The sequence below is a fragment of the Gellertiella hungarica genome (assembly GCF_014197145.1).
GTDB lineage: Bacteria > Pseudomonadota > Alphaproteobacteria > Rhizobiales > Rhizobiaceae > Gellertiella > Gellertiella hungarica.
On sequence record NZ_JACIEZ010000002.1, the window covers coordinates 788569 to 844272 of the forward strand.

Annotated in this window: 51 protein-coding genes and 1 riboswitch (2 of these 52 cut by a window edge); of the genes, 21 read left to right on the forward strand and 30 right to left on the reverse strand. The window is 66.1% G+C overall.

Annotated elements, in window-relative coordinates; all coding sequences use genetic code 11:
- On the forward strand, positions 1-268 hold the 3' portion of the coding sequence (locus GGR23_RS08230) for a site-specific DNA-methyltransferase (RefSeq protein ID WP_183365683.1). 866 nt of this gene lie to the left of the window's left edge; the window shows 268 of its 1134 coding nt (coding positions 867-1134); its start codon lies off the left edge, out of view; it ends in the stop codon at positions 266-268.
- A 100-nt stretch (positions 269-368) separates the two neighbouring features.
- Here GGR23_RS08230 and GGR23_RS08235 read toward each other — a convergent pair whose 3' ends face one another.
- From GGR23_RS08235 to GGR23_RS08245, 3 genes are all read right to left on the reverse strand, one after another.
- Entirely contained in the window at positions 369-722 is a 354-nt protein-coding gene (locus tag GGR23_RS08235) for a hypothetical protein (protein WP_183365684.1), read from the reverse strand.
- Complete coding sequence (locus tag GGR23_RS08240; RefSeq protein ID WP_183365685.1) at positions 700-1164, reverse strand: Panacea domain-containing protein; 465 nt, start codon at positions 1162-1164, stop codon at positions 700-702. Before GGR23_RS08240 ends, GGR23_RS08235 begins: the two co-directional genes overlap by 23 nt.
- Before the next feature lie 111 nt (positions 1165-1275).
- Positions 1276-2097: a hypothetical protein gene (locus GGR23_RS08245; protein WP_183365686.1), complete on the reverse strand. Its 822-nt coding sequence runs from the start codon at positions 2095-2097 to the stop codon at positions 1276-1278.
- A 62-nt stretch (positions 2098-2159) separates the two neighbouring features.
- On the opposite strand from GGR23_RS08245, the gene GGR23_RS08250 reads away from it, so the two are divergent.
- On the forward strand, positions 2160-3134 hold the full coding sequence (locus GGR23_RS08250) for an O-linked N-acetylglucosamine transferase, SPINDLY family protein (protein ID WP_281375690.1): 975 nt from the start codon (positions 2160-2162) through the stop codon (positions 3132-3134).
- Positions 3135-3140: 6 nt separating this feature from the next.
- On the opposite strand, the gene GGR23_RS08255 is transcribed toward GGR23_RS08250, so the two are convergent.
- Both GGR23_RS08255 and mutY read right to left on the reverse strand, forming a co-directional pair.
- A complete protein-coding gene (locus GGR23_RS08255; RefSeq protein ID WP_183365688.1) occupies positions 3141-3755 on the reverse strand; it encodes an HAD family hydrolase in 615 nt (204 codons plus the stop codon).
- On the reverse strand, positions 3752-4846 hold the full coding sequence (mutY, locus tag GGR23_RS08260) for an A/G-specific adenine glycosylase (protein ID WP_183365689.1): 1095 nt from the start codon (positions 4844-4846) through the stop codon (positions 3752-3754). Before mutY ends, GGR23_RS08255 begins: the two co-directional genes overlap by 4 nt.
- 252 nt (positions 4847-5098) lie before the next feature.
- Here mutY and GGR23_RS08265 point away from each other — a divergent pair, with 252 nt between their 5' ends.
- The 5 genes from GGR23_RS08265 to smc all read left to right on the forward strand — a co-directional run bounded on the left by GGR23_RS08265 (position 5099) and on the right by smc (position 12294).
- Positions 5099-5839 carry a glycosyltransferase family 25 protein gene (locus tag GGR23_RS08265; RefSeq protein WP_183365690.1) on the forward strand — a complete coding sequence of 247 codons (741 nt, stop codon included), beginning with the start codon at positions 5099-5101 and terminating at the stop codon, positions 5837-5839.
- Between the two features lie 10 nt (positions 5840-5849).
- Positions 5850-7181 carry an O-antigen ligase family protein gene (locus GGR23_RS08270; protein ID WP_183365691.1) on the forward strand — a complete coding sequence of 444 codons (1332 nt, stop codon included), beginning with the start codon at positions 5850-5852 and terminating at the stop codon, positions 7179-7181.
- A 1-nt stretch (position 7182) separates the two neighbouring features.
- Positions 7183-7734 (forward strand): DUF721 domain-containing protein, encoded by a 552-nt coding sequence (locus GGR23_RS08275; protein WP_183365692.1) that lies wholly within the window; start codon positions 7183-7185, stop codon positions 7732-7734.
- A 105-nt stretch (positions 7735-7839) separates the two neighbouring features.
- Positions 7840-8619 (forward strand): DsbA family protein, encoded by a 780-nt coding sequence (locus GGR23_RS08280; RefSeq protein ID WP_382342368.1) that lies wholly within the window; start codon positions 7840-7842, stop codon positions 8617-8619.
- A gap of 216 nt (positions 8620-8835) precedes the next feature.
- Positions 8836-12294, forward strand: a complete 3459-nt coding sequence (smc, locus tag GGR23_RS08285; protein ID WP_183365693.1) for a chromosome segregation protein SMC — start codon at positions 8836-8838, stop codon at positions 12292-12294.
- Positions 12295-13440: 1146 nt separating this feature from the next.
- Here smc and GGR23_RS08290 read toward each other — a convergent pair.
- The 4 genes from GGR23_RS08290 to GGR23_RS08305 form a co-directional block, all read right to left on the reverse strand.
- Positions 13441-13833, reverse strand: a complete 393-nt coding sequence (locus GGR23_RS08290) for a GFA family protein (protein WP_183365694.1) — start codon at positions 13831-13833, stop codon at positions 13441-13443.
- 290 nt (positions 13834-14123) lie between these two features.
- Complete coding sequence (locus GGR23_RS08295) at positions 14124-14351, reverse strand: hypothetical protein (RefSeq protein WP_183365695.1); 228 nt, start codon at positions 14349-14351, stop codon at positions 14124-14126.
- A 96-nt stretch (positions 14352-14447) separates the two neighbouring features.
- Positions 14448-14687, reverse strand: coding sequence for a 30S ribosomal protein S21 (rpsU, locus tag GGR23_RS08300; protein ID WP_183365793.1), 240 nt, complete (start codon positions 14685-14687; stop codon positions 14448-14450).
- Positions 14688-14869: 182 nt separating this feature from the next.
- Positions 14870-15079 (reverse strand): cold-shock protein, encoded by a 210-nt coding sequence (locus tag GGR23_RS08305; RefSeq protein ID WP_183365696.1) that lies wholly within the window; start codon positions 15077-15079, stop codon positions 14870-14872.
- A gap of 449 nt (positions 15080-15528) precedes the next feature.
- On the opposite strand from GGR23_RS08305, the gene ppdK reads away from it, so the two are divergent.
- A complete protein-coding gene (ppdK, locus tag GGR23_RS08310) occupies positions 15529-18204 on the forward strand; it encodes a pyruvate, phosphate dikinase (protein ID WP_183365697.1) in 2676 nt (891 codons plus the stop codon).
- Positions 18205-18590: 386 nt separating this feature from the next.
- Complete coding sequence (locus GGR23_RS08315; RefSeq protein WP_183365698.1) at positions 18591-19214, forward strand: LysE family translocator; 624 nt, start codon at positions 18591-18593, stop codon at positions 19212-19214.
- A 312-nt stretch (positions 19215-19526) separates the two neighbouring features.
- Here GGR23_RS08315 and GGR23_RS08320 read toward each other — a convergent pair whose 3' ends face one another.
- Positions 19527-19997 carry a hypothetical protein gene (locus GGR23_RS08320; RefSeq protein WP_183365699.1) on the reverse strand — a complete coding sequence of 157 codons (471 nt, stop codon included), beginning with the start codon at positions 19995-19997 and terminating at the stop codon, positions 19527-19529.
- A 315-nt stretch (positions 19998-20312) separates the two neighbouring features.
- On the opposite strand from GGR23_RS08320, the gene GGR23_RS08325 reads away from it, so the two are divergent.
- From GGR23_RS08325 to GGR23_RS08335, 3 genes are all read left to right on the forward strand, one after another.
- On the forward strand, positions 20313-21218 hold the full coding sequence (locus GGR23_RS08325) for a DUF1499 domain-containing protein (protein ID WP_183365700.1): 906 nt from the start codon (positions 20313-20315) through the stop codon (positions 21216-21218).
- Between the two features lie 134 nt (positions 21219-21352).
- Entirely contained in the window at positions 21353-21982 is a 630-nt protein-coding gene (locus tag GGR23_RS08330; protein WP_183365701.1) for a LysE family translocator, read from the forward strand.
- Positions 21983-22188: 206 nt separating this feature from the next.
- Entirely contained in the window at positions 22189-22500 is a 312-nt protein-coding gene (locus GGR23_RS08335) for a TFIIB-type zinc ribbon-containing protein (protein ID WP_210296891.1), read from the forward strand.
- A 65-nt stretch (positions 22501-22565) separates the two neighbouring features.
- Here GGR23_RS08335 and GGR23_RS08340 read toward each other — a convergent pair whose 3' ends face one another.
- From GGR23_RS08340 to GGR23_RS08355, 4 genes are all read right to left on the reverse strand, one after another.
- Positions 22566-23102, reverse strand: a complete 537-nt coding sequence (locus GGR23_RS08340) for a M15 family metallopeptidase (RefSeq protein ID WP_210296892.1) — start codon at positions 23100-23102, stop codon at positions 22566-22568.
- A 497-nt stretch (positions 23103-23599) separates the two neighbouring features.
- Entirely contained in the window at positions 23600-25096 is a 1497-nt protein-coding gene (gene cysN / locus GGR23_RS08345; protein ID WP_183365703.1) for a sulfate adenylyltransferase subunit CysN, read from the reverse strand.
- Between the two features lies 1 nt (position 25097).
- Entirely contained in the window at positions 25098-26051 is a 954-nt protein-coding gene (cysD, locus tag GGR23_RS08350) for a sulfate adenylyltransferase subunit CysD (RefSeq protein ID WP_183365704.1), read from the reverse strand.
- Positions 26052-26142: 91 nt separating this feature from the next.
- A complete protein-coding gene (locus GGR23_RS08355) occupies positions 26143-26898 on the reverse strand; it encodes a phosphoadenylyl-sulfate reductase (RefSeq protein ID WP_183365705.1) in 756 nt (251 codons plus the stop codon).
- 274 nt (positions 26899-27172) lie between these two features.
- On the opposite strand from GGR23_RS08355, the gene GGR23_RS08360 reads away from it, so the two are divergent.
- Both GGR23_RS08360 and GGR23_RS08365 read left to right on the forward strand, forming a co-directional pair.
- The gene (locus GGR23_RS08360; protein ID WP_183365706.1) at positions 27173-27637 is read left to right on the forward strand and encodes an RrF2 family transcriptional regulator; all 465 of its coding nucleotides are present in this window, start codon (positions 27173-27175) and stop codon (positions 27635-27637) included.
- Positions 27638-27966: 329 nt separating this feature from the next.
- A complete protein-coding gene (locus GGR23_RS08365) occupies positions 27967-28269 on the forward strand; it encodes a hypothetical protein (RefSeq protein WP_183365707.1) in 303 nt (100 codons plus the stop codon).
- Between the two features lie 371 nt (positions 28270-28640).
- On the opposite strand, the gene GGR23_RS08370 is transcribed toward GGR23_RS08365, so the two are convergent.
- From GGR23_RS08370 to betA, 3 genes are all read right to left on the reverse strand, one after another.
- Entirely contained in the window at positions 28641-28928 is a 288-nt protein-coding gene (locus GGR23_RS08370; RefSeq protein WP_183365708.1) for a type II toxin-antitoxin system RelE/ParE family toxin, read from the reverse strand.
- An 8-nt stretch (positions 28929-28936) separates the two neighbouring features.
- A complete protein-coding gene (locus GGR23_RS08375) occupies positions 28937-29167 on the reverse strand; it encodes a CopG family ribbon-helix-helix protein (RefSeq protein WP_183365709.1) in 231 nt (76 codons plus the stop codon).
- A gap of 471 nt (positions 29168-29638) precedes the next feature.
- Positions 29639-31294 carry a choline dehydrogenase gene (gene betA, locus GGR23_RS08380; RefSeq protein ID WP_183365710.1) on the reverse strand — a complete coding sequence of 552 codons (1656 nt, stop codon included), beginning with the start codon at positions 31292-31294 and terminating at the stop codon, positions 29639-29641.
- A 145-nt stretch (positions 31295-31439) separates the two neighbouring features.
- On the opposite strand from betA, the gene GGR23_RS08385 reads away from it, so the two are divergent.
- Positions 31440-31799, forward strand: coding sequence for a helix-turn-helix domain-containing protein (locus GGR23_RS08385; protein ID WP_183365711.1), 360 nt, complete (start codon positions 31440-31442; stop codon positions 31797-31799).
- Between the two features lie 489 nt (positions 31800-32288).
- Here the strand turns inward: GGR23_RS08385 and betB are convergent, their stop codons facing one another.
- Genes betB through betI form a run of 3 tightly spaced genes read right to left on the reverse strand, consistent with a single transcriptional unit; the run spans position 32289 to position 35880 of the window.
- A complete protein-coding gene (gene betB / locus GGR23_RS08390; RefSeq protein WP_183365712.1) occupies positions 32289-33752 on the reverse strand; it encodes a betaine-aldehyde dehydrogenase in 1464 nt (487 codons plus the stop codon).
- Entirely contained in the window at positions 33752-35278 is a 1527-nt protein-coding gene (gene betC / locus GGR23_RS08395; RefSeq protein WP_183365713.1) for a choline-sulfatase, read from the reverse strand. The genes betB and betC overlap by 1 nt, the downstream gene beginning before the upstream one ends.
- 20 nt (positions 35279-35298) lie before the next feature.
- The gene (gene betI / locus GGR23_RS08400; protein ID WP_183365714.1) at positions 35299-35880 is read right to left on the reverse strand and encodes a transcriptional regulator BetI; all 582 of its coding nucleotides are present in this window, start codon (positions 35878-35880) and stop codon (positions 35299-35301) included.
- A gap of 1151 nt (positions 35881-37031) precedes the next feature.
- Between betI and GGR23_RS08405 the strand changes: the two genes are divergently transcribed.
- The 3 genes from GGR23_RS08405 to GGR23_RS08415 all read left to right on the forward strand — a co-directional run bounded on the left by GGR23_RS08405 (position 37032) and on the right by GGR23_RS08415 (position 41079).
- Positions 37032-37592, forward strand: coding sequence for an HdeD family acid-resistance protein (locus GGR23_RS08405; protein WP_183365715.1), 561 nt, complete (start codon positions 37032-37034; stop codon positions 37590-37592).
- Positions 37593-37742: 150 nt separating this feature from the next.
- Positions 37743-39569 carry a GGDEF domain-containing protein gene (locus GGR23_RS08410; protein ID WP_183365717.1) on the forward strand — a complete coding sequence of 609 codons (1827 nt, stop codon included), beginning with the start codon at positions 37743-37745 and terminating at the stop codon, positions 39567-39569.
- Between the two features lie 511 nt (positions 39570-40080).
- Positions 40081-41079 carry an NAD(P)H-quinone oxidoreductase gene (locus GGR23_RS08415; protein ID WP_183365719.1) on the forward strand — a complete coding sequence of 333 codons (999 nt, stop codon included), beginning with the start codon at positions 40081-40083 and terminating at the stop codon, positions 41077-41079.
- A gap of 16 nt (positions 41080-41095) precedes the next feature.
- Here the strand turns inward: GGR23_RS08415 and GGR23_RS08420 are convergent, their stop codons facing one another.
- From GGR23_RS08420 to GGR23_RS08450, 7 genes are all read right to left on the reverse strand, one after another.
- Entirely contained in the window at positions 41096-42376 is a 1281-nt protein-coding gene (locus GGR23_RS08420; protein ID WP_183365720.1) for an NRAMP family divalent metal transporter, read from the reverse strand.
- 23 nt (positions 42377-42399) lie between these two features.
- Positions 42400-43839: an MFS transporter gene (locus GGR23_RS08425; protein WP_183365721.1), complete on the reverse strand. Its 1440-nt coding sequence runs from the start codon at positions 43837-43839 to the stop codon at positions 42400-42402.
- A gap of 94 nt (positions 43840-43933) precedes the next feature.
- Positions 43934-44722 carry a DUF2243 domain-containing protein gene (locus GGR23_RS08430; RefSeq protein ID WP_343066620.1) on the reverse strand — a complete coding sequence of 263 codons (789 nt, stop codon included), beginning with the start codon at positions 44720-44722 and terminating at the stop codon, positions 43934-43936.
- A gap of 477 nt (positions 44723-45199) precedes the next feature.
- Complete coding sequence (locus tag GGR23_RS08435; protein ID WP_183365723.1) at positions 45200-46015, reverse strand: energy-coupling factor ABC transporter ATP-binding protein; 816 nt, start codon at positions 46013-46015, stop codon at positions 45200-45202.
- Positions 46012-46752, reverse strand: a complete 741-nt coding sequence (locus tag GGR23_RS08440; RefSeq protein ID WP_183365724.1) for a CbiQ family ECF transporter T component — start codon at positions 46750-46752, stop codon at positions 46012-46014. The genes GGR23_RS08435 and GGR23_RS08440 overlap by 4 nt, the downstream gene beginning before the upstream one ends.
- Complete coding sequence (locus tag GGR23_RS08445) at positions 46753-47064, reverse strand: energy-coupling factor ABC transporter substrate-binding protein (protein WP_183365726.1); 312 nt, start codon at positions 47062-47064, stop codon at positions 46753-46755.
- Positions 47065-47068: 4 nt separating this feature from the next.
- The gene (locus GGR23_RS08450; RefSeq protein ID WP_183365727.1) at positions 47069-47737 is read right to left on the reverse strand and encodes an energy-coupling factor ABC transporter permease; all 669 of its coding nucleotides are present in this window, start codon (positions 47735-47737) and stop codon (positions 47069-47071) included.
- A 66-nt stretch (positions 47738-47803) separates the two neighbouring features.
- Positions 47804-48020: riboswitch (cobalamin riboswitch) on the reverse strand.
- 184 nt (positions 48021-48204) lie between these two features.
- On the opposite strand from GGR23_RS08450, the gene GGR23_RS08455 reads away from it, so the two are divergent.
- The 3 genes from GGR23_RS08455 to GGR23_RS08465 all read left to right on the forward strand — a co-directional run bounded on the left by GGR23_RS08455 (position 48205) and on the right by GGR23_RS08465 (position 52176).
- Positions 48205-49218, forward strand: a complete 1014-nt coding sequence (locus GGR23_RS08455) for an asparaginase (RefSeq protein WP_183365729.1) — start codon at positions 48205-48207, stop codon at positions 49216-49218.
- A gap of 140 nt (positions 49219-49358) precedes the next feature.
- A complete protein-coding gene (locus GGR23_RS08460; protein WP_183365731.1) occupies positions 49359-50072 on the forward strand; it encodes a hypothetical protein in 714 nt (237 codons plus the stop codon).
- 178 nt (positions 50073-50250) lie between these two features.
- Entirely contained in the window at positions 50251-52176 is a 1926-nt protein-coding gene (locus GGR23_RS08465) for an O-linked N-acetylglucosamine transferase, SPINDLY family protein (protein WP_183365733.1), read from the forward strand.
- A 351-nt stretch (positions 52177-52527) separates the two neighbouring features.
- On the opposite strand, the gene GGR23_RS08470 is transcribed toward GGR23_RS08465, so the two are convergent.
- From GGR23_RS08470 to GGR23_RS08480, 3 genes are all read right to left on the reverse strand, one after another.
- Positions 52528-53187, reverse strand: a complete 660-nt coding sequence (locus GGR23_RS08470) for a glutathione S-transferase family protein (protein ID WP_183365735.1) — start codon at positions 53185-53187, stop codon at positions 52528-52530.
- Between the two features lie 240 nt (positions 53188-53427).
- Positions 53428-54402 (reverse strand): LysR family transcriptional regulator, encoded by a 975-nt coding sequence (locus tag GGR23_RS08475; RefSeq protein WP_183365737.1) that lies wholly within the window; start codon positions 54400-54402, stop codon positions 53428-53430.
- A gap of 161 nt (positions 54403-54563) precedes the next feature.
- A protein-coding gene (locus tag GGR23_RS08480) for a TIGR03808 family TAT-translocated repetitive protein (RefSeq protein WP_183365738.1) crosses the window boundary here: on the reverse strand, positions 54564-55704 show its 3' portion. The gene runs 227 nt beyond the window's last position; only the last 1141 of its 1368 coding nucleotides appear in the window; its start codon lies beyond the right edge, outside the window; its stop codon occupies positions 54564-54566.

Genomic DNA, 55704 nt, shown 5'->3' on the forward strand with positions numbered 1-55704 from the left:
CTTCAACGTGCTGGTGGAAAGCGGTCTGGTAAAGCCCGGCCAGGTGCTTTTCGACCAGAAGCGCCGCTTCAGCGCCATCGTCCGCGCCGACGGCACGCTGGCTTCGGGCGGCGAGGCCGGCTCGATCCATCGACTCGGCGCCCGCGTGCAGGGCTTCGACGCCTGCAATGGCTGGACCTTCTGGCACTACGAGGACGAGGGCCAGCTGAAACCCATCGACGACCTGCGCGCCCGAATCCGCGCCGGCCTCGGCAAGCTCGCGGACTGACCCGACCGCTAAGTTCCCTGCCAGCCGCCGGTTTCGTACCTTCAGTCCCGGCGGATATGGAAGAGAGCCCGGCTTTCGAAAGAAAGCCGGGCATTCTTTTTCAGCGCCCGTCCCGCGAACCGAAAAGATAGCCAAGCGCAAGACCAACCGGTCCCAGCAGCGCGCTGAACGTCTTGAAGAAGGGATCGAACTGCGTGGAGAAATCCGTCTTCACGAAGAGGATAAGGATGATCACGAAGCAGGCAAGGATGACGAGTGTGGCCACATTGCCGGCCTTTTCGCTGCCTGTGCCCAGGGCGATACCGATCCAGCCGCGCTGGATGGACAACTTGTTGGCTTCATGGGCGTTGCGCATTTCCTCGAGCGCCAGCGTATCCGCCGGGCGGATCACCGGTTCGGCGCGGCGTGCATCCTCCGGGGAAACGATCTTCTCACTGCTCTGCAGCCCTGACAAAGTAATCTCTTATCATCTCATTGGGAATGAAGGGTAAACTAGCGCGTTTTGCCCGGTCCCACGGGGAGTCGGGCTCATGGGTCATGGCGGAAAGATTGACCGCCGGAATGCCGATATATTTTTCCCAGGCAATATCGAGCGCCTGGTAGAACTGGTGAAAATCCGGATTGACCACATAGGGCCGGTCGTCTCCGGGAGCGGTGACATAATCGAGGATCGGCCCCGATCCATATTGCTTCAGGGCATTGTAGAGGTCGGGCACGACGGGCCCGTAAGGCCAGACGGCGAAGGGTCGGTCGATGGCCGGTTTTCCCGTGGTCGCGAGGTGCCAGCCATGGGTATAGAACAATATCTTCTGCGCCTTCATCGGAGAGAAATCCGTCCGTGTCTCCCGAAAGGAGCGCTGCAACAGGCTGTTGAGCACATGGCGGGCATCGAACATGCGACCGATCTCGTCCTTCGAAGTCAAATTCTTTTATATTTCTAACATCTTATAAGAATATCCGCAAGGCATTTTCCAGCCTCGGACAAGACCGGCTTCCTAATGCTCCGCTCAACGAAAGGGGAGCCGATGGCCGCTTTGCTGGAAAAGGCGATGCAGCAGCATCAGAGGGGCGATCACAAGATCGCGCTGGCGACGCTGCGCCGTCTGATGGAGAAGGAGCGGCGCAATCTCAACGCCCATCTTCTCGCCGGCACCATTCACGAGCAGCAGGGCAATCTCGGCGAAGCCGCGCGGTTCTTTGCCGATGCGGTGCCGCTGACGGCGGACCGCAAGCGGGAGATCGGGCTGCGCGCGGCGGTGCATTACATCTCCGCCGGTGCCCCGGCAAAGGCGCTCTCCTGCCTTCTCGCGCTCCATCCCCACATGCCCGACGACGTGGATGTCAACCATGGCATCTGCAGCCTGCTGCGCGAGGCGGGGCGAAACCACGAGGCACTGCCCTTTGCCGCACGGCTTGCCGCGATCGGCGTGAATTTCGGCAATTTCCTCAATGCCGGGCTGGTGCTGAATGCGACCGGCCATCACGAACGGGCGCTCCCCGTCCTGAAGCGCGCGCTGGAGATGCAGCCGGGCGAGCGGCTGGCGCTTTCGGAACTCTTCTGGTGCGCGGCCAATCTTTGCGATTTCCCGCTGACGGAAGCGCTGCGCGCCGAGCTGGAAGCCGCCTATGCCCGGGAGGGCGAGGGCGCCGACATCAGGGAAAATGCCTTCCGCGCCATCCTCTGGTCGGGCGACGAGGCCTACCACCTCAAGACCGCGCGCCGCACGGCGGAGGTTCTCTTCCCTCCGGTCGCCGAGAGGGCGCCCTTGCCCGATGTCGCGGGACGCCGCATCCGCATCGGCTATGTCACGTCGGACGTGCACGAGCATGCGACGCTTTCCCTCTTCACCGGCGTGCTCGAGGCCCATGACCGGCGCGCTTCGAGGTATTCCTGTTCTGCCACACGGAGGAAAAGGCCCGTCATGGCGCGATGCGCGAACGGGCACTTGCCGCCGTCGAGCATTACGTCGACATCCTGCCGCTCGACGACGACGGGGCGGCGGCCGAGATTCGCCGGCGCGGTATCGACATCCTCGTCGATCTCAAGGGCTTCACCCAGGGCGGAAGGCTCGGCATCTTCGCCCGTCGCCCGGCGCCCGTGCAGGTTTCCTATCTCGGCTTTCCGGGCTCCGTCGCGGGCGTGGGGATCGATTACGCCATTGCCGATGCCGTGGTCGCGCCCGCCTCGTCGGATGCGGTTTACGAGGAGAAGATCGTTCGCCTGCCGCGCTGCTACCAGTCGAACGACAATCGCCGTCCCCGGCCGGAGCGTCCGGCCGCGCGCGCCGGCCTCGGCCTGCCGGAAGAAGGGATCGTGTTTGCGGCCTTCCACCAGGCGCCGAAGATCCGCGCCGACGCCTTCGCCGCCTGGATGGAGATCCTGAGGCGGGTGGAGGCATCCGTGCTCTGGCTCGGCCCGCAGGAAGAGGCGGCGGCCCAGAACCTCAGGCGCGCGGCGCAGGCTTCGGGCATCGCGCCGGAACGCCTCGTCATCGCGCCGAAAATGCCGATGGCGGATCATCTGGCGCGGCTTGCCGCGGCCGACATCGCCCTCGACTGCACGCCCTGCAACGGCCACACCACCACCTCGGACGCGCTCTGGGCAGGGGTGCCCGTGGTCACGGTCCGGGGCACCAGCTTTGCAGGCCGCGTCAGCGAAAGCCTGCTTCAATCCGTCGGCCTGCCGGAACTGGTCGCCGACGACCTCGATGCGTTCGTCCGCCTGACGGACGCGCTGGCGCGGGACGGAAACCGCCTTTCCGTCCTGCGCCATCATCTTCTGGCCGCACGCGACCGGGCGCCGCTCTTCGATACGGCGGGCCTTACCCGCGATCTCGAGGCGGCCCTTGCGGCGATGCTTGCCTGAGCCCTCTCAGCCGGCGAGCCCGTGGGCTGCCAGATCGGCGGCAAGCTTATCCGCCCCGGTATAGAGCACGGCATTCCATCCGGCCTTGCGGGCGCCCTCCACATTGGCGGCGGAATCGTCGATGAACAGCGTGTGGGCGGGGGCGAGGCCGAAGGTTTCCGCATGCAGCGTGTAGATGCGCAGGTCCGGCTTGATCAGCCCGACATCGCCCGACACCGTCACGCCGCGGGGCTTCTTCAGGAAGGGGAAGATCTCGTTGGCCTCGGCAAAGGTGTCGCTGGCAAAATTCGTCAGCATGGTCACGTCCCGGCCTTCCGCGATCAGTCGCTCCATCGCCTGCACGCTTTCGGGATAGGCATAGGGCACCATCTCCCGCCAGTGGCGGCGGAAGGCGCGGATATGGCTTTCCCGGTCGGGATGCAGCGCGATCAGCAGTTTTTCCGCTTCTTCCCAGCTGCGGCCGCGATCCTGCTCGATGTTCCAGTCATGGGTGCAGATGTTCTCGAAGAACCAGGCGCGTTCCTTCTCGTCCGGGATCAGCCGGCTGAAGGGAATGTTCGGATCGTAATGGATCAGAACCCGGCCGATGTCGAAAACGATGTGGCGGATGTCGGCAGTCATGGTTGTCCTTTTCTCTTCATGCGCATGGCGTCGGGAATGGCGGCGGCGATCGCCTTTTTCATGACCGTCGGCAGCGCCGCCCGATCAAGTTTTTCGACAGGCTGCCACCATCCGTCATCCGCCTCATGGCAAATCTTCATGTCGGCACGATAAATGCTGAGCCGCAGCTCGAAATGCGTGAAAACATGGGTGATCGTCCCGGCGCTCTGCCAGTCGGCGGCAAAGGGGGCGGCGCAGACGCCGGTCTCGCCGTCGAGGCGCGCGGTCCAGCCCGTTCCCGGCACTTCCGTCATGCCGCCGAGAAGCCCGCTCTCCGGCCGGCGGCGGAGGAAGACCTGCTGGCCGGGGCCGACGGCAACGAAGGCCGCGCCGACCCGCACCGGCTTGTCCTTCCGGGCCGCCTTGACGGGATAGAGTTCCGGGTCGCCCTCCTTCAGGGCGCGGCATTCCTCCTTCAGCGGACAGAGCACGCAGGCCGGCCGGCGGGGCGTGCAGATGGTCGCGCCGAGATCCATCATCGCCTGGGCGAAATCGCCGGGCCGGTCATCCGGCACCATGTCCCCGGTCCGGGCCCTGATTTCGGGCTTGGCGGCGGGCAGGGGGGTGTCGATGGCAAACAGCCGCGTGACCACCCGTTCCACATTGCCGTCCACCACGGTGGCCTTGCGGTTGAAGGCGATGGCGGCAATCGCCGCTGCGGTATAGGCGCCGATGCCGGGCAGCGCGCGCAGCGCCTCCTCGGTATCGGGAAACTGCCCGCCATGGCCGGAGGCCACCGCCTCCGCGCATTTCTTCAGGTTGCGGGCCCGCGCATAGTAGCCGAGGCCGGCCCAGGCGCTCATCACCTCTTCCACCGGTGCGGCGGCCAGATCGCGGACCGTCGGCCAGGTGCGGGTGAAGCGGTCGAAATAGGCCTTCACCGCCTGCACGGTGGTCTGCTGCAGCATCACTTCGGAAAGCCAGACCCGGTAGGGATCGGTGCGCATGCCCTTCACCCCCTCGGCGGGGTTGGTGCGCCAGGGCAGTTCGCGATGGTGGCGGTCATACCAGTCGAGCAGGCGGCGGCTCGTATCGCCCTTCAGGTCTTGCATCTCGTCTCCGGTCCGTCTCCGACATCTCCCGGCCATGATCCTGCCCTAGGGCTGTCATCCGGGACAGGCCGCGCCGGGCTTCGCTTCCCGCCGCGTCGTCCATTCGTGCCGCGCCGGGCTGTAGCGGAAAAGGGCGCGCCGCGACAGGGGGCTCTCCGGCGCTGCGGACAACTTCCCGTGACAGGCCGGGCCGGATTGTCAGAGGGTCGCAAATCGGCTAGCGATCCGGGGAAAAGGATGCACGGTACGCGCATGAAATTGCCCATCTATGCCATCAATCTCGACCGCTCGCAAAGCCGTTGGGACGATCTTCAGGCAAGCGCCGCGCGTCAGGGGCTTGCGCTCACGCGCGTGTCCGCGGTGGATGGCAGGACCGTGGCCGAGGCGGAGCGCGCCGATGCATCCGACGCCGGCTTCCGCCGGCATGCCGGACGCATCATGCGCCCGGGGGAATATGGCTGCTACCAGAGCCACCTGAAGGCGCTCGATCTCATCGTCGCATCCGGGGTGCCCGCCGCCATCATCGTCGAGGATGACGCGGATTTCGGTCCCGATTTCATGGCCCGCGCCGAGGCCCTGCTGGAGGCCTGCCCGCAGGCAGAGGTCATCAAGCTCTTCAACCACCGCATCCGCGGCTTCCGCAAAAAGGCCGAAAGCCGGTTCGGCGATCAGATCGGCCGCTGCATCCACGGGCCGCAGGGCTCGGCCGCCTGCTATCTCGTCACCGCAAGCGGCGCGGCCAAGCTCGCCCGCGCCTTGCGCCCCATGGTGCTGCCTTTCGATGTGGATCTCGAAAGGGGATGGAAAACCGGCGCTGCAACCTATACGGTGCATTCCGACCTTATCAGCCTGGGACCGCTCAATATTGAAACGGAAATCGGAACGCGCGAGGATTACAGGCAAACGCGTCTGCCTGCATGGAAGCGAATGCCCACACATGTTTTCAGAGCAGTGGATTATGCACGCCGCATGATCTACGCATCACTACTCTAGGTATTTTCATATGGCCACCGATTTCAACGACCGCCCCATGCCGATTGCGGCAGCGCTGGGCTTCCTGCTCTGGCTGCTCATGCTGAGCGCAAGCCTTGTCGAAACCGATGCCTATCGATTTGCTGCCATTTTCGTGGCGATCTACGGCATCTGGATCTACTATCGCATCGCGCCCCGCCCGGCGCCTTCCTTCATGGCCTGGTATTGCCTGGCCTGGTCCGTCTACGTGCTTGTCCGTTTCGCCTATGGCTATTTCGGCAGCCCCAATCTGGAACATGGCTCGTCCGAATGGCTCTACGCCTTTCCGATGTTCTTCGGCGGCATCGGCATCGGGCTCACGCGGATGCGCTTCTATATCGAGCAGGTGCTCCTCGCCTTCTTCGTTCTGGCGGCCCTGTTTCTCGCCGCCTCGCAGCACTGGTGGGTGATCGCCTCCGGCAATCCCGTCATTCCGCTTTACCACAACAACCAGATCCACGGGGCCGTGGCCTGCGGGCTGATCATGATCGGCGCCTTCTACTGGTTTCTGCATTATGCGGCCCGGGGCATCCGCAGCAGCCCCTACGGCCTTGCGGCGGCGGCCCTGACGCCGGTCATCGTCCTGCTCTGTCTGATCTCCATCCTCGGCTCCCAGTCCAAGGGGGTGTGGCTGGCGCTTCTCGGCACCGTTCCGGTGGCGGCGATCCTCATCCTGGCAACCGAGCGGCGCGCCGCCATCCGCTTTGCCGTCGCGGCCCTGGTACTGCTTGTGGCGGGCTGGGCCTTCCTTTTCCGGGAGCGCCTGTGGCTGCGGGCCGGCTCCACGGTGGAGGCCACACTGGGGCTCGTCCGCGACTACAGCGCCAGCCAGAGCCTCTCCGCCTTCCTCCAGCAGAAGATCGCATCAGGCACCATCCCCGAATCCATGAATGCGCGGCTGGAGCTGTGGTACAATGCCTGCGAGCTGATCCGGCAGGCACCCTGGTTCGGCCATGGCAATTTCTGGATCGAGCGCTGGGAACAGACGCGCTATGCGGATGTGGGCTATTATCTGATGCACAACGGCTATCTGGAAATCCTGATCCGCCACGGCATCGTCGGCTTTCTCGCGCTTGCCTTCATGCTGGCGGCGCTGGTGGGCATGACCTGGCGCGGCTATCGCAAGGGCTTCGTGGCGCCTGCCGCCATGCAGGCCTATCTGATGCTGCTCCTGTTCTTTGCGCTCACGCTGCTGTCGAACTCCAACAACCGGCTGGCCATCGGCGAGTCGCTCGCCATGCTGACGGGCGGCGTCGCCTTCTATGCGCAGGCGATGGAGCGCTACACGGCGGCCCTTGCGGCCCGTGCCGGGAAGGAGGCCTGAGATGGCGGGCGCTGGCGGCGGGTCCGGATCCGGCACGTCATCAGGCTTTTCGCGCCGGGGCGTCGCCCAGGTCAGCGAGATCGCCAATCCGATGATCGATCGGGTGCTGGCGAAGAAGGCCGGCATATCGACCGCGCTGCTCGGCAGCTGGGACGAGATTGCCGGCGCCGATTTCGCCGATACCACCCGCCCGGAAAAGATCACCTGGCCCCGCCGCGACTATGGCGGCAGCGACGGCGGCTACGAGCCTGGCGTGCTGACCATCGCCTGCGAGGGCGCGCGTGCGCTTTTCCTCACCCATGCGCAGGGCGAGCTCATCAGCCGCATCAATACCTTCTTCGGCTTTCCGGCGATCCGCCAGATCCGCATCGTCCAGAAGCCGGTTTCGGTCGCGCCGCGCCGCAGCCGCAAGCCGCCGCCGCTCACCGGGGCAGCCGCCGCACGGCTGGAGGACCTCATGGACGGCGTGGAGGAGGGGCCGCTTCGCGAGGCGCTGAAGCGGCTCGGCACGGCGGTTTATTCCCCGAACCGGCCTACGGGCCGATCACGGTAAATTCAACGGCTTGGCGACATTCAGCCGCCATCTTTTCGCGTCAGGAAAGGGCCGAGACCCTTGTGAGCCGCCCCGTGCCGTACTACCAAGGGCGGACTTTTTGACATGACCCGAACCACCGATGGGGTAAACAGGATGCCGAGCTTCGATCTCACCCTCACCAAGCGCCGCCTGCTGTCCGGCATGGCGCTGACCGTCAGCGCCGTGGCCCTTGCCGCCTGCAGCGAGGAGAAGAAGGCCGAAGCGCCGAAGGCGCCCGAGGCCCCGGCAACGACCGATGCCGCAACCACCGCCTCCACCACGCCCGCTGCCAAGGCGGAAATTCCCCAGGCCGACGGCGACGTGGACATGGCCAAGGTGCTGGAGCCCGGCCCGCTGCCGGAAATGGCGCTCGGACCCGCCGATGCCAAGGTGACCGTCGTCGAATACATGTCGATGACCTGCCCGCACTGCGCCCACTTCCACAACGAGACCTTCGACAAGATCAAGGAAAAATACGTGGACACCGGCAAGGTGCGCTTCATCATCCGCGAATTCCCCTTCGATCCGCGCGCGGCAGCCGCCTTCATGCTGGCGCGCTGCGCGCCCAACAACACCTATTTCCCCATGGTCTCCATGCTGTTCAAGCAGCAGCAGACCTGGGCTGCAGCCGAAGACGGCAAGGCCGCCCTGCTGCAGATGTCGAAACTCGCCGGTTTTACACAGGAGAGCTTCGAGAAGTGCTTGACGGACCAGAAGCTTCTGAATGATGTCAATGCAGTCAGGGAGCGCGGCGCCAAGGACTTCGGCGTCAACGCCACGCCCACCTTCCTGATCAACGGAAAACGCTACGCGGGAGCCATGTCGTTTGAGACCATGTCCGCGCTTCTGGACAGCCTCCTCTGATCCTCGCGCCCCGCGCGCGGGGCGGGGTTTTCGCGTGCTGAGCGGGCTGAGGGTGATGGACCGCACCCCCGTGTTTCCCTGCACGCTGTCGGATGTGCCGCACCGCACCCCCCTCTGTCCCTGCCGGGACATCTCCCCGGGCGGACGAGCTTCGCTCGCCGCGAGGGGGGAGGGGGGTGCACATCGGCAAACGCACCCATCCCCTGGAGCCACCCCATGAAGTTCAACAAGCTTCGCCTGGTCGGCTTCAAGTCCTTCGTGGAACCATCCGAATTCATCATCGAGCGCGGACTGACCGGCGTCGTCGGGCCGAACGGCTGCGGCAAGTCGAACCTTGTCGAGGCGCTGCGCTGGGTGATGGGGGAGAACTCCTACAAGAACATGCGCGCATCCGGCATGGATGACGTGATCTTTTCCGGCTCGGCCAACCGTCCCGCCCGCAACACGGCGGAGGTGGGCCTCTTCCTCGACAATTCCGACCGCACCGCGCCCGCCGCCTTCAACGATGCCGACGAGATCCAGGTCACGCGCCGGATCGAGCGCGAGCAGGGCTCCGTCTACCGCATCAATGGCAAGGAAGCCCGCGCCAAGGACGTGCAGCTGCTCTTTGCCGATGCCTCCACCGGCGCGCGCTCGCCCTCGATGGTCGGGCAGGGGCGGATCGGGGAGCTGATCCAGGCGAAGCCCCAGGCGCGCCGCCAGTTGCTCGAAGAGGCCGCCGGCATTTCCGGCCTGCATTCGCGCCGCCACGAGGCCGAGCTTCGCCTGCGCGCCGCCGAAACCAATCTGGAGCGGCTGGAGGATGTGGTCGCGCAGCTCGAAAGCCAGATCGAAAGCCTGAAGCGGCAGGCACGGCAGGCCAACCGCTTCAAGATGCTGTCGGCCGATATCCGCGCCCGAGAGGCCATGCTGCTGCATATCCGCTGGGTGCAGGCGAAGGAGGCCGAGGCCGAGGCGACGAGCGCGCTGAACCAGGCGACCGTCGTCGTCGCCGAGCGGGCGCAGGCCCAGATGGAGGCCGCAAAGGAGCAGGCGATCGCCGCCCACAAGCTGCCGGAACTGCGCGAGGAGGAGGCGAAGGTGGCGGCCGCCCTTCAGCGCCTGCAATTTGCCCGCGCCCAGCTGGAGGAAGATGCCGGCCGCCTGCTGAAGCGCCGCGACGAGCTGATGCGCCGCCTGTCGCATCTGGCCGAGGACATTGCCCGCGAGGAGCGCCTCGTTTCCGAAAATGCCGGCGTGATTGCGAGACTGAACGAGGAAGAGGCGGAGCTGGATGAGCTGCTCGCCGATGCGGGCAGTGCGGCGGAGGAAATCCTCGCTGCCTTCTCCGAGGCCTCGCACCGGCTTTCCGAGAGCGAGCAGGCCTTCCAGAAGCTCACCGCTGAGCGCGCCGAGGCGGGTGCCCGCCGCGGCCAGCTGGAGCGCGCGATCCGCGATGCGGGCGACCGCCGCCAGCGTCTCGACCATCAGAAGACCGAGGCCAGCCGCGAGCTCGCTGCCATCGACGAGCGGATGAAGAGCCTGCCCGATCCCGCCGAACGGCAGGATATTCTCGAGGCGGTTGAGGAGGCGCTGTCGCGCCATCTCGGCGACATTCAGGGGCTGGAACAGGCCGTCAGCGCCGCCCGGGGCGCGGAAGCCATGGCCCGCAAGCCGCTCGATGCCGCCCGCCAGCGCCTTGCCGGCCTCGAGACGGAAGCCCGCACCATAGGCAAGATCCTGTCCGCCGACGAAAGCGATGGCGGTTTCCGCGCCGTGGCGGAAGACATTGCCGTATCCCGCGGCTTCGAGGCGGCACTCGGCGCCGTGCTCGGCGACGACCTGCAATCCTCGCTCGATCCCGAGGCCCCGGCCCACTGGATCGAAAACGGCGATCCGGCCAACGATCCGCCGCTGCCCGGCAATGCGGTTCCGCTCTCCCGTCACGTGCAGGCGCCGAAGGCGCTCGCCCGCCGTCTCGGCCAGATCGGCGTGATCGAGCCGGAGCAGGCCGAACTCCTGCAGAAGCAGCTGCGCCCCGGCCAGCGCCTGGTGACGAAGGCGGGCGCGGTGTTCCGCTGGGACGGCCATGTGACGGGTGCCGATGCGCCGGGAGCAGCCGCGCTTCGCCTTGCCCAGAAGAACCGGCTTCAGGAGATCGAGGAGGAGCGGACGCTCGCCGAGGATGCGCTTGCCGCGGCGGAAGAGCAGCTCGGCGCTGCCGAGGACGAGATCCGCATGGCCGAAGGCCGGCTTGCCGGTGCGCGCGACAGAAGCCGGGATCTTCAGCGCCAGGTGGCGGATGCCCGCGAGGAGCTGACCCGCGCCGAGCGCGCCTCCGGCGATCTTCTCCGCCGCCGGGACGTCATCCGCGAGACGATCGCCCAGTTCGAGAACCAGATCGAGGAGATTGCGGAGGCGCTGGAGGAGGCGCGCGCCGAACTGGAGGATCAGCCCGACCTTTCCGAGATCGAGGCAAAGCTGCGCGAGCAGCAGATGGTGGTGGCGACCGATCGCGGCCTGCTGGCCGAGGCGCGGGCCCGCCACGAGGGCTTCAACCGCGAGAACGACCAGCGCCAGCGCCGGCTTCTGGCGATCCGGCAGGAGCGTGCGAGCTGGGAAAGCCGGGGCGCCGGTGCCGCCGCCCAGATCGAGCGGCTGCGCGAGCGCGAGGAAGAGGCGCGGGAGGAAATGGCGGGTCTCGACGAGGCCCCGGAGGAATTCGAGGAAAAGCGCCGGTCGCTGATGTCGGCGCTGCAGGCAGCGGAAGCCGCCCGCCGCGAGGCTGCCGACAGGCTTGCCGAGGCCGAAACCCGCCAGCGCGAGGCCGACCAGCTGGCCGCCCGCGCCCTTGCCGAGCTCGCCGAAGCCCGCGAACGGCGCGGCCGCGCCGAGGAACGGCTCGTCTCCGCCCGCGAGCGCCGGCAGGAAGGCGAGGCCCGCATCCGCGAGGCGCTGTCGGTCGAGCCGCACGAGGCGATCCGCTTCACCGGCATCGGTGCGGCCGACGAACTCCCCGATCCGCGCGAGGTGGAGCGCGAACTCGAGCGGCTGAAGATCGAGCGCGAGCGGCTGGGTGCGGTGAACCTCCGTGCCGAGGAGGAATCGCGCGAGCTCTCGGAAAAGCTCGCCGCCCTCATCCGCGAGCGCGACGACGTGATCGACGCGATCAAGAAGCTGCGCGCCGCGATCCAGAGCCTCAACCGCGAAGGCCGCGAGCGGCTGATCGCCGCCTTCGACGTGGTGAACGCCCAGTTCCAGCGGCTTTTCACCCATCTCTTCGGCGGCGGTACGGCGGAGCTGCAGCTCATCGAAAGCGACGACCCGCTGGATGCCGGCCTCGAAATCCTCGCCCGCCCGCCGGGGAAGAAGCCGCAGACCATGACGCTGCTCTCGGGCGGCGAACAGGCACTCACCGCCATGGCGCTCATCTTCGCGGTGTTCCTGACGAACCCCGCGCCGATCTGCGTGCTGGACGAGGTGGACGCGCCCCTCGACGACCACAACGTGGAGCGCTACTGCAACCTCATGGACGAAATGGCGGCCTCCACCGAAACCCGCTTCATCGTCATCACCCACAACCCCATCACCATGGCCCGCATGAACCGCCTCTTCGGCGTCACCATGGCCGAACAGGGGGTATCCCAGCTCGTCAGCGTGGATCTGCAGACGGCAGCGGAGCTGGTGGAGGGTTGAGGGACGTTAAGGTCGCTTCGCACATCGCAATCTTCCTCCGCCAACATTCTTCGAGGCGCGAGGTCATGTCGATCCACTCCCCGACCAGAGTAATCTTAATGTGGTATCGGGGGATAAGATTGCCGTCGTGACCGTAAAGGTCGTCAATTTTCTTATTTGTTTTTGAAATATTTTCTATGAGACGCTCTTTCAAATCTGTGTTCATAATAATCACTTTCTCGTTATGTTCCTGTCGAAATTCTACCAGATAGTCTGCAGTTGTGAAACTGCATTCAGTAAGACGTTCCTGTCCCTGGTCGTGTCTGTGGGTTCCAGGATGTATCGCGGGAATAAAGTTTACGGATTTGGCATCAGAAAAAGTGGGAAAGCAATCAGCTTCCTTCCTGAGGGCAGTGATTCTGTCGTGGAGCCATGGGGCCGATTAAGAGTGGGACTTGTGTCGGCGCAACTGGAGGCACTCGGTCCGCTTCTGGCAGCGGCAGACGGCAGCGGAGCTGGTGGAGGGGTGAGGGGCGGGCTCTGAGTTTGCCGATGCGACCTTCCTCTGGCCTGCATGTCGCCGAGTTTGAGGCGCCGCACCCCCCTCTGCCCTGCAAACCGTCGAGTTTGAGGCACCGCACCCCCCTCTGCCCTGCCGGGCATCTCCCCCTCAAGGGGGGAGATCGGGATGGGGTTTATGATGGCAGTCCCCAGCAGACGTTTCTGCGGATGAGACGTTTGTTGTCTGGGGAAATCAAAAACCGCGAAGTCGATCTCCCCCCTTGAGGGGGAGATGCCCCGGCAGGGGCAGAGGGGGGTGCGGCACGGCAAACGCGACGCCGTGCGGGGCACACTCGATCTCCCCCCTTGAGGGGGAGATGTCCCGGCAGGGACAGAGGGGGGGGGCGGTGCGGCAAACGCGACGCCGTGCGAGGCACACTCGATCTCCCCCCGTGAGGGGGAGATGTCCCGGTAGGGACAGAGGGGGGTGCGGCACGGCAAACGCGACGCCGTGCGGGGCACACTCGATCTCCCCCCTTGAGGGGGAGATGCCCCGGCAGGGGCAGAGGGGGGTGCAGCCCGGCAAACTCCACGCCACGCGAGGCAAAGGAAAATGCAGCACGGCAATCTCTACGCCCCGCCGCATGGCGCATCCGGTGATGTCTCTCACCCCTCGCTGCGGCCGTCGCTGTCGCGATCCCGGTCGTGGTGGCGGGAGAGCGGGAAGGGCGGGAGCCAGGTTTCGCGGCGGATGGTCCAGAGTTCGTAGGTGGGGATGAAGCGGTTCGGCTCGTCGAGCGTGCCGAGATTGACCTCGGTCTCGTCGCCACTGACGGAAAAGACGGAAGAGCCGCAGGCCGGGCAGAAGTGGCGGCCGGCAAAGGCGTTGGTCTCGCCCTCGATGCGGACGGCATCGGCAGGAAAGATGGCCGAGGCGTGGAAGAGGGCGCCGTGATGCTTGCGGCAATCGAGGCAATGGCAGAGGCCGACCCGATAGGGGCGGCCGTGGGCCACGAGGCGGACGCGGCCGCAAAGACAGCCGCCGGTAACGCTTTCCATGTGGTTCTCCTCCCGTCGCGTTTCAGTCATCCCCAAACGCCGAGGCACCAGGAAGGGATGCAGACAGCAAGTCACATGAGCGGGAAACGCACGGCGGGGTGGCGCCGTCCTCCTCCCGTCGCCGGACCATAGGCCTGCCACGGAAGAGAGGCAAACGGCGGATCACGAGAGCCCAAAAACCCGGCCCGGCGGGCGGTGCCGTGGCTCTCGCATCATGCGCCTGATGGCGTCGAGGTGCGCCACAGCGAAGGCAGGCGGGCGGGGGGCCGTGGACGCCCGGAATACATGCCTCAGCGGGCGGTCTTGCGCTTGGCGGAAGCGGCCTTCTTGCGCGGGGCGGGCGCGGGCTCCTCGGCGGGGGCGGCGGCAAGGCGGAGCGCGCGCAGCGCTTCGGTCTTCTTCTCGCGGGCGCGCACCTCGGCGGCGAGGATCTGGCGCGCCGTCTCGTTGGTCTTGTCGGCCTTTGCCTCGGCGGAAATCTTGGTGGGCTTGAAGAACGTGTCCTTGGCGGTTTCCATGTTTCGTGTCTCCGTTGGACGGGAAGGGGCGCAGGCCCCTTCGGGATGGGCGGTCGGGAAAGGGCCGGAAGGCCCGGCAAAGGTGGTCGGCGAGCCTTAGCGGCCGCGCGGCGTCTTCGCCTTCGGGCCGGGCAGCAGGCCTTCGCGCTGCATCTTCTTGCGCGCCAGCTTGCGCGCGCGGCGGATGGCATCGGCCTTTTCGCGGGCACGCTTTTCCGACGGCTTCTCATAGGCGCTGCGCGCCCGCATCTCGCGGAAAAGACCTTCCCGCTGCATCTTCTTCTTCAGGACCCGGAGGGCCTGTTCCACATTGTTTTCTCTAACGATTACTTGCAAAAACAATCTCCTCTTGCGGCTGGCGCCGCGTTTCATGGCTTCTGGAAGAACGCTCGGACGGCCCTGCCTTCCGGCATGCCGGAGCCCTAAAAAGCAAAAGGCCGGGACTGCTCCCGACCTTCCGGATCATCGCCGCATCGCGTGCCAGTACATCCGTGGTCACGCGGGCAATGAAATTCGTGTTAGGCAGTCTGCAGGTTGTCTGCAGAGCTCTTGCCGGAACGCTTGTCCTGAACGATGTCGAAGCGGACCTTCTGGCCCTCTGCGAGACCGCGCATGCCAGCGCGTTCAACGGCGGAGATGTGGACGAAAACGTCCTGGCTGCCGTTTTCCGGCTCGATGAAGCCGAAACCCTTGGTGCTGTTGAACCACTTTACGGTGCCTGTGTTCATGAAACGATTCCTTTCAATCGTTGGAATGCCCGGCATTCGTCCCCGGGCGGGTAGATCGACGATGAAGGAAATCTGAAGAGCCGTGAAGGGTCGAGCAAACGTCGCTAGCAAGGTGCGATGAGCATAATGTACTCTCTCGTGGCCGGATTACAAGGGCGTGCCGGAAATTATTTCTTGGCAAGGGGTTTTTCCGGCGAATGAGATTTCCGGCAATCCGGGTTTCGCCCTTTGGTTTCAGGGGTTTCGCCGCGCTCGACCGAAGGTTTTCGCGGCCCGGAATTTCTGCCCTCTCGCCCGGCGGTGGCCCATAGCCGTAGGCGGCGCCTGTGTCATTTCCCCGACAGCGGCGCAGATTTATCCCGCACTGCACAAATTTTACCCAAACGGGTGATTTCCTTTCCTTTTTGATTGGATTACCGTGATTTCCGGAGAGGCGGGAACGAATTCCAATGGTGAAGTGGGTCTATACCTTCGGGAATGGCAAGGCGGAGGGCCGGGCAAGCGATGTGGAGCTGCTCGGCGGCAAGGGGGCGAACCTCGCGGAGATGGCGAGCCTCGGGCTGCCCGTGCCGCCCGGCCTGACGATCACCACGGAGGCCTGCGCCTGGTTCAACCGCCATCAGCGCAGCTTTCCCGATGCGCTGCGCGCCCAGGTGGGCGAGGCCCTGCGCGGCATCGAGGAGGCGACCGGCCGCGGTTTCGGCGATCCGCGCCATCCGCTGCTTCTGTCGGTGCGCTCCGGCGCGCGCGCCTCCATGCCCGGCATGATGGATACGGTGCTGAACCTCGGGCTGAACGACGAGACGGTGCAGGCGCTCGGCCACGATGCGGGCGATGCCCGCTTTGCCTGGGACAGCTATCGCCGCTTCATCCAGATGTATGGCGCCGTCGTCATGGGGCTCGATCACGAGGTCTTCGAGGAGATCCTGGAAGACGAGAAGGCCCGTCTCGGCCATGAATACGATACGGAGCTTTCCGCCGTCGAATGGCAGCATGTCACGCGGCTCTACAAGGAGATGGTGGCCGACGAGCTGGGCGAGCCCTTCCCGCAGGATCCCGGCATCCAGCTGTGGAAGGCCATTGCGGCCGTGTTCCAGAGCTGGATGAACCCGCGCGCCGTCACCTACCGCATGCTGCACAACATCCCCGCGGACTGGGGCACGGCGGTCAACGTGCAGGCCATGGTCTTCGGCAACATGGGCAACAATTCCGCGACCGGCGTTGCCTTCACGCGCAACCCGTCGACGGGGGAGAAGGAGCTCTACGGCGAGTTCCTCGTCAATGCGCAAGGGGAGGACGTGGTGGCGGGCATCCGCACGCCGCAATCGATCACCGAGGCCTCGCGGCTGGCGTCCGGCTCCGAAAAGCCCTCGCTGGAAAAGCTGATGCCGGAGGCATTCGCCGATTTCCGCACCATCTGCGACCGGCTCGAGGCCCATTACCGCGACATGCAGGATCTCGAATTCACCATCGAGCGCGGCAAGCTGTGGATGTTGCAGACCCGCTCCGGCAAGCGCACCGCCAAGGCTGCGATGAAGATCGCCGTCGACATGGTGGAAGAGGGGCTGATCACCAGGGCGGAGGCCGTCTCGCGCATCGATCCCGCCTCGCTCGACCAGCTGCTGCACCCCACCATCGATCCCCGGGTGGAGCGGCAGGTCATCGGCTCCGGCCTTCCCGCCTCGCCGGGGGCGGCGACGGGGGAAATCGTCTTCACCTCGGAAGATGCGGTGGCGGCGGAAGCGGAAGGCCGCAAGGTCATCCTCGTGCGCATGGAAACCAGCCCCGAAGACATCCACGGCATGCATGCGGCGGAAGGCATTCTCACCACCCGCGGCGGCATGACCTCCCATGCGGCGGTGGTGGCCCGCGGCATGGGCATTCCCTGCGTGACGGGCGCCGGCAGCATGCGCGTCGATTTCCACAACGGCCTGCTGATCGGGCTCGGCGTCAAGCTGAAGAGGGGCGACGTCATCACCATCGACGGCTCCTCCGGCCAGGTGCTGAAGGGCGAGGTGCCCATGCTCCAGCCGGAGCTGTCCGGCGATTTCGGCCTGATCATGGAATGGGCGGATGCCGCCCGCCGCATGACCGTTCGCACCAATGCCGATACGCCGCAGGATGCGCGCGCCGCCCGCTCCTTCGGGGCGGAGGGCATCGGCCTTTGCCGCACGGAGCACATGTTCTTCGAGGGCGACCGCATCCATGTGATGCGCGACATGATCCTTGCCGAGACGGAGGCCGGGCGCCGGGCCGCGCTCGACAAGCTGCTGCCCATGCAGCGCTCGGATTTCACCGAGCTCTTCTCCATCATGCACGGCCAGCCGGTGACGATCCGCCTGCTCGATCCGCCGCTGCACGAGTTCCTGCCGAAATCCGATACGGAGATCGCGGAGGTCGCGGCGGCCATGGGCATGGAGGCGCAGAGCCTGCGCGAGCGGGTGGATGCGCTGCACGAATTCAACCCCATGCTCGGCCATCGCGGCTGCCGGCTGGCCATTTCCCATCCCGAAATCGTCGAGATGCAGGCGCGCGCCATCTTCGAGGCGGCCGTCGCAGCCGCCCGCCAGACGGGCGAGCTCGTCTCGCCCGAGATCATGGTGCCGCTGGTCGGCCTGCGCGCCGAGCTCGATTACGTCAAGGGCCGCATCGATGCCATCGCCCGCGCCGTGATGGACGAGGCCGGCATGGAGATCGACTATCTGGTCGGCACCATGATCGAGCTGCCGCGCGCAGCGCTGCGCGCCCATTCGATCGCGGAAGCGGCGGAGTTCTTCTCCTTCGGCACCAACGACCTCACGCAGACCACCTTCGGCATCTCGCGCGACGATGCCTCCAACTTCATCAACACCTATATCCGCAAGGGCATCATCGATCACGATCCCTTCATCTCGCTGGATTTCGATGGCGTCGGCGAGCTCATCCGCATCGCCGCGCAGCGCGGGCGGCTGACCCGGCCGGAAATGAAGCTCGGCATCTGCGGCGAGCATGGCGGCGACCCGACCTCGATCCATTTCTGCGAGTCGATCGGGCTCGACTATGTTTCCTGCTCGCCCTTCCGCGTGCCGATCGCCCGGCTTGCCGCCGCGCAGGCCGCCATCAAGGCGGGCAATGCCCGCGCCTGAGCGTCGTCCAACTCTGGGCCCTTCGGGTGCGGGGGCTTCAAAGAAAGACTAGTCTAAATTAGAGAGTTTCGTGACGCCCCCTCTCACCCTAGATTGAGGCGTCGTGCCGACAGGCCGGGAACGCGGGGCAGGGTGGCCAGCCCTTCGCCGCATCGCCGGTCGCCTGCCTTGCTACCTGTGTTTCCCAGCGGGCAGGTTTGTTGCCACATCTTGTCAGGAGTGCCGGAGACTGGTCCGGCATGGGCGAGGGAAAGGGGAACCCCGCTCTCGCCCCCTCCTGATCTTTTCCCCAAGGGCGGAAAACCCGTTGGACTAGTCCAAACCGAACCGCGTCATTTCCGAAACAAATAATTTAAGACCAAGCGCATGTTCATCGGGAGTGCGCCATGGCTTCAACCACGTTCATCAATGTCTGGATTTCGAGTTTTCTGATTTCCCTCATTCCGGGACCGGCCATGCTGTATGTCGCCGGGCAGACCCTGGCCAATGGCCCGGGTGCCGGCCGGCAGGCGGCCCTCGGCCTGCATCTCGGGCGGTATGTCCATGTGCTGGCGGCGGTCGCCAGCATTTCCCTGGCGCTGGCGGTCATGCCCCGGGTCTATGCCGCCATCCGCATCGTCGGCGCCCTCTATCTTCTGTGGCTCGGCTTTTCCGTCATCATGCAGGTCGCCGATGCCCATCTGTCCGATCCTGATGTTCCCGAGACACATGACCGCCGGTCGTTGCGTCAAAGCGCCTGGGTGGAGGTGCTGAACCCGACCACGGCGATGTTTTTCATGACCCAGCTGCCACGCTATGTCGATCCGCAGGACGAAAATCCGGTGGCCAGGCTCGTGCTCTTCGGCCTGCTGCTGAGCCTCACCGCTTCGGTGGGGGATGTGGCCAGCATGCTGTGCGCGCGCTGCCTGCGCTCCAGCCTGCGCGAGAAGGGCGGCATGATGCGCAAGGTCCAGCTCGGCGGCGGCTCGCTGCTGGTCGGGCTCGGCATGCATATCCTGCTCCCGGGCTGATGGGGGAGGCGTCATCCCCGCCGCACCCTTGAACGGGTGCGAAAGCCACATGAAAACAAGATTAATCTAAATTAGAGAATTACGGAACAAGCGCCGTCCATCCTAGGGTGGGGCGTCGCGATGGCCGGGCGGCACGCGCCAGAGCCGCCCCTCGATAAAGGACATCCGGCCGCCTGTCTTGACCATGTGTTACCCCAGGGCAGGTATGTTGGCACATCTTGTCAGGAGCGCCGGAATCTGGTCCGGCTGGGGCGAGGGACGGGCAGGACCCGCTCTCGTCCACTCCTGATCTTTTGCCCCACGGGCCGGCGTTCAGCCCGCAACCGGTGCCGGCAGGCTGTACTGATGAAGCCGTCCGAGAAGTCCCACGAAGCTTTCCGCGAACCGCTCGATCGGCTGGCTGCGATCGTCGGGCATCTCGATGCGGATGCCGTCATCGCCTTCGTCCAGGCAGGCAAAGACGGTCAGCCAGCTGTTGCCCGTGGGCAGCGACAGCACCGCAATCCGCCGGGCATTGGGCAGGAGGCTGCTTGCCGGCAGTTCGAACAGGTAGACGCCGCCGACGGCCTCTGCCGCCCGGCGCACCTCGTCGACGAAATCTCCCTCGTGGTGGAAATGGGCGAGCGAAAGCTCGAGCTCCAGCACGGCCTCTTCCAGAAGCGAGGGCAGGATCGTGCCATGAAGCACGGGGGACGGGTCGAAGCGGCGCGGTGCGGCGAGCGCAGGCGGCGGCTCGCTCCCGCGGGCGGTCGAGGCAGGGCTGAAGCGGGTGGCATCCATCATCTGAAAGGGCTCCTTCATGGGGCCGGACCGGTGCGCGGCAACGGGGACAAGCCCGCCATCCCGCATCCGTCCGTCAGTTCATCCCCCCGCCGTCTGGCCTCGTTGCCAGCAAAGCGTGGTCATTTTGAGACAATCAAGAATTCATTAACCATGAAAATTAACGTTTGTTTCATCTTGCAGCTGCGGAAATCCGCAGATGCGCGCCAGCGGAGGGGCAGGGCACCCGCGGAAAAGCGCGTCGCCAAGGCCGCGAATCTCGACTAGAAAGGGTGGACCTATCCGAGACCGTCCAGAAAGCCGAGGATTGCCGCCTCCATGATGATCCGCTTCGAAAGGCCCGTTTCGCGCTCGGCCTATCTGGCCCGGCGCCTCGGCCACATGGGCTTCCTTCTGACGCTGGCGGCGCTGGTGACGCATCGCTTCGGGCTGATCGCCACCCCCTCCTTCGTGGCGCTGGTGATGGTGTCGGCGGTCTTTGCCGCGGCGGCGGTGGTCTTCGCGCTCGTCGGGCTGCAGCGGCTCTGGCAGGTCGGCGCCGAAGGCGGGCTTGCGGCCATGCGGGCGCTCCTCGTCTCGCTGCTGCCGCTTTCGCTCGTGGGGCTTGCGGTCGAGGGTGCGCGGACGACGCCGGATATAGCCGACATTTCCACCGACCGGCGCGAGCCGCCCGCCTGGATCGAGCCGCCCAGGGCAAACCAGGTCTTCCTGCCTCCGCCGGACCGGTCGCCCGCGGCGATTGCCCGGGCCGAAACCGCCTATCCCGATCTCACCGGACGGCGCTACGAGGGGGCGCTCGACCGCGTCTACCGGGCCGTGACCAAGGTGGCGGCGCAGGAGCGCATCGCCATCCTGTCCGAAAGCGGCATCGAGAAGGCGGTGGACCTGGAGGATGCGCCGCTTCCCGAAAGGCCGGATACCGCCGCCGTCGGCGATGCGCCGGCCGAAACGCCGGCCATCGGCCCGGTTCCGCTGGAGCGGCCCGATGCCGCGCTGGGACCGGTGCCGCGCGGCGACGTGCTGCTGCAGGGCGAGAAGAAGACGCTCGTCCTGGGCCTGCCCTTCGACGTGGTCATCCGCCTGCGCGAGGATGCCGAGACAACCTCCGTGGATATCCGCGTGGCTGCCCGCTATGGCAACCGGGATTTCGGCATGGGCGCGGAGATCGCGGAATCCTACCTTCGGGCGCTGGATGCCGAGCTGCTGGGCATTGCGGGAAGCTGAAGGTTGAGAAAAGCCCCGTGCGCGGGGCGGGGCTCTTCCCGCTCCGGCGTCGTCCAATCTTGGACTAATCCATTCACACATATTCAAAGTCGAAATTAAGAATAATACGATGGATGCTCCAAGGGAGGAGCGCCATGATCGTACCCAGCCAGGCATTGACCTTTGCCGGCACCATCCTGCTCGTCGGCATCGTGCCGGGGCCGGCGATGCTCTATGTGGCGGCGGAGGCCCTTTACGGTGGCCGCCGCGCCGGCCTGCAATCGGTGCTCGGCGTGCATATCGGCGCCTATGTCCATGTGCTTGCGGCCGCCAGCGGCCTGGCGCTTCTCTTCCACACCTTTCCGGCGGCGCTTGCCGTGATCCAGTTTGCCGGCGCGCTCTACCTGGTCTTCATCGGGCTGAAGATGCTGAAGACGCGCCATCTCGGCCGGGCCGTGCCCGAACCAAGCGCCCGGCCGCCGCGCCAGACGCTCTGGCGCAGCATCGCGGTGGAGGCCCTCAATCCCAAGTCGGCGATCTTCTTCATGGCGCTGCTGCCGCAATTTGCCTGCCCGGATGCGGCCATGCCGGTGCCGCTGCAGCTGCTGCTTCTGGGCATTGTCGCCAACATACTGCTTTCGGGGATCGAGACCGGCGTGGTGCTGACGGCGGGGATCGTGCGCCACCGGGTGAAGACGGCCGCGCAATCGGCCGCGCTCGCCCGGCTTGCCGGCGGGGTCCTGATCGTCTGCCTCGGCGTCCATCTGGCGCTTTCACCCTTGTGAGGCCGGCCATGCTACGGGCGATCCTGGCTTGTTTCCACGCAACGCTGCGGCTTCTGACGCTCCAGCCCGAGGGCGTGGCGGGTTGCCGGTCCGGGCGTGGCGATGACGGGGCGGCGAGGGGCCGCACCCACCCCATGGCTTGAACTTCGGGCCTTCGCTCCCCACGTCCCCTTGCGAGCGGACTGTCAATCGGAGTGAACAAGACCATGAATCATGGCGTTAACGGAATGCAATGCCCGATGTGCCGGGTGAACCTGGTGATGAGCGAGCGCCAGGGCATCGAGATCGATTACTGCCCGCAATGCCGCGGCGTGTGGCTCGATCGTGGGGAACTGGACAAGATCATCGAGCGAAGCGTGCCGGCGGCACCCGCGGCCGCGCCGGCCCAGCCCCAATCGCAGCCCCAGCCCCAGCCGCAATACAGCCAGCCCCAGGGCTATCCGCCCCAGCAGGGCTATCCGCAGCAGCCCTATTACCACAAGCGCAAGAAGAGCTTCCTCGAGGAACTCTTCGACTGACGGGACAGGCACGGCAGGGGCGCGGGCGGTTTTCCGTCCGCGCCCCTTCGTTTCCGCAGGGTCTTTCAGGCGAAGCGGGCCTGCATCGCCTCGTCGATCTCCTTCAGCGAGTGGCCGGCGATGAGCGGCGAGGCCTCGCGCCGCATCTGCACATGCGGCCAGTCGGAAAAGCGCGGCCACAGCCCGCCCGCCACCAGCCCCGCCGCCTCCGCCGCCCTTGCCCAGGCGTGATAGCCGTTGTCGCGGTTCACGATCCGGGCCAGCGACCATTCCGCCACGCCATCGACGATCCACACGCAATCCACCGCCTCGCCCCACTGGTGCCAGGAAAGCCCCGGCAGCGCCTTCGTCACCGGCGGCCCGTGGCACCGCCCGGCCTCGTCCAGCACCTCGGCCAAGTAGTAGGCCCCCGCCTGCTTCAGGTGCTGCATCGCCGCCCGGATTTCCTCGCGGCTCCGCGACTGCCGCCACAGCCGCGCCTGTTCCAGCGGCGTGCGCACCCCTTGCGTCACCCGCATCTCCAGCCCGTCGTCCCTCAGGTCGCCCAGCACCTTCTCCACGCGCTCCCGAAACCGGCCCTCCAGAGCCTCCATCCCATCCATCATCTTGCCTCCTTGCCTGATGATGCCATCATCCCACGGCCCCGGTGCGGGGGGATGAGAACAGGAGGCGGGTATTGATTTTGCTGGTTTTCCGGGGACGGTCATCCCCGTTGGGGGGGCGTCGCGTTTGCCGTGCTGCACCCCCCTCTGTCCCTGCCGGGACATCTCCCCCTCAAGGGGGGAGATCGACTCCGCGGTTTTTGCTTTCCCCAAACAACAAACGTCTCAGTTGCTGAAGGGGTGATGGGGACTGCCCACATCAACCCCCTCCCGATCTCCCCCCTTGAGGGGGAGATGCCCGGCAGGGCAGAGGGGGGTGCGGTGCGGCAAAGGAAACACAGTGCGAGGCACGGCCGATCTCCCCCCTTGAGGGGGAGATGTCGGCGAAGCCGACAGAGGGGGGTGCGCATCGGCAAACGCGACGCCGTGCGAGGCACGGCCAATCCCCCGCGACCCGCATAAGCAAAAAGGGCGCCCCGCGGGCGCCCTCTACGGCATCAGTTGTCCAGATCGTCCAGCAGTTCCGCGGCGCGGCCGGCGGTGGTGCGGCGGATGTCCACCTCGTCGCGGCGGTTGGCGAAGGCTTCGCTGGCCATGATCTGGTCGGCGAGGTCGGCCGGGAGCGAGAGGATGACGCGGCGGTCGTTCTCGTGGATGCCGCCGATGTCGTTGCGCCGTGCGGTGATCATGCCGCCGGCCACCGTGTTGTTGGTGTCGGGGTCGATGAGGATGAAGGCGCCGGTGGTGCGGTTCTGCTCGTAGGGATCGAAGATCGCGATCTCGTCGAAGGCGAGATGCACCTTGCCGATGGCGTTCATGGGAAGCGCTTCGGCGTGGTGGTGCCACTTGCCCGTCTTGAGGTCGAGCTGGCTGGCCGGCTGCACGGTGACGCGCTGGCGGCGGGAGCCGCTCTTCAGCCAGTAGCGCTTGCCGGGTTCGATGCCGGAGGGCTGGAGCGCCACGATCTGCGCATCGAAGGCGAGGCCGATCTGCGGCTGGCTTTCCAGCGAGACGATCATGTCGCCGCGCGCGACGTCCACCTGCCGGTCGAGCACCAGCGTGATGGCATCGCCGGCCACGGCGGCGTTGCGCACCAGGTCGAAGGTGACGATCTTGGTGACGTTGGCGATCATGCCCGAAGGCAGGATGGCGACGCTGTCGCCCGGCTTCACCGAGCCGCCGGCGACGGTGCCCTGATAGCCGCGGAAGCTTTCGCCGGGGCGGGACACGCGCTGCACCGGCAGGCGGAAGCCGACGGTCTGGGCGGAGCGGACGGTGGCGAGCTCCAGCGTTTCGACCAGCGTCGGGCCTTCATACCAGGGCATGGCATCGGTGCCGCGATAGACGACATTCTCGCCCTTCAGCGCCGACATCGGGATGGCGGTCACCTGGCGGATGCCGAGCGAGAGCGCCAGCTCCTTGAAATCATGGGCGATCTTCTCGAAGCCCGCGCGGTCGTAGCCGGTCAGGTCGATCTTGTTCACGGCCAGCACGAACTGGCGGATGCCCATCAGCGAGGCGATGGTGGCGTGGCGGCGGGTCTGTTCGAGAAGGCCGGCGCGCGCATCGACCAGCAGCACGGCGAGATCGGCGGTGGAAGCGCCGGTCGCCATGTTGCGGGTATACTGCTCGTGGCCGGGCGTATCGGCAACGATGAAGGAGCGCTTGTCGGTGGAGAAGTAGCGGTAGGCGACATCGATGGTGATGCCCTGTTCCCGCTCGGCCTGGAGACCGTCGAGCAGCAGCGCGAAATCGGGCAGGCCGAGATCGTTCTGCTTGCCGCTGTCGCGGTGAAGCGAGGCGGCCTGGTCTTCCTTGACGGCCTTGGTATCCCACAGGAGACGGCCGATCAGCGTCGACTTGCCGTCATCCACGGAACCGCAGGTGATGAGACGAAGCGGGCGGGTATCGCGCACGACGGGAGCCGTTTCCGCATGGGGAAGGCTGGTGACGGTGGCGCTGGCTGCGAGCGCGGCGGTGGCGGTTGCGGACATCTCAGAAATACCCTTCGCGTTTCTTCTTTTCCATGGAGCCGGCCTGATCGCGGTCGATGGCGCGGCCCTGGCGTTCGGAGACGGTTGCAATTTCAAGCTCGGCGATCACCTCTTCCAGATTGGAGGCGGTGGAGCGGATGGCGCCGGTGAGCGGCCAGCAGCCGAGCGTGCGGAAGCGGATGTAATCCTCCTGGACCTGTTCGCCCGGCAGCGCCTCGAAGCGCGGATCTTCCGCCCAGAGCAGCATGCCGTCGCGCTCCACGAACTTGCGCTTCTTGGCGTAGTAGAGCGGCACCAGCGGAATGTCTTCCGCCTGGATGTAGCGCCAGATATCCACCTCGGTCCAGTTGGAGAGCGGGAAGGCGCGCACGCTCTCTCCCTTGCGGATCATGCCGTTATAGACGTTCCACAGCTCGGGGCGCTGGTTGCGCGGGTCCCACTTGTGGTCGGGCGTGCGGAAGGAATAGATGCGCTCCTTGGCGCGGGAGGCTTCCTCGTCGCGGCGCGCGCCGCCGAAGGCCGCGTCATACTGGCCGGCATCGAGCGCCTGGCGCAGCGCCTCGGTCTTCATGATGTCGGTATAGAGCGCCGAGCCGTGGGTGAAGGGCGTGATGTTCTCCGCCACGCCGCGCGGGTTGCGGTGCTCGATGAGATCGAGGTCGTAGCGCTTCGCGGTCTCGTCGCGGAAGTCGATCATTTCCGGGAATTTCCAGCCGGTGTTGATGTGCACCAGCGGGAAGGGCACGCGGCCGGGATAGAAGGCCTTGCGCGCCAGATGCAGCAGCACGGACGAGTCCTTGCCGATGGAATAGAGCATCACGGGGCGTTCGAATTCGGCGGCCACTTCACGGAAGATGTGGATCGCCTCGTTTTCGAGCGCCTTCAGATGCGGATCGAGGGGCGGCTTGGACGGAGCCGGGTTCTTCAGTTCGACGTCCGGGCGGGTGTCGGGCATGGGTTACTCCAGTGATGTCCCCTGGTCCGGCGTCTCGGGAGGATCGGGCCGGCGGGGGTAAAAGGTCGGTTGCGATGTGTTCGTGTGCGGCTCAGGCCGGTTCGGGAAGGGAGGAGGAGGCGGCGGCTTCGGCCACGTGCAGGCCGCATTCGCGCTTCTCGTCCTGCTCCCACCACCAGCGGCCGGCGCGCTCCGGCTCGCCGGGCTTGATGGCGCGGGTACAGGGCTCGCAACCGATGGAAGGATAGCCGCGCTTGTGCAGCGGGTTGACCGGCACCGCATGGGCTTCCACATAGGCATTGATGTCCTCGATCGACCAGTCGGCCAGCGGATTGACCTTGATGAGGTTGCGCTCCGCGTCGAATTCGGCAAAGGGCGTCGTGGCGCGGTTGCCGGACTGGCCGCGGCGAAGGCCGGTGATCCAGATGCCGGCGCCCTCGAGCGCGCGGGCAAGCGGCTTCAGCTTGCGCACGCCGCAGCAGGCATGGCGGGCCTCGACGCTGTCGTAAAAGCCGTTGAGGCCATATTGCGCCGCATAGGCGTCCACATCCGCCTGCTCCGGCCGGTAAAGCCGGATGGAAAGGCCGAAGCGCTCTTCCGTCTCGCCGATCAGGTCCACGGTTTCCTTGAAGAGGCGGCCGGTTTCCAGCGTGGAAACCGCAATCTCCAGCCGGTTCAGCCCGATGGCCGCGGTGATGACCTGATCCTCGATTCCGAGCGAGGTGGTGAAAACCGCCCGCGCCCCCAGCGCCGCCACATGCGCCAGCCGCTCTTCCAGCGGCAGGGCGGCAAGCGCGCGGTCAAGCGCATCGGCAAAGGCGGGCGTGGCTTCGAAACGATCGGTCATGTCAGGAATTCCCGGGCAATGTCTTTCAGTGCTGCCATTATTGCAGCTGCGAAGGGCAAAGGGAGGAAATGGCTTTGCGATATTCGAGGGGGGTAGAGCAAATATCACCCCGCTTTCGTGCTGCGGCGAAACAAGGGAGCGGGGATCACCCTCTTGAAATGTCTACAAAATCAGTAGATTATGCCTGTCCAGAACCATTGAATCATTGTCTTTTTCCGGGCTTTGCGATAGGCCGGGAGGATGGACCAGACACGCTTCCAGGCATGATGTTGCGATGATTTCCCAGAAGGCAAAATATGCGCTGCGCGCGCTCTCGGCGCTCGCCCGGGGCGACAGGGCACAGCCGCGCCAGATTTCGGAAATCGCGACCTCGCAGAACATCCCGAAGAAGTTTCTCGAGCAGATCCTTCTCGACCTGAAGCGCGAGGGCATCGTGCGCAGCCTGCGCGGCAAGCAGGGCGGCTACCTGCTCCTGAAGCCCGCCGCCGAAATCACCTTCGGGGAGGTGCTCCGCATCATCGACGGCCCACTCGCGCCCTTGCCCTGCCTCTCCATCACCGCCTATCGCCGCTGCGACGATTGCGACGGCGAACTCTCCTGCGAAATCCGCCACGTGTTTCACCGGGTGGCGGAGGCGGAAAGGGCTGTGCTCTTCTCCTCCACCATCGCCGACGGCATCCACCTCGCCGACGAGGCCATGGCGGAAGCACCCCGCCCGGCCGAAACCGTCGACGGGTAAGCGCAGGCTCTGCGATCGTCTTGTAGATTTATCTAAACAAGGATTGACTGAAGGTCCGTTCCTGCTAACCTCCCCTTCAGGATGCGGGCAATTTCCCGTGTCCCGGGGCTTAGAAAACCCCTGCTCAGATGTGACCGTATCTTGAAGGATACGTCCCGAACCCTTTAGCGTCTTGGCCATTGCGGCCGGGAGGCCCCTGTCATGTCCAGAACTTCGGTTTAAAAGCCGGGGCGGCCACTCTGAGCTGGCTTTTCTAACTCCCGGTCACCGGAGGATCGTTGCGAAACATCCGCCGGTGACTCCCTCGACCGACCGGGAGCGCAAGCATCGTGGACATCACGCAAATCTACATGGCCTCGCCGGACTGGATAAAGGCGCTGCTCGTCGCCGCACCCTTCGCAACCGCCGTCGCCATCGCCTTCCTCTTCCGTCCCGCGCGTCCCGCCCGATCCTCGCAAGCGCCCGACGCCTTCGGTGAAGCGGCAGCGCCCGTCAGCCCTCATATATGGCACAGCCCCGTGGAGCGCGGCGAAGAGTCATCCGGATTTGCCCGAGAGTCGGAGCTGCATGGTCCGGTCGCCATTGCCGGACGTCCGGCCAGCGATCCGGACGAGAGCGCGTCCCCGCGCTGACACCGCAACAACCCGGTACTCGCCTTCGTTTCATTTTATACATCAGGCGGATTTGATATGTCTGCGGCAGAAAGGGCAGAAGCAGCCGCATGGAGACCAGCCATGCATCCGGACGACTGGGCGTTCCGGAGTGGGGCAAGCCACCGCCTTGCGCTTTCGCTGGAGTGAAAGAGATGCGGAAATTTCCGATTTCGATCAGCTTTATCGTCCGAAAGACCCGCACGACCTGGTCACTGACCGTGCGGATCCAATATCGAGACGAATAAAGTAAAGGGTGACGGGATCTCCAACTCCCGTCACCGCTCCAGTGTATATGAGCAGCGGCTGTGTCGCAAGCCGCTGCTGCCAACCGGTCCCATCGCGTGCCGAAATCAGAATTGCAGCGGCCAGCGGCGCTCGGTCGGCACCACGGTGAGAATGTCGATGCCCCATTCGGTCACGCGGTAGGCGAGGCTGAAGGGGAGGTCGGAGAAATGCAGCTCGCGGGTTCCGGAAACGCGGCCCTGCCGCCCCATTTCCGGCTGTTCCGCCAGCACCAGCGCGGCATAGCGCACGCGGGTAATCACGGCCTTTGCTGCCACCGGGTCCTGCCGGGCCTTGAAGTTGCTGATGAATTTCAGGCGCCCGATCGCCCGCTCCGTCCAGCGTACCCGCGTCATCGCTCACCTCACGACAGAAGCTGGTTGAACACCTGCCCGGCCTGTTCTTCCGAGATCAGGTGCCCGTCGCGCGCATCGCTCAACCCGTGCTCGATATCGCTCAGCTGCCACTCCTCCGTATCGACGAAAAGCTCGATGGCCCGCTCCGCGATCAGATGATGGGACTGCCTGCTCTTGCGGCACAACTGCTCCAGCCGCCCCGCCGCATGTTCTGAAATCTCGATGGTAATGGAAGGCATGATTCGAACCTCGTTGAATATCGACGAGAATACGAATGAATAGATTCGGGTCAATATTTGGATTTATTGATGGTTTTGGAGTATATGTTAAAAGATATATTTGATAATTGTGTTTGGTTTCGGGTGGCGCTGTGAGTGAGCTGTCGGAATGGCCCGGCGGCTCAGGGCGTGCATGGCGTCGGGTTTGTCGATGTGCACCCCCCTCTGGACTGCATGGCGCCGCATGTGACGCACCGCACCCCCCTCTGTCCCTGCCGGGACATCTCCCCCTCAAGGGGGGAGATCGGGATGGGGTTGATGTGGGCAGTCCCTCGCAGACGTCTCTGCAAATGAGACGCTTGTTATTTGGGGAAACCAAAAACCGCAATGTCGATCTCCCCCCTTGAGGGGGAGATGTCCCGGCAGGGACAGAGGGGGTGCAGCACGTCAAACTCGACGTCGCGAGGGGCGCAGCCCCCCGCGAACCTCGCGTTACCGGTCGCTGACCTGCCAGTTCGGGTTGATCCACGGCTCCTGGTTGGAGCGGGGCAGGGGCTGGCGGCCGAGGATGTGGTCGGAGGCCTTTTCGCCGGTCATGATCGAGGGGCCGTTGAGGTTGCCGTAGGTGACATGCGGGAAGATGGAGCTGTCGGCGACGCGCAGGCCCTCGACGCCGATGACGCGGGTTTCCGGATCGACCACCGCCATCGGGTTATTCACCGCCCCCATCTTGCAGGTGCCGCAGGGGTGATAGGCGCCTTCCAGATGCTCGCGCAGGAAGGCGTCCAGCTCCTCGTCGGTCTGGGCGTTGCGGCCCGGCTGGATTTCCTCGCCGCGATAGGGATCGAAGGCCTTCTGCGAGAAGATCTCGCGGGTGACGCGGATGGCGTGGCGGAACTTCACCCAATCCTCGGGGTCGCTCATGTAATTGAAGCGCAGCACCGGATCGTCCTTGAAATCGGGCGAGCGCAGCGTCACCGAGCCGCGCGATTTCGACATGTTGTAGCCCACATGGGCCTGGAAGCCGTGGCCGCCGGCGGCAGACTTGCCGTCATAGGAAATGGCGATCGGCAGGAAGTGATACTGGATGTCCGGCCACTTGATGCCCGGCGCGGAGCGGATGAAGGCGGCCGCCTCGAACTGGTTGGAGGTGCCGAGACCCTTCTTGAAGAACAGCCACTGCGCGCCCACCACGCCCATCCAGAACCAGTTGTTCTTGGAATGCAGGGTGATCGGCTTGGTGGAATGGAACTGGTGGTAATATTCGAGGTGATCCTGCAGGTTCTGGCCGACGCCGGGACGATCGGCGACGACGGGAATGCCCATCGCCTTCAGATGCTCGGCCGGGCCGATGCCGGACAGAAGCAGGATCTTCGGGCTGTTGAAGGCCGACGCTGCGACGATCACCTCGCGGTTGGCGCGGATCACCTCCAGCTTGCCGCCGATCTCCACCTCGACGCCGACGGCGCGGGTGCCTTCCATGACCACGCGCTTCGCATAGCAACGGATGAGGCGGCAGTTCAGCCGCTTCAGCGCCGGCTTCAGATAGGCATTGGCCGCAGACCAGCGAACGCCGTTGTGGCTCGTCTGCTCCATCAGGCCGAAGCCTTCCTGCTGCTGGCCGTTGTAATCCTCGGTAACGGGGAAGCCCGCCTGACGGCCGGCCTCGATGAAGGCCCTGTAGAGCGGATTGCGGATCTCGCCGCGGCGCACATGCAAGGGGCCGTCCGTGCCGCGCCAGCCGTCCTGGCCGCCATGGGAGTTTTCCATGCGCTTGAAATAGGGCAGCACGTCCGAATAGGCCCAGCCGCGCGCGCCCATCTCTTCCCAGCGGTTGAAGTCTTCCGCGTGCCCCCGCACATAGACCATGCCGTTGATCGAGGACGATCCGCCGATCACCTTGCCGCGCGGCGCAATCATCCGGCGGTTGTTGAGGAAGGGCTCGGGCTCCGAGAGATAGCCCCAGTTGTAGCGGTTCATGTTCATGGGATAGGCGAGCGCCGCCGGCATCTGCACGAAGGGGCCCGCATCCGAACCGCCATATTCCAGCACGATCACAGAATGCCTGCCGTCCTCCGACAGCCGATAGGCCATGGCGGAACCCGCCGAGCCGGAGCCGATGATGACGAAATCTGCTTGGTTAGTCATGGCTAATTCCAGTATATGAGTGATTGCTGGATGGATGATGGTGCGAAGGGCAGTGTTCCCGGCGGTGGTGGGCGACCCTATGGTCATCGAGGCTCACGTCGCGACGGCCGGAGCGCGCGGGCGCATCTGCAAGGAGTGAAGGACCATGAGCGGGATTCAACGCATCGAGATCGATGGGAGGCCCTATGTCCTCCTCAGCGAGGAGGACTATGAAGACATGATCGACATGATTGACACGATCGAGGCCCAGGCCATCATGGCGCGCATCGCGGCCGGTGAGGAAACCTGGCCTCATGAGCTCGTGGTCGAGCTCATGTCCACCGACAGCCGCATCCGCACCTACCGCACCTATCGCGGGATGAGCGTATCCGAACTCGCGGCGGCGGCAGGCATTTCCCAGCCCTATCTCTCCGAGATCGAAAACGGCAGGAAGACCGGCTCCGTCGATGTGCTGCGGCGCATCGCGGCTGCCCTCCGGGTCGAGCTCGACGATATCGCCGGCTGACCGCGCGCACGGGAACCCGCCGGCGATGCGCGTCTCCGGGTCGTATCTCGTGCTGCCATGTCCCGCCTGTACCGTCACAGGTGTCTCCGTTTCTTGTTTCATGCGAGAAGGCATGCGTGGCGTCCCATCTGCCGGGCTGCACCCCCTCTGCCTCGCACGGCGTCGAGTTTGCCGCACCGCACCCCCTCTGTCCTGCATGGCGCCGCATGTGACGCACCGCACCCCCCTCTGTCCCTGCCGGGACATCTCCCCCTCAAGGGGGGAGATCGACTGTGGGTTTAGGGTTTCCCCAAATGACAAGCGTCTCATCCGCAGAACCGTTGGCGAGGGACTTCCTCAAGAATCCCCATCCTGATCTCCCCCCTTGAGGGGGAGATGTCCCGGCAGGGACAGAGGGGGGTGCGGCGCCTCAAACTCAACCCCGTGCGAGGCAGAGGGGGTACACATCGGCATACTCCACGCCGTGCAAGCCACCCCGCTCTCCCGCCCTCAATACGGCGAGGCGACCGGGCCCATGCCCACGTAAACGGTCTTCAGTTCCGAATAGTGGTTGAGCGCCGCAGCCGAGTTTTCGCGGCCGAAGCCGGATTGCTTGGCGCCGCCGAAGGGGATTTCGACCGGGCAGAGATTGTAGGCGTTGATCCACAGCGTGCCCGCTTCCAGCGCGTCCACCACGCGGTGCGCGCGGGTGAGGTCGGCGGTGAAGACGCCGCCGGCGAGGCCGAATTCGGTGTCGTTGGCGCGGGCGAGCACATCAGCCTCGTCCTCGAAGTCGAGCACGCACATGACCGGGCCGAAGATTTCCTCCCGCGCAATGGTCATGTCGTCGGTAACGTCGGCAAAGACGGTCGGTTGGATGTAGTAGCCTTCGCCCGTCACGTTGTTCGGAATGCCGCCGCCGGTGACCAGCGTTGCGCCCTCCGCCTTGCCCTTGGCGATGGAGTCCAGCACCTTGGCGCGCTGGGCGTGGGAAACCATCGGGCCCATCTGCGTGTCCTCGTTCATCGGGTCACCGATGAGGATGGCTTCCGTGCGGGCCTTCAGCCGCTTCAGGAATTCGCCCTTGATCGCCTTGTGCACATAGACACGGGTACCGTTCGAGCAGACCTGGCCGGTCGAATAGAAGTTGCCGAGCATGGCGCCGCCGATGGCGCTGTCGATATCGGCATCGTCGAAGACGATGATCGGCGACTTGCCGCCGAGCTCCATGGTGACGTGGCGAAGGCCGGCGGCAGCGGCCTCATAGACCTTGCGACCGGTCGGCACGGAGCCGGTCAGCGACACCTTGGCGACATCGGGATGGTTGACGAGCAGCGGGCCGGTGGTGCGGTCACCCTGGATGACATTGTAGAGGCCCTTGGGCAGGCCCGCCTCGATGAGGATCTCGGCGATCTTCAGCGCGCAGAGGGGCGTGTTTTCCGACGGCTTGAACACCATGGCATTGCCGCAGATCAGCGCCGGCGCGCCCTTCCAGCAGGCGATCTGGGTCGGATAGTTCCACGCGCCGATGCCGACGCAGACGCCGAGCGGCACCCGCTTGGTATAGGCAAAATCGCCACCGAGCGGGATATAGTCGCCGTTGAGCGCCGAAGCCGCGATGCCGCCGAAGAATTCGAAGCTGTCGGCGCCGGAGGTCGCGTCCGCAACGGTGGTTTCCTGGATGGGCTTGCCCGTATCCAGCGTTTCCAGCTCCGAAAGCTCGCGGTTGCGCTCGCGGATGATTTCGGCAGCGCGCTTGAGGATGCGGCCGCGGGCGGTCGGGCTCGTGTTCGCCCATTCCTTCTGCGCCGCCTTGGCGGATGCAATCGCCCGCTCGACGATGGCAGGGGTTGCGGCGTGCAGCTTCGCGATCACCTCGCCCGTTGCGGGATAGACGCAATCGAAGACCGCACCGGCTGAATCTTCCACATATTCGCCATCGATGAAATGGCTGGCTTTCGGTTGTGCGCGCATCATTCCCCCCTCGGGTAACGCTTGGATTCTTCGAGAATGTTCAGGTCCATGTGGTTGCGCATGTAGCGCTCGGAGGCCTTCTGCAGCGGCTGGTGATCCCACGGATAATAGGCGCCGTTGCGGAGCGCCTCGTAGACCACCCAGCGCCGCGCCTGGCTTTCCCGCACGGCGGCATCGAATTCCGCCATGTTCCAGCGGGCCTTGCGCTTCGCACGGAAGCCCTCCAGCACGTCCGCATGGGCGGGATCGGTGGCGAGGTTGGCAAGCTCGAACGGATCGGCCTCGAGATCGAAGAGCTGTTCGGGATCGAGCTCGCAATGGATGTATTTCCACTTGCCCTCGCGGATGCCGACCAGCGGGGCATAGGAGGCTTCCGCCGCATATTCCATCAGCACGGGCGCGGTGCGCGGCTTGCCGTTGATGACGGGCACGAGGCTTTCCCCATCGGTCCAGGGCATGATTTCATCCATCGAGATTCCGGCGAGATCGCAGAGCGTCGGCGTGACATCGAGGTTGGAGACGGGCGCGAGGTGTTTCCCGGCCTTGACGCCCGGGCCTGCGATCATCAGCGGCACGCGGGCGGAACCCTCGAAGAAGTTCATCTTGAACCAGAGCCCGCGCTCGCCCAGCATGTCGCCGTGGTCGGAGCAGAAGAAGATCAGCGTGTTGTCGAGCATGCGCGTGCGGGTCAGCGTGTCGACCAGTTCGCCCACCTTCTCGTCCAGATAGGAGATATTGGCGAAATAGGCCTGCCGCGAGCGGCGGATGTCCGTCTCGGTGACGTTGAAGTTCTCGTAGTCGCAGGAATGGATGATGCGCTTCGAATGCGGGTCCTGCTCGCTATCAGGCAGGGTGCCGACTTCCGGCAGCAAATAGGGGCAATCCTCGTAGAGGTCCCAGAATTTCTTGCGCGCGACATAGGGGTCGTGCGGGTGGGTGAAGGAGACGGTGACGCACCAGGGACGGCGGGCCTCGTCGTCGTTCTCGCGCGAGAGCTGGTAGAGCTTCTGGTTGGCGAGGAAGGCCACCTCGTCGTCATATTCCATCTGGTTGGTGATTTCGGCGACACCCGCGCCCGTCACCGAACCCAGGTTGTGATACCACCAGTCGATGCGCTCCCCGGGCTTGCGGTAATCGGGCGTCCAGCCGAAATCGGCCGGGTAGATATCGGTCGTCAGCCGCTCCTCGAAGCCATGCAGCTGGTCGGGGCCGACGAAATGCATCTTGCCCGACAGGGCAGTGTAATAGCCGGCGCGGCGCAGGTGATGGGCGAATGTGGGGATGGAGGAGACATATTCCGCCGCATTGTCATAGACGCGGGTGCGGCTCGGCAGCTGGCCGGCCATGAAGGAGGCGCGCGCCGGCGCGCAGAGCGGCGAAGACGTGTAATTGTTGACGAAACGGGCGGAACGGGCGGCCAGCGCCTTCATGTGGGGCGCATGGAGGAAATCCGCCGGGCCATCGGGAAAGAACTTCCCGTTCAGCTGGTCCACCATGATGATGAGGATATTGGGTCTTGCGGTCATGCCGGGTGTTCCCTTGGTTCTTATCGGCGTGAGAGTTGGGAGGTGAGGTAATCTTCGATGAGGGCGATGGAGGCATCGATGCTGATCGGCGCTACGCGCAGGCCCTGGCGAATGTAGAGGCCGTCGATCATCGCCGCCGCGCCATCGGCAATCCGCCTGGCCTCGTCGGCAGGCACCAGCGGCTTCAGCGCGGATATCAGGTTGGAATTTAGACGGCGGGCATAGACGGCGAGCAGGCGCCGGGTTTCGTCCGAGCGCTGCGCCTCGACATAGAAGGCAAGCCAGGCGGCAATCGTCTCCGGCGCAAACTGGCTGGCATTGAAGCTCACCCGAACCACCGCCGAAAGCCGCTCGCGCGGCGTCTCGGCAATCGACAGCGCCGCCACCGCATCGTCATGCAGCTGCCTCAGCAGCGAGCGCATGGTCTCGATCAGCAGCTGCTCCTTGCTGCCGAAATAATGGTGGGCGAGGGCAGGGGAAACGCCCGCCTGCCGCGCAATCTCGGACATCGTCACGGACAACGACCCATGATCGCCGATCGCTTTCAGCGCGGCGTCCACCAGCGCCTTGCGGCGTATGGGCTCCATCCCGATCTTGGGCATTCATCCATCCTTCTTGATAAAGGCAGATTATTTTTAATTGAGCCGTCAATCAATAAAAAATCGCGACCCATGTCGTGCCGTCCACGACGGCGCATATCGCCTTTCATATAAGGGAATGATGATGAAGCTCTTGTGTGCGCATCGAATGCTGCTAGAATGGAGCGGCAAGCGGGTGGTGGTACACCCGCTTGCACTTTTACTTTTCCTTACGCTCGACCCGCACGGCGATGATCCAGCCCGTGCGGGTTTTGCGTATGGTAAGCGTGATCGACCACGGATTTTTCCGCATCTCTCACCTCCATCGTTCGGGACAAGGCCGTTGCCACGGCCGGGCTGGCCCATCCTGCCCGGTCGCACCGGCTGGCACGGTGCGGGCTGCTTCTGTCCGAACGATGGAAGGTTAGATTATTCTAATGAAGTTGTCGTGCATTTTCTGCGCTTGAAACGGCGTGGGAGGCTGCTAGAATGGAGCTGCCGGCGGATGCGCGAACACCCGCCGGCAGCTTTGCTTACTCTTTACGCTCGACCCGCACGGAGACAATCCAGCCCGTGCGGGTTTTGCGTATGGTAAGCGTGATCGACCACGGATTTTTCCGCATCTCCCACCTCCATCGTTCGAGGACAGGGCCGTTGCCACGGCCGGGCTGGCCCATCCTGCCCGGTCACACCGGCTGGCACGGTGCGGGCTGCTTCTGTCCGAACGATGGAAAGTTAGGTTATTCTAATGAAGTTGTCGTGCATTTTCTGTGCTTGAAACGGCGCGGGAGGCTGCTAGAATGGAGTGGCCGGCGGATGCGGTAACACCCGCCGACGCGTTTTACTTACCTGACTTACGCTCTACCCGCACGGAGACAATCCAGCCCGTGCGGGTCTTGCGTATGGTAAGCGTGATCGACCACGGATTTCTCCGCATCTCCCACCTCCATCGTTCGGGACAAGGCCGTTGCCACGGCCGGGCTGGCCCATCCTGCCCGGTCACACCGGCTGGCACGGTGCGGGCTGCTTCTGTCCGAACGCCCTAATATTAGACGTAAATCATGGAATGGGAAGCAGGTCTGCCATGAGCGGAATGCGCGGCTGTCCGTCTCGCCTTTTCCGCGAAAAGGGCTAGATTGAAGCGGTCGCTCGATACAAGCAGAGGGAGAAAATCCATGTCCTATACTGATGACGGCAGCGGTTTCGGGTCCGGCTATTCCATCGGTTCGAAGTGGGGCTGGTTTCTGGCGCTGGGGGTTTTGATCACGCTTCTCGGCATCTACGCCATGGTGAATGTGGTGATGGCGACGATCGCCTCGATCTACTTCATCGCGGCAGTCATGCTGGTGGCGGGTGTGGGCTACCTCATCCATGCCTTCCAGGTCCGGGGATGGGAAAACGTGCTCTACTGGGCGCTGGGCGGAGTGCTCTATCTCATCGCCGGCATCTTCGCCTTCATGAACCCGATCGCGGCTTCCGCGGTGCTGACGCTGGTCATGGCCGTCACGCTGATCGTCGCGGGCATCGCCCGTCTGGTGATCGGCCTGCGCATGCGGGGCAGCGGCGGCACCTACATGATCCTGAGCGGCATCGTGACGGCGCTCGGCGGCGTGCTGATTGCCGCCGGCTGGCCGGCCAGCAGCCTCTTCGTGCTCGGCCTTTTCCTCTCGGTGGATCTGATCATCCAGGGCGCCACGCTGATCGGCCTTTCGCTGGCGCTGCGCCGGCTCGCCTGAGGGACCGTCTGAAACGGCACTTTTCGGCCCGGGGCGCGAACTCCGGGCTATGTCATTGTTTTGTCACAAAAAAATTTCGTTGACGCTACGCTTTGTTCAGGAATATCGGCTTACATGCCCGATACCCATCGCTGACTCGCGGAGTGCTTCATGTCCATCGCCCCCGAACTCCTGCGGCTCTTTGCCGATCGTGAGCTCGTGACGCTTGCGAAGCTGGTGGCGGCCAGCGCCTTCCAGCCGATCGCGGAGATGGGCACGGGGGCGGTCTTCGGCTACGAGTCGCTGCTGCGCGGCCACGACCGGCTGGGCTGTGCCTCGCCGCTGGCCTTTCTCGATCATGCCGAGCGCCACGGGCAGCTTTTCGAGGTGGAGGGGCTGCTGGCCGGGCGCGCGCTGGCGAAGTTTGCCAGCCTGCCGACCTACCGGGATGCGACGCTGTTCCTCAATCTCGACGTGCGCCTCATTCCGCGCGGCGTCGCCTTTGCCGACATGCTGCGGGCGGAGATGGACAGCCTCGGCATTCCCGCCTCCTCGGTCTGCTTCGAGCTGTCGGAGCGGTTCGACAATGCCGGCGTGCCGGAATTTGCCACCCTGGTCAGCCATGTCAGGCAGGCGGGTTTCAAGCTCGCCATCGACGATTACGGTGCCGGCCATGGCGAGATGAACCTGCTGTGCGACTATCAGGTGGATTACATCAAGATCGACCGTCACATGGTGGCGGGCATCGATCTCAATCCGCGCAAGCGGCATCTCTTCAAGAACACGGTGAACATGGCCCATGCGCTGGGCATTCGCGTCATCGCCGAGGGGGTCGAGACGGAGGGAGAGCTTGTCACCACCCGCGATCTCGGCGCGGATCTCGTGCAGGGCTGGCACATCTCCCGCCCTGAAACCGAGGTCGGCCGGCTGAAGACGTCCTTCCCCCGGCTGGCACGGCCGAGAAGCGGGGCGAGGGGCGCCTCCAGCGACACGGTTCTCATCCGCCGCCAGATGGAGCGCCTGCCGTCGATCCGCGAGGACGAGGGCATCGACCGGGTCTTCGCGCTGTTCCGCAACAATCCGGCCCAGACCTTCTTTCCCGTTCTCAACGCCAATGGCGAGCCGCGCGGCATCATCCGCGAGCGCACGCTGAAGGCCTATATCTACCAGCCTTTCGGCCGCGATCTGCTGACGAACCCGCATTACCGGCGCTCGATCAGCCAGTTCGTGGAATCCGCCCCGGTCATCGGGCTCGATGCGGATGCCGACCAGCTCGCCTCCATCTTCACCAACATGGAAGGCAACGACTGCATCATCCTCACGGAAAACATGCGCTATGCGGGGGTGGTCTCGCCGGCGGCCATGGTGCGGCTCTTCAACGACAAGCAGCTGAAAAGCGCCCGCGAACAGAACCCGCTGACGGGCCTGCCCGGCAACATCGCCATCCACGACCAGCTTTTTGCCCGCAGCCGGGATACGGGGCGGCTGCGCTATTTCTGCTACGGCGATTTCGATCACTTCAAGCCGTTCAACGATGTCTACGGCTTCGCCCGGGGCGACAAGGCCATCACGCTCTTCGCCGCCCAGATGCGCCGCGCCTTCCTGGAGGGCGAGGTGTTTCTCGGCCATATCGGCGGGGACGATTTCTTCATCGGTACGGTGGACATGCCGCGCGACAAGGTGGAGCGGGCACTCACCCGCCTTGCCGCCGAGTTCGCCGCCGATGCGCGCACCCTCTACAGCCCCGAAGACCTCGCCCGCGGCGGCATCGAGGCCGAGGACCGCACCGGCAGCCAGCGCTTCTTCCCGCTGCTGCGCTGCTCCTTCGCCGTGCTCGAGGTGCCGGAGGGCCAGGTGCTCTCCGACCTCGGCCAGGTCAGCCGCCGCATCGCCGAACTCAAGCGCCTCGCCAAACGCAGCGACACCGGCCTCGTCCTCGGCCGCCTCGACACCCCCGACACCGCCCTCCCGCCCGTGGAACTGCTGGCCGCCGGGTGATGCGGGCGTTGCGCTTGAGGCGATGCGCACCCTCCGTTTGCAGGGGGTGGAGGGTGCCGAGGTTCACCCCCCTCTGTCGGCTTCGCCGACATCTCCCCCTCAAGGGGGGAGATCGGGGCTGCCTCGCATCGCGTTGAGTTTGCCGCACCGCACCCCCCTCTGTCCGCACGGCGTTGAGTTTGCCGTACCGCACCCCCCTCTGTCCCTGCCGGGACATCTCCCCCTCAAGGGGGGAGATCGACATTGCGGTTTTCGTTTCCCTAAATAACAAGGGTCTCATTTGCAGAGACGTTTGCGAGGGACTGCCCGCATCAACCCCATCCCGATCTCCCCCCTTGAGGGGGAGATGCCCGGCAGGGCAGAGGGGGGTGCAGCACGGCACACTCGACATAGTGCAGGAACAGAAGCCCCCCCCCGCAGCGTCCCGATGTCGCGCAGGCATTGCCTTGAATTGCCCCGGATGGCGGTCTTAATGGGGGAGAAACGAAGCACCCGCGAGGAGGCCCGAGCCATGACCCTTCCAGACCAGATGACACATGTTGCCATGGAACAGCCGGGCGGGCCGGAGGTGATGCGGCTGGTGCGGGGGGCGCTGCCGGTGCTGAAGCCGGGCGAGATCCTGGTGCGGGTGGAGGCGGCGGGCATCAACCGGCCGGATGTGCTGCAGCGCATGGGGGCCTATCCGCCGCCGAAGGATGCAAGCCCGATCCTCGGCCTCGAGGTGGCCGGCGAGGTGGTGGCGGTGGCCGAGGGGGTTTCCGCCTTTCGGCCGGGCGACCGGGTCACCGCGCTCGCCAATGGCGGCGGCTATGCGGAATATTGCGCCGTGCCGGCCACGCAGGCGCTGCCCTTCCCGAAGGGCTACGATGCGGTGAAGGCGGCGGCCCTGCCGGAGACCTTCTTCACCGTCTGGGCAAACCTGTTCCAGATGGCGGGGCTCACCGAGGGCGAGACCGTGCTCATCCATGGCGGCTCGTCGGGCATCGGCACCACGGCGATCCAGCTGGCGAAGGCCTTCGGCGCCGAGGTCTACACCACCGCCGGCTCGGCCGAGAAATGCGCGGCCTGCGAGCGCCTGGGCGCGAAGCGGGCGATCAACTACCGCGCGGAGGATTTCGCCGCCGTCATCCGCGAGGAGACGGGAAAGCGCGGCGTCGACGCCATCCTCGACATGATCGGAGCCGCCTATTTCGAGAAGAACATCGCCTCGCTCGCGAAGGACGGATGCCTGTCGATCATCGCTTTCCTCGGCGGTTCGCTGGCCGAGAAGGTGGACCTGACGCCGATCATGGTGAAGCGCCTGACGGTGACCGGCTCCACCATGCGCCCGCGCACGGCGGCGGAGAAGCAGGCGATCCGCGACGAGCTTCTCGCCGAGGTCTGGCCGCTGCTGGAGGAGGGCACCGTCGCCCCCGTCATCCATGCGGCGATGCCCTTTGCCGAGGTCGCCGAAGCGCACCGGCTGATGGAAACCAGCACCCATGTGGGCAAGATCGTGCTGACGCTCTGAGGCGCCGGCCCGAAAATTACGGAAACAGGAAGAAGGCGATTGCCGCCGCCGCCATGACCAGCGTCGCGGTCCAGCCGGCGATGCTGAGCGGCAGGGGCAGCGTCAGCCGTCCCATCACGCGGCGGTTGGTGGCGATCAGCATCATCACCACCATCAGCGGGGCGGCCAGCACCCCGTTCACCACCGCGCTCCAGTAGAGCGCCCGCACGGGATCGATGGGGGAAAAGGTCAGCGCCACGCCGCCGGCGGTCGCAAGCGCGATCACCCCATAGAAGGCCTTGGCCTCGCGCGGGCGGCGGTTCAGCCCCTCCGTCCAGCCGAAGGTCTCGCTGACGGCATAGGCGGTCGAACCGGCCAGAACCGGCACCGCCAGCAGCCCGGTCGCGATGATGCCGAGCGCAAAGAGCGCGAAGGCGAAATCCCCGGCGATGGGGCGCAGCGCCTCGGCCGCATCCGCAGAGGTGCGGATGTCGGTCACCCCGTGGGCATGCATGGTGGCGGCGGCGGAAAAGACGATGAACAGCGCAATGAGGTTCGACACGCCCATGCCGGTGATGGTGTCCAGCCGGATGCGCGCCAGCTCCGGCCCGGCGGTCCGCGGCGTGATGCAGAGCGGCTTGACGTGCCGGCGGTGCAGTTCCTCCACCTCCTGGCCCGCCTGCCAGAAGAAGAGATAGGGGCTGATCGTGGTGCCGAGCACCGCCACCAGCGCCATCATGTGGTCCCGGTCGGGCACGAGATGGGGGATGAAGGCGCCGGAAAGCGCCTCGCCGAGGGGCACCCGCACGGCGAAGACCACCGCCACATAGGAAAAGAGCGACAGCGTGGCCCATTTCAGAAAGCCCGCATAGCGGTCATAGGGAATGAAGATCTCCGCCAGCACGCAGCCCGCGCCGAAAAGCAGCGTGTAGAGAAGCTCCGGCCCGCCGAGGATCAGCGTCAGCGCCGCGCCCATGGCGCCGAGATCGGCCCCGAGATTGAAGACATTGGCGACGATCAGCAGCACCACCACCGCCCTGAGCAGCGGTTTCGGATAGTGCCGGCGCAGGTTCTGGGCGATCCCGACCCCGGTCACGCAGCCGATCCGGGCGCTCACCGCCTGGATCGCCGCCATCAGCGGAAAGGAAAAGACCAGCGTCCAGGAAAGCCCGTAGCCGAATTGCGCGCCCACCTGGGCATAGGTGGCGATGCCGCTCGGATCGTCGTCCGCCGCCCCGGTGACGAGCCCCGGCCCCAGGCTCTTGAGAAAGCCGGAGCGTCCGGTCGTATCGGCGGGGGAGGGCGCGGGCTGGTCCATGGCCTTCTATACCGGATGGTGCGTCAGGCCGCCAGCCGCCGCTTGAGCGCCAGACCGGCGAGCAGCGCGGCTGCGGCGGGCAGCGCAAACAGCAGGAACAGCCAGTGCGCGGCGCTGACATTGCCCTCGGTGCCGCCGGGATCGAGAAGCCCGGTGGAATTGACGATCACGCCGGCGAGCGCCGCGCCGAAACCGGAGCCGAGCGACTGCATCATGGTGATGGCGGCGGAGGCGCGGTCCTTCTCGTCGTCGCGGGCAAGCCGCAGCACCAGCGCGACCAGATGCGACCAGCCGAGCCCGACGCCCGCCCCCATGAAGAAGATGCCGACCGAGACCACGCCGAGCAGGGCGAGGTCGCTCGTCGGGTTTTCCCGCGCCATCGTCAGCGTCAGGCTGGCCGTGCCGGCCATTTCCAGCGCCGCGCCGAGGATGATCGAGGCAATCGCCCGGTTGCCGGTGTAATGGGTGGTCAGAAAGGCGCCGCCCGTCCAGCCGAGCGCGACCAGCGCCACCAGATAGCCGGAAAAGAGCGGCGGCACGCCGTGCAGTTCCTGCAGGAAATAGGGGATGTAGACATCCGCCGATAGAACCAGCAGCACCAGCATCATGAAGGCATAGATGAGGCCGAGCGGGGTGGAAAGCCGCGTGGCGCCTTCGGGAAAGAGCCGCACCGGCAGCAGCCGTTCGGCCAGCACCACGCCGACCGATGACACCAGCGCCAGCCCGAACCACAGGATGCGCCGCGTGGCATCCTCCGCCGATCCGGCAAGCGACAGCAGCACCACGGCGGCCACCATCAGGAGGATCTGCGGAAAGGCGACGCGGATCTCGCCGCGGTCGTCCTCGGCCTTCGGCAGCAGCCGCGTGGCGAAGAGCGCCATCAGCACGGTGAAGGGCAGGGGAATGGCAAAGGCGAAGCGCCACAGCGAGCCGGAGGAAAACAGCCCGCCGAGCGACGGACCGATGAAGGTCGCGGCCCCCCAGACGGCGGCATAGAGCGTGCCGGCCATGTTCCACAGCCGCTCCGGATAGGCATGGCGCACGAAGGCATAGCCGAGCGCGACGATGATGCCCGCGCCGAAGCCCTGCACGCCGCGCCCCGCAATGAGGAGCGGCATGCTGGGCGACAGCGCGGCGAACAGGCTGCCGGCGCCGAAGAAGATCGCGCCGATCACATAGGCCTGCCGCAGCGACAGGCCGCGCGGCCGGGCCGTGATGAAGACGGAGCCGAGGAGCGAGCAGGCGACGAAGAGCGTGGTTGCCCAGGCGAAGAGATCGAGCCCGCCCACGTCGCGCACCACCGACGGCAGCACGGTGATGGAGATGTAGACCTCGATGGCGTGCAGTGCGACGCCGCCGCCCAGCATCAGCGTCGCCCCGAGATAGCGCGGCGCGAAGATTTCCGTGATGCGCGAGCGCCCGCCGTGATGCTCCGTCTCGCCCGCCGCCGTCCGTTCGTCCATGCCTCGAATCCCTCGACTTGTCAGACAGCCTGTGTCGCCTGAAAGCCGCCGGCTGCGCAAGGTGCGGATTCTCGAAGGGGCAGCGCCTGGCCGCTCACGAGCGGATCCAGTCGATGCAGCCGGCGGGCAGGAGACCGTTGCCGACCAGCATCGCGCCCTTGTCGTAGAGCGCGGAGCGCGGGGCGTCGTCCGGCAGCTTCGCGGCCGTCACGGTTCCGCTCGCATCCATCCACAGCAGCCGTCCGTCGACGGCTCCGAGCGCGTCCACCGCCTGCTGCGGCGTCGTTCCCGGCCAGAACAGCACCATCACCGTATCGTCCTTCGGCGCGGGAAGGGCGGCAAGCGCGCCCATGCTGAGCACCAGGAACACGAGCGCCGCCGGCGTGCCGGGCGTGCGCAGGCCCGCCCGTCCCGTGCGCCAGCCGATCAGCAGCGGCGCCAGGCCGAAGACGATGAACCACAGCAGGTCCCAGAACAGCGGATTGGCGCTCGCCATGCGGATGCGGTGGATGCCCAGCACCCAGTGGGACAGCACCCCGTCCACCACATGCCACGCCCCGAAGCCGATCAGCACCGCCGCCAGCAGCCGCCGGTCCGCCCCGGCCTCGGCAAACCGCCGCCGCTCGCGCCACAGCAGGAAAAGACCCATGCCGGCGATCCCGTACATCAGCAGATGGAAGAAGCCGTCGGTCATGATCAGCAGCCGTATATCCCCCTTCGCCGCCTCGATGCCGCTCAGCAGGTGATGCCATTCCAGGATCTGGTGCAGCACGATGCCGTCGAAGAACCCGCCGATGCCGAACCCCAGGAGATATCCCGCCCAGCGCAATCCCGCATGTTCCCGCCCAAACCCCCGCGCCACATCCGCCATCTCGTCCTCCACCGGTTCATTCCGGCAAACGGCTGGCGCGGGGGGAGGTTCCGGCCGGAGGCGGTGGCGCTGCGCGGGGTGGCGTTTGAGGGGGTGCACGCGGCTGTGCCTTGCGTGGCGTTGAGTTTGCCGATGTGCACCCCCCTCTGCCTGCACGGCGTTGAGTTTGCCGTACCGCACCCCCCTCTGTTTGCACGGCGTTGAGTTTGCCGATGCGCACCCCCCTCTGCCCTGCCGGGCATCTCCCCCTCAAGGGGGGGAGATCGGGATGGGGTTTATGATGGCAGTCCCCAGCAGACGTTTGAGTAAATGAGACGTTCATTGTTTGAGGAAATCAAAAACCGCAAAGTCGATCTCCCCCCTTGAGGGGGAGATGTCCCGGCAGGGACAGAGGGGGGTGCGGCACGGCAAACTCGACATAGCGAAAGGCAGAGGGGGGTGCCGCCCGTCAAACTCCACGCCGAGCGAGGCTGCAAAAACCCCACGCCGTCACCGGCGGATGAGGGCCACGAGGTCGGCGAGGGAGCGGGGGATGGTATCGATCGCGCCGGTCTCGACAAGCGCCGCGCCGATCTGCTGCACCAGGGCGGGGCGGAGGCCGAGTGCGGTGAGGCGGTCGCCGTCGGAGAAGACGGCCTGCGTCCTGCCCTCGATGGCGATGGCGCCGCGCGAGAACACCACGGCGCGGTCGGCCCAGCTCCAGGCGAGGTCCATGTCGTGGGTGGCGATGACGATGGCCGTGCCCTGCCGGTTGAGGCCGGCGAGTGCCTGCATGAGTTCTTCGACCCCGCGCGGATCGAGGCCGGCGGTCGGTTCGTCGAGCAGCAGGATGCGCGGCTCCATGGCGATGACCCCGGCGATGGCGGCGCGCTTCTTCTGCCCGAAGCTCAGCATGTGGGTGGGCGTGGCGGCGAGATCGGAAATGCCCATGGCGGCGAGCGCCCGTTCCACCCGCTCGCGGATGGCGGGGGCTGAAAGGCCCATGTTCGCCGGCCCGAAAGAGACGTCCTCGGCAACGGTGGCGGCGAAGAGCTGGTCGTCCGGGTCCTGCATGACGAGGCCGACGGCGCTGCGCAGGCGGGTGAGGCCGCGCCGGTCGTGGCTGACGGGAGTGCCGTCGAGCGAGAGGCTGCCGGCGGCGGGTTTCAGGCTGCCGTTGAGGATCTGGAAAAGCGTGGACTTGCCCGCGCCGTTGACGCCGAGCAGCGCCACGCGCTCGCCCGCCGCAACAGAGAAGGAAACGCCCGAGAGCGCCGGTCCCGCACCCGGATAGGAAAAGGAAATGTCCCCCGCCGACAGGATCATGCGAGATGTCCGGCAAGGAAGAGGCCGGCAAAGGCGGCAAGCGTCAGCCATACCCTCGCCGATCGCGCGGGCGCTTCGCCCGAGAGGAAGACGAGCCTGCCCTGGTAGCCCCGCGCCGCAAGCCCGGTTTCCAGCCGGCGCGCGCGGGCGAGCACCCGCGGCAGCAGCGCGGCAAGAAGCAGGCCGTGCGAGGTGAGGATGCCGCGAAAGCTGCGGTGGCCCAGCCGGCCCTTCAGCGCCCGCTCGCCGCTTTCCAGACAGTCGAGCGTCAGCCAGATCATCCGGAACATCACCAGCGCCACATCGGCGAGATGCGGGTTGAGGCCGCGATCCTCCAGCCATTCGACGAGGCGGGTGAGGGGGGTGGTGAGCGCGAGGAAGAGCAGGGCCGAAACCGAGGCAAAGCCCGTGGCCGCAAAGGAAAGCGCCCGCGCCATCGCCTCCGGCCCGGCCAGGGCAAGCACCGGCCCGCCGGACAGCGAAAGCGTCACCGCCTGCGCGGCGACGCCCGTCGCGATGAAGCCCGCCGGAACGGCAAGGGCCCGCAGGTAATCGGCCGGCCGCACCCGGGCACCGGCCATGACCAGCCCGCCCATCAGCAGGAAGACCGCGCCCTTCACGCCGGGCGAGGGCGAGAGCGCCGCAACGGCCAGCCCGCACAGGCTGACGGCGAGCTTTTCCGCCGTCGGCATGTGGCGCCAGCGGTTGGTCTGGGCGGCGCGGTCGATGAGGCGCATTCAGCCCGCCCGGTTTTCGGCGGAGGGGCTGCGCGGCGTCTTCGGCGTCGCCGAACGGCGTCCGAAATAGAAGCCGATGAGCCCGGCGCCGACGGCCGCCTGCAGGGCAAAGAGCAGGCTTTCGATCTCCCCGCTCGGCGGCTCCCACAGGGGCGAGAACCAGGGCTGGTAATCCGGGCGGATCTCGGTGATCAGGGCTTCGGCCTGCCCGTCGGAGCCGGAAAATTCAGCCTTGCCGTCCCGGTGGATGAAAAGCGGCGCGACGGCCAGTCCGGCAACGGCGGCGATCAGGATGAGGTTCTGCTTCAGCATGGGGTCAGGCCTTTCCGGTCGCGGGGGCAAGCGCCTTCAGCTCGTCCGCCGAATAGCGGGAAAGCAGGTTCATCACGACCACGGTCAGCAGGCCCTCGCTGATGGCGAGCGGCGCCTGGGTGGGCGCGAAGACGGCGAGGAACTTCACCGCCGCCCCAAAGACGCCGGAGACCGGATCGGGAAAGGCAAGCGCCAGCTGCAGCGCGGTGACGCAATAGGTGGCGAGGTCGCCGAGCGCGGCGGCGAAGAACACGGCCACCGCCATGGAAGCGCCGGCGCGGGTCAGGCCGCGATAGAGGCCATAGGCGATGAAGGGCCCGGCAATCGCCATGGAAAACACGTTGGCGCCGAGCGTCGTCAGCCCGCCATGGGCCAGAAGCAGCGCCTGGAAGAGCAGCACGATGGTGCCGAGAACGGCGGTGACCGACGGCCCGAAGAGGGTCGCGGCAAGGCCGGTGCCGGTCGGGTGCGAGCAGCTTCCCGTGACGGAGGGGATCTTCAGCGCCGACAGCACGAAGACATAGGCACCGGATGCCGCGAGCAGCATCTTGGTCTCGGGCTTTTCCTCCAGCGTGCGGATGATCTTGCGGGCGCCATAGGCGACGAAGGGAAGGGAGAGCGCCGCCCAGCCAAGGGCATGGCTCACCGGAAGGTAACCTTCCATGATATGCATCGGACAACTCCTTTGCCCGCGCCACCCGCGCGGGGCCTGAACGAAGAAACGGGCAGGGGCCGGTTTCCGGGTTGCCGAAAGAAGGCAGGTCTCCTGGCTTGCGGGTCGTCGCTCGGTCCGCCTTATCGGCGCGCAAGGCGCCAATGGCATGATGGACGTCGCTCTCCGCTCACAGTTGCGGGGGCAGCCACGGTCTCGGTCCCTGATGGGTAGGCCTCACCGTGTTCCCTTTTCATCCGCCCTCCCGTCCGGTGTGGGCAGAACCGTCTTTCGTTGTGCGCCCCGCCGGGGCCGGGCGCATCCCGTCTTCATAGGAGAGTTGCCGGGGAAATACAATCCACGCTTTGCGTCATCCCGTGACGGCCTTGCCCCTGAAAAAGCGCGGGCCGACCGGCGGAAAACCGTTTCGGGAATCCCGCGCATGCGCTAGATCAGGGCACCCCCGAAGCGCACTTGCGGAGTTTTCCATGTCCAATCCCGTCCTCGTCGAAGTCACCCGCGGCTCCCTGGTGGAAAGCCGGCATCGCGGCATGGTGATTGCCGTCGACGGCGAGGGGCGGGTTGTGTTTTCCGCCGGCGCGGTGGATGCGCCGGTCTTCCCGCGCTCGGCCTGCAAGGCCATGCAGGCGCTGCCGCTGGTGGAAAGCGGCGCCGCCGACCGCTACGGCTTCGGCAACCGGGAGCTTGCCATCGCCTGCGCCTCCCACAGCGGCGAGGACGATCACGCGGCCCTTGCCGCCTCCATGCTCGCCCGCGCGGGGCTGGACGAGGAGGCGCTGGAATGCGGCGCGCACTGGTCCTTCGACCAGGGGCCGCTCATCCACCAGGCCCGCACGCTGGCCCGGCCCTCCGCGCTCCACAACAATTGCTCGGGCAAGCATGCGGGCTTCGTCTGCGCCGCCTGCCACACCGGCATGACGGTTGCGGGCTATGTCACCTACGAGCATCCGCTGCAGGCGGAAATCCGCGCCATCATGGCCGATCTCACCGGCGCCGTTCTGGCCCACGACAATTGCGGCACGGATGGCTGCTCGATCCCCACCTATGCGGTGCCGCTCGACGGCCTTGCCCGCGGCTTCGGGCGGATGCTGACGGGCAGCGGGCTCCAGCCGCTGCGCGCCCGGGCCGCCACCCGCCTCATCGAGGCCTGCATGGCCGAGCCCTTCTATGTCGCCGGCACGCGCCGCTTCTGCACCCTGCTGATGGAAGTCGCGCCCGGAAGGATCTTCGCCAAGACCGGGGCGGAGGGCGTCTATTGCGCGCTTCTGCCGGAGCAGGGCATCTCCATCGCGGTGAAATGCGAGGATGGCGCCTCCCGCGCCGCCGAAAGCATGGTGGCCGCCGCCCTTGCCCGCTTCTTCGAGCCCGGCAGCGAGCCGCGCGAGCGCCTGCTTGCCATGGCAAACCACACCATGAAGAACTGGAACGGCATCGAGGTGGGAACGGTGCGCGCGGCGCCCTCGCTCTTCGAGGCGGCCTGAGGCCGGCGAAGCGAAGTATTAACGCGCCCACCCCGTGCATCAAGCGATCGTTTACGCTCTCGGGCGGTCAATGGTGCATTTCTTTAGGAATGGATTATCATTTTCGCAAATATCAAGAATCGCCGAGCCGGGAATTCAACATGTTTGCGGGACGTTACGTCTGGTGGCTGGTCACGACATCGGCCCTTTTTCTCATCAGCCTCGTCGGCTTCGACTATGTGGCGAGCGTCATCGTCGGCATTTCCGACTGCGCCTCGAACGAGGGCAGCTGCTATACGCTGAACAACTGGCTGATGGGGGTCATCAAGCCGGTGCTGGTGGATGTCTCGGGCGTCGCGCTGGTGCTGGTGGTGGTGATCCGCATTCTCTACCTGCGCTTCCTGCCGCTCTGGATCGTGCCCGTGCTCGCCTGGGCGGGGGCGGTGGCCGGCACCTTCCGCGCCTACGCGCCCATGTGGCACGGCAATGCCGATTATGTGCTGCTCGGCCAGCAGATGCCGCCGTCCACCTATGCCTTCCTCGCGCTCGCGCTGTTTCTCGCCTTTCCGCTGGAAGACGAGGATGCGCCCGAGCAGGGCGGGGCGGCCCCCATCGGCCTGCTCGCGGGCTTCATGGCCTTCATGTGCACGCTGCACGCCTTCGCCACCGCCTCCGGCCTGCCGATGCTGATCGCCAAGACCTTCCACGCCTTCGATCTGTCGCGCACGATCGCCACCATCCGGGAGATCCTCGCGACCTTCCTGCTGGTGGCCGACGGCAACCCCATTCCCGGCTATTTCGTCACCATCCTGTTTGCGCTCGCGCTCGCGCTGCGGGTGCTGCGCCACGAAAGACTGGTCTCCGGCCAGCTCTGACGCGCCGGCCCTGCCGCCCGCATCCGCCAGCTTCAAGCAAGGCGGGCGGTGATAACAAAAGGAAGTTCAAATAACTATTTTTGAACAGGTTTTTTGTTTCGGAAGAAAAGGCGGGCGCCGGTGACCTGCCGCGCGGCCGGTGCCGTGCGAAGCGGGTCCGGCCTCCGGCAGGGCAGCCATGAGCGATATCTTGAGAGCGGCTTTCCAGGCCTATCAGTCCGGCGATTACGCGCGGGCGCTGGGCATGATCGACACGGCCGGCAAGACCCCTGCCGGGCGCACGCAGGAGCTCAGCTCGCTGAAGGGCAACACGCTCATCCGCCTTGGCCGGATGCTGGATGCCGCGGAAGCCTTTGCCGCGGGTTCCGCCCTGCCGGGACCGAATGCGGCGATGCTCGCCAAGTTTGCCATCGGCCTTTATTCCCGTGCCGGCGCGCGCCGCCGCATCGTCGAGTTCGGGGCACGGGCCGTGGCCCTCAATCCCGGCGAGACGGCGCTGCTCTACGATTACGCGGCGGCGCTCTTCGAGGAGGGGCGCTATCACGAGGCCGCCGCCGCCGCCGGCGGGCTCGACCGCGCCAATCCGCAGCATTTCGCCCTGATGGTCAACGTGCTGCGGCTGACGGGCCAGTTCGGCCGGCTTTCCGAGGAGCTGGAGGCCGCCTGCGCCCGCGATCCCGGCGACATGCTGGCGGCGGTGTCGCGCATGGTGGTCGCGCGCGAGACTGCCGATTTTCCCCTGGTGGAGGCGCATGAGCGGGCGCTCGGCGCCACCGCCGATCCGCAGCGCAGCGCGCTGACCGATTCCGAGCCGTCGATGGTGCGGCTGCTCTGGGCGGGCAGCGACCGGGCCTGCGCATTGCCGAGCGCGGATTCCATCCGGCTCACCGCTTTGCCGGCAGCGCCCCTGCGCCGTCCCGTCTCGCCCGAGGGCACGCGGCTGAAGATCGGCTATCTCTCGTCCGATTTCCACGCCCATGCCACCATGCGGCTGCTGGAGGACGTGCTTGCGCTGCATGACCGCGAGGCCTTCGACATCACCCTGTTCTGCCACACCACGCCCGGCCAGGAGGCCTGGCAGCGGCAGCACATGCCGGCCGATCTGGTGTCCGGCATGGTGCGGGTGGGCGCGCTCGACGACGAGGCCGCCGCCGCCGAGATCGCCGCGCGGGGCATCGATATCCTGGTGGATCTCAAGGGCCACACCATGGGCGCGCGGCTCGGCGTCGTGAAGCGGTCGGATGCGCCGGTGAAGGTCACCTGGCTCGGCTATCCCGGCACCGTCATGGGCGCCGGGCTCGATTACGCGATCACCGACCGGATCGTCACGCCCGATGCGGCGATCCCCTTCTTCGAGGAGAAGCTCTGCCGCCTTCCCGATACCTACCAGCCGAACGGCATGCTGAACCGGCCCCTGCCGAAACCGGTCTCCCGCCGCGAGGCCGGCCTGCCGGAGGGTGCCTTCGTCTTCGCCTCCTTCAACGCCATCCAGAAGATCACGCCCGGTGCCTTCGCCCTCTGGTGCCGCATTCTCAAGGCGGTGCCCCATGCGGTGTTCTGGGTCTTTGCCGAGCGCAACGAGGCCCGCGCCAATCTCATGCGCGCCTTCCGCATGGCCGGCATCGAGGAGGAGCGCATCGTCTTCACCTCCGGGATCCCCTATGCCGCCCATGTGGCCCGCCTCCCGGCGGCCGATCTCGGGCTCGACAGCTTTCCCTATAACGGCCACACCACCACCTCCGACATGCTGTGGGCGGGGCTGCCGCTGCTCACCATGCGCGGGCACGCCTTCCAGGCGCGCGTCTCGGAAAGCCTGCTCGCCGCCGCGGGCATCGACGGCCTCCTGGCCCACGGCCCGGACGATTTCGTCGCCCGCGCCGTGGCACTCGCCGCCTCGCCGGACCGCATCGCCGCCCTCAAGGCCACCATCGAGCAGAACCGTTTTCGCGCGCCGCTTTTCGACAGCGAGCGCTTCACCCGCCACCTCGAATCCGCCTACCGCCTCATGGCCGACCGCGCCCGCCAGGGCCTCGCCCCCACCCTCCTCGACATCCCTGCCCTCCCGCCCCGCCCGGCCGCGTTTTCGGACCGCAGCCGGGGGTAGGATGCGGCGTTGCGTTTGCCGCACGGCACCCCCTCTGGCCTGCGAGGCGTTGCGTTTGCCGCACCGCACCCCCCTCTGGCCTGCCGGCCATCTCCCCCTCAAGGGGGGAGATCGGGATGGGGTTGATGCGGGCAGTTCCTTGCCACCGTTTCAGCAGATGAGACGCCTGTTGTTTGGGGAAACCCCAAAATCACGGTCGATCTCCCCCCTTGAGGGGGAGATGTCCCGGCAGGGACAGAGGGGGGTGCGGTGCGGCAAACTCCACGCTATTCAGGGACAGAGGGGGGTGCGGTGCGGCAAACTCCACGCTATTCAGGACAGAAGGGGGGGCGGTGCGCCTCCCTCCACGCCTCACTCCGCCTCGGCCAGCCGGCGGGCGAACATGTCGCGGAAGGCGGGGCGGGCGTGGCAGGCGTCGATCCAGGCCCTGACGTTCGGCGCGGCGTCGAAGAGGTCCTGCTGCGACTGGGCGTAGCGGAAGACTTCCGCCAGGTTGAGGTCGGCCACGGTGAAGCGGTCGCCGACCACGTGGCCGGTTGCGGCCAGATGGGCGTCGAGCACGGAGAAGGCCTTCTTCAGCGTCCGGCGCGCCAGGGCGATGGTGGCCTTGCCGTCCTCGGTGTTTTCCGCGCGGTTGTCGTAGGTGAGCACCAGCTTCACCGCATGCGGCTCCACCTCGGCGATTGCCCAGAAGCTCCAGCGCAGCATGGCGCCCTCTTCCTCGAGCGAGCGGGGGGAGAGGTCGCTCGGGTGCTTGCGGGCGAGATAGAGATTGGTGGCAAGCGATTCCGTCAGCAGCAGGTCGCCATCGGTGGCGGCGGGGATCTGCCCCATGGGATTGACGGCGAGAAAGGCGGGGGAGGCGGTGTTGAGCGGCGCGTCCGCGGCCAGCGGATCGGCCAGCCGCCGCGCCTGGATGACCGGCACGGAGGTGAAGGGAATGCCCAGTTCGAGGGCCATCCAGTAATTGCGCGCGGCACGCGAGCGGTAGACACCGTAGATCGTCAGCATGGTCTGCTCCTGATGAAGATCAGCGGACGCTAGAGGCAGGCGGGACGGAAGAAAACCGTCTTCCGTTGAAGCATCGATGAATTCTCCTGATGTGCGCTTCGCCGCGCTTTGCCGCCATCCTCAGGCGCCGGCTGAAGCGCTTCAACCGATGGATGAGGTGCGCCCGGGCCTTTCGGCGCGGTCTGAGGAAAAGCCGCCAAGCGATTCAGGCGATTCGCCTTTCGCCCCCGGCATGTCCTCTCACGGGCCGGGACGGAAGCGGCGTTCGGCCTTCTCGATCCGCTCGTCCGCATAGGGCTCGAGCACGGCGGCGATCTGCTGGCGCATCCAGCGATGGGCGGGATTGCCGTCGTTGCGGCGATGCCAGGTGGCGACGAGCAGCGGCCCCGGCACCGCAAAGGGCGGCTGGAACAGGTCGAGCCCGAGCAGCGGCGCCATGCGCTCGGCCACCTGCACCGGCACCAGCGAGATGAGATCCGTCTGCGCCACCGCGCGGCAGATGCTGACGAAGAAGGGCAGCGTCAGAACCACCCGGCGCTTGCGCCCGAGACGCGCGAGCGGCCCGTCCGCATCGGCGGCGACATTGCCCTCCGGCGAGAAGAGCACATGGCCGAGATCGCAATAGAGGTCGAGCGGCAGGGGCTCGCCCGGCACCGCGCCCGAGGCGGCGATCGCCGGATGACCCCGCGCCGCGATCAGCGCGAAATCCGCATGGACGAGCGGCCTGCGCGACACCCAGTCCGGCACAGCCTGTTCCGGATGAAGCGCGATGTCCGCCTTGAACTGCTCGAGGCTTTCCACATAGACGTCGCGCACGAGATCGACGAGATGCAGGCGGATGCCAGGCGCCGTGCGCGACAGCCGGTCGGCCAGAGCGGGCATCAGCAGCTCGGCGAAATAATCGGCCCCGGCGATGCGGAAGCTGAAGGCGGCCCTTTCCGGCTCGAAGGCGCCGTCGTCGGTCAGCAGCGATTCCATGCGCGCCAGCTCCTCGCGCAGCGGAATGGCCAGCCGCGCCACCCGGTCCGTCGGCACCAGCCGCGTGCCCTGGCGGATGAAGAGCTCGTCGTCGAAGGCAAGCCGCAGCCGGCCGAGCGCCGCCGAGACGGCGGGCTGGGAAAGCCCCAGCCGTTCCCCTGCCTTCACCGTCGAGCCCTCCCGCAGGAGCGCGTCGAGGACCCTCAGAAGGTTCAGGTCGAATGCCGCAAAGTCCATGCCCGGATGTGTCCCCTGTCCTAGATCGTGACGCTCCATTAGTAGGGCCTGATGTTGAGGGCGTCAAAGGGAAGCGGCGCCGTCGTCCCCCCGCAACGGCCCGGAAGGGTGAACGGAAAGCGCTGCGGCGCGCATGGGTTGTGCCATCCCGGCACAGACGGTCACGAGATGCGGTTGCGCTCGACCGTGAGGTTGGCAAAGGCTTCCGCCCCGCCCGCGATCAGGTCGCCGCTCGCCTGCTCGTTCCAGCGGAAACCGGCAATGGCGACGGGCGTGTCCGAGAAGCCGTTCCCCGTGACCAGCGCTCCGCCCGCGCCCTCGGCAACGCTGACCGCACAGCCGACGGGGGCGTTGCGCACCATGTTGCCCGAGGCGACGACATTGCGCAGATAGGGACCCCAGCCGAGAAGAAGGCCCCATTTCGCCGCGCCATCCACCGCATTGCCCGAGAGCACGCTGTCGGCCTCCGCCGAGATCGCCGTGCCGAAGCCGCCATCGGTGGCGGGGTAGGGGCCGCGCGCGGTGATGTCGCGCACCACGTTGCCGGTGATGCTGGCCAGCCGCCCGCCCTCGTTGAAGTTGACGACCGAGATACCGTTTGCCGCGCCGTGCACGGTGTTGGCGGAAATCACCGCGCCCTCGAAGGCGAATTCGGAATAGATCGCCGTCTCGCCCGAGCGCAGGCAGCGGTTGCCGGTGATGGAGACGCCGGAGGCGCTGTTGGCGCGGATGGCGGAAAAGGCGCAATCCTCCACGTGATTGTCCGAAATCGTCACGTTGCCGGCGCGGAAGAGGTTGATGCCGTTGCCGTACTGGCCCGTGCCGCCGGAGCGCGCCAGGATGCGCGACACCCGGTTGCCCGAAATCAGGGTGCCGTCCTCGCCCGGCTGATAGCGGTGGACGAGAATGCCGCCATTGCCGCAGCCTTCCACCCGGTTGTCGCGGATCGCCAGCCCCCGGCTTTCGACGGCATAGAGGCCGGCTTCCGCCGCACCCGAGATGTGGCAGGCGCGGATCTCCCCGCCCGACCCCTCCAGATGAAGGCCGTTGCGCGCGGAGCCGAAGAGGGCGCAATCCTCCATCTCCACCCGCTCCACCGCCGAAAAGTGCAGGAGACCGCCGACATCCTCCTGAAGCCAGCGGTTCATGCCGTCGATCTCGATGCCGGAAAGGCGGATGCGCCGGGCGCCCGCCGCGTGGAAAAGCCGGCCGTCGCCGGTATATTCGATGCGCGTGCGGCCGGGCACGCCGACGAGATCGGTATTGTCGGGAAGCTCGATGCCCGAAAGCCGGTAGGTGCCC

What these genes read in the sequence shown, in the direction of transcription:
- cysN (WP_183365703.1), bottom strand. Translation starts at nt 25,096, where the DNA reads ATGTCCGCAACCGCCACCGCCGCGCTCGCAGCCAGCGCCACCGTCACC.
- betC (WP_183365713.1), bottom strand. Translation starts at nt 35,278, where the DNA reads ATGACCGCAAGACCCAATATCCTCATCATCATGGTGGACCAGCTGAAC.
- GGR23_RS08335 (WP_210296891.1), top strand. Translation starts at nt 22,189, where the DNA reads ATGAATCATGGCGTTAACGGAATGCAATGCCCGATGTGCCGGGTGAAC.
- ppdK (WP_183365697.1), top strand. Translation starts at nt 15,529, where the DNA reads ATGGTGAAGTGGGTCTATACCTTCGGGAATGGCAAGGCGGAGGGCCGG.
- GGR23_RS08370 (WP_183365708.1), bottom strand. Translation starts at nt 28,928, where the DNA reads ATGACGCGGGTACGCTGGACGGAGCGGGCGATCGGGCGCCTGAAATTC.
- GGR23_RS08385 (WP_183365711.1), top strand. Translation starts at nt 31,440, where the DNA reads ATGAGCGGGATTCAACGCATCGAGATCGATGGGAGGCCCTATGTCCTC.
- betI (WP_183365714.1), bottom strand. Translation starts at nt 35,880, where the DNA reads ATGCCCAAGATCGGGATGGAGCCCATACGCCGCAAGGCGCTGGTGGAC.
- GGR23_RS08375 (WP_183365709.1), bottom strand. Translation starts at nt 29,167, where the DNA reads ATGCCTTCCATTACCATCGAGATTTCAGAACATGCGGCGGGGCGGCTG.
- GGR23_RS08435 (WP_183365723.1), bottom strand. Translation starts at nt 46,015, where the DNA reads ATGATCCTGTCGGCGGGGGACATTTCCTTTTCCTATCCGGGTGCGGGA.
- GGR23_RS08415 (WP_183365719.1), top strand. Translation starts at nt 40,081, where the DNA reads ATGACCCTTCCAGACCAGATGACACATGTTGCCATGGAACAGCCGGGC.
- GGR23_RS08425 (WP_183365721.1), bottom strand. Translation starts at nt 43,839, where the DNA reads ATGGACGAACGGACGGCGGCGGGCGAGACGGAGCATCACGGCGGGCGC.
- GGR23_RS08265 (WP_183365690.1), top strand. Translation starts at nt 5,099, where the DNA reads ATGAAATTGCCCATCTATGCCATCAATCTCGACCGCTCGCAAAGCCGT.
- GGR23_RS08475 (WP_183365737.1), bottom strand. Translation starts at nt 54,402, where the DNA reads ATGGACTTTGCGGCATTCGACCTGAACCTTCTGAGGGTCCTCGACGCG.
- GGR23_RS08280 (WP_382342368.1), top strand. Translation starts at nt 7,840, where the DNA reads ATGACCCGAACCACCGATGGGGTAAACAGGATGCCGAGCTTCGATCTC.
- GGR23_RS08240 (WP_183365685.1), bottom strand. Translation starts at nt 1,164, where the DNA reads ATGTTCGATGCCCGCCATGTGCTCAACAGCCTGTTGCAGCGCTCCTTT.
- GGR23_RS08360 (WP_183365706.1), top strand. Translation starts at nt 27,173, where the DNA reads ATGATTTCCCAGAAGGCAAAATATGCGCTGCGCGCGCTCTCGGCGCTC.
- GGR23_RS08465 (WP_183365733.1), top strand. Translation starts at nt 50,251, where the DNA reads ATGAGCGATATCTTGAGAGCGGCTTTCCAGGCCTATCAGTCCGGCGAT.
- GGR23_RS08460 (WP_183365731.1), top strand. Translation starts at nt 49,359, where the DNA reads ATGTTTGCGGGACGTTACGTCTGGTGGCTGGTCACGACATCGGCCCTT.
- GGR23_RS08445 (WP_183365726.1), bottom strand. Translation starts at nt 47,064, where the DNA reads ATGCTGAAGCAGAACCTCATCCTGATCGCCGCCGTTGCCGGACTGGCC.
- GGR23_RS08340 (WP_210296892.1), bottom strand. Translation starts at nt 23,102, where the DNA reads ATGGATGGGATGGAGGCTCTGGAGGGCCGGTTTCGGGAGCGCGTGGAG.
- GGR23_RS08255 (WP_183365688.1), bottom strand. Translation starts at nt 3,755, where the DNA reads ATGACTGCCGACATCCGCCACATCGTTTTCGACATCGGCCGGGTTCTG.
- GGR23_RS08355 (WP_183365705.1), bottom strand. Translation starts at nt 26,898, where the DNA reads ATGACCGATCGTTTCGAAGCCACGCCCGCCTTTGCCGATGCGCTTGAC.
- GGR23_RS08305 (WP_183365696.1), bottom strand. Translation starts at nt 15,079, where the DNA reads ATGAACACAGGCACCGTAAAGTGGTTCAACAGCACCAAGGGTTTCGGC.
- GGR23_RS08410 (WP_183365717.1), top strand. Translation starts at nt 37,743, where the DNA reads ATGTCCATCGCCCCCGAACTCCTGCGGCTCTTTGCCGATCGTGAGCTC.
- GGR23_RS08330 (WP_183365701.1), top strand. Translation starts at nt 21,353, where the DNA reads ATGATCGTACCCAGCCAGGCATTGACCTTTGCCGGCACCATCCTGCTC.
- GGR23_RS08450 (WP_183365727.1), bottom strand. Translation starts at nt 47,737, where the DNA reads ATGCATATCATGGAAGGTTACCTTCCGGTGAGCCATGCCCTTGGCTGG.
- GGR23_RS08405 (WP_183365715.1), top strand. Translation starts at nt 37,032, where the DNA reads ATGTCCTATACTGATGACGGCAGCGGTTTCGGGTCCGGCTATTCCATC.
- GGR23_RS08290 (WP_183365694.1), bottom strand. Translation starts at nt 13,833, where the DNA reads ATGGAAAGCGTTACCGGCGGCTGTCTTTGCGGCCGCGTCCGCCTCGTG.
- GGR23_RS08440 (WP_183365724.1), bottom strand. Translation starts at nt 46,752, where the DNA reads ATGCGCCTCATCGACCGCGCCGCCCAGACCAACCGCTGGCGCCACATG.
- smc (WP_183365693.1), top strand. Translation starts at nt 8,836, where the DNA reads ATGAAGTTCAACAAGCTTCGCCTGGTCGGCTTCAAGTCCTTCGTGGAA.
- betB (WP_183365712.1), bottom strand. Translation starts at nt 33,752, where the DNA reads ATGCGCGCACAACCGAAAGCCAGCCATTTCATCGATGGCGAATATGTG.
- GGR23_RS08320 (WP_183365699.1), bottom strand. Translation starts at nt 19,997, where the DNA reads ATGATGGATGCCACCCGCTTCAGCCCTGCCTCGACCGCCCGCGGGAGC.
- betA (WP_183365710.1), bottom strand. Translation starts at nt 31,294, where the DNA reads ATGACTAACCAAGCAGATTTCGTCATCATCGGCTCCGGCTCGGCGGGT.
- GGR23_RS08275 (WP_183365692.1), top strand. Translation starts at nt 7,183, where the DNA reads ATGGCGGGCGCTGGCGGCGGGTCCGGATCCGGCACGTCATCAGGCTTT.
- cysD (WP_183365704.1), bottom strand. Translation starts at nt 26,051, where the DNA reads ATGCCCGACACCCGCCCGGACGTCGAACTGAAGAACCCGGCTCCGTCC.
- GGR23_RS08455 (WP_183365729.1), top strand. Translation starts at nt 48,205, where the DNA reads ATGTCCAATCCCGTCCTCGTCGAAGTCACCCGCGGCTCCCTGGTGGAA.
- GGR23_RS08470 (WP_183365735.1), bottom strand. Translation starts at nt 53,187, where the DNA reads ATGCTGACGATCTACGGTGTCTACCGCTCGCGTGCCGCGCGCAATTAC.
- GGR23_RS08315 (WP_183365698.1), top strand. Translation starts at nt 18,591, where the DNA reads ATGGCTTCAACCACGTTCATCAATGTCTGGATTTCGAGTTTTCTGATT.
- GGR23_RS08245 (WP_183365686.1), bottom strand. Translation starts at nt 2,097, where the DNA reads ATGCTCGTGCACGTCCGACGTGACATAGCCGATGCGGATGCGGCGTCC.
- mutY (WP_183365689.1), bottom strand. Translation starts at nt 4,846, where the DNA reads ATGCAAGACCTGAAGGGCGATACGAGCCGCCGCCTGCTCGACTGGTAT.
- GGR23_RS08420 (WP_183365720.1), bottom strand. Translation starts at nt 42,376, where the DNA reads ATGGACCAGCCCGCGCCCTCCCCCGCCGATACGACCGGACGCTCCGGC.
- GGR23_RS08270 (WP_183365691.1), top strand. Translation starts at nt 5,850, where the DNA reads ATGGCCACCGATTTCAACGACCGCCCCATGCCGATTGCGGCAGCGCTG.
- GGR23_RS08325 (WP_183365700.1), top strand. Translation starts at nt 20,313, where the DNA reads ATGATGATCCGCTTCGAAAGGCCCGTTTCGCGCTCGGCCTATCTGGCC.
- GGR23_RS08295 (WP_183365695.1), bottom strand. Translation starts at nt 14,351, where the DNA reads ATGGAAACCGCCAAGGACACGTTCTTCAAGCCCACCAAGATTTCCGCC.